Here is a 56,588-nt window from a genome sequence, read left to right as displayed (position 1 = left end):
TCGGGCTGCGCGGCTGGATCGAGGCCGCCGACGCCGCCGGACACGCGGACGAGCTGCTCGACGTCCTCGGTCGGGCGCGGATCGTCGCACGCGGGCCGAAGGCACGCGGAGCGATCCAGGCCGCGGGGCTCACGGCCGACTGGGTCGCCGAGTCGGAGACGTCCGCCGAGATCCTCGAGCTGCTCCTCGACGAGGGGGTGTCCGGCCTGCGGGTCGCGGTCCAGCACCACGGGGCCGGTGCCGACGGGCTCGACACCGAGCTCGCGGCCGCGGGAGCCGATGTCGCGAGCCTCGTCGTCTACCGCTGGGGCCCGACGCCGGACCCGCTGGCCCTGGCCGCCTCGGTGCGCGACGCCGCTGCCGGCGAGATCGACGCCGTCGTCTTCACCTCGGCCCCCGGCGCCCACGCCTGGCTCGCCGCCGCCGACGCCGAGGGGGCACTCGACGGGATCGTCGCCCGGCACCGGTCGGGGTGCCTCGTGGCTGCTGCCGTGGGACCGATCACGGCCCTTCCGCTGCAGGAGAGGGGAATCGAGCCCATCGTCCCCGACCGCGGCCGACTCGGCGCCCTCGTGCGCCGGCTCGTGCACCACTACGAGGCCGCCCAGTCCACGGCGGTCGCCACGGCGACGGGTCATCTCCAGGTCCGCCGCACCGTCGCGCTGCTCGACGGCCACGTCCTCCCGCTGTCGCCGACCGGGCTCGAGGTGCTGCGCCTCCTCGTCGACGCCGGTGGCGACGTCGTGTCACGCGCCGAGGTCCTGCGCGTCCTGCCCGGCGACTCCACCGACCCGCACGCCGCGGAGGTGGCCGTCGGCCGTCTCCGTGACGCCGGAGGACGCGCGCTGGTCCAGACCGTGGTCAAGCGCGGCTACCGGCTCGCCCTCGCCTGACCCGCCCCGCCCCGGCCCGGCGGGCCGACACGGCGGCCCGGCACGGGTTTGCCCGACCCCGCTCCCCGACTGCACCGCGGTCCTACGCTGGACGTGAGCGACGCCGTCGGCGTGCGACGTGCGCGCCGGCAGGAGGAACCACATGCCCGCATCCGCATCCGCACCCGCCAAGCCCTCCCAGCCACCGCCGTGGTTCGTCCACCTGGCCTGGCGGGTGCACCGCGGCCTCCACCGACTCAGCGGCGGGCGCTTCCTGTGGACGCCCTCCAACAAGCGCGGATGGGGCGCCCTCCGCCTCACCGCCACCGGCCGGCGCTCGGGTCGGGAACGCGAGGTCATCCTCGGCTACCTCGATGACGGTGACGACCTCGTCACGCTGGCGATGAACGGCTGGGACGAGGGCCACCCGGCGTGGTGGCTCAACCTCCTGGCCCACCCGGAGGCCACCGTGCGCCTCACCGGCGTCGAGGAGCCGATCACCGTTCGCGCGCACGCGGCGCAGGGCGCCGACCACGAGCGCCTGTGGGCGCGCTGGTGCGCGGTCGACCCGCAGCTGGAGGCCCGCGTCGCGCACCGCACGACCCCGACCCCGGTGGCCGTGCTCACGCCCGTGCGGTGACGTGGGCGCGGTGGTCGCAGCGCCCGGCTCAGCAGACCTCCTGCGGCTCACGGTCCGGGAGGTAGGTGCGCCACTCGTCCGCGGTGAGCGAACGGCCGGCCATCCGGCACGCGGCCGCGACCCACCCCTGCTCGTCGAGGGCCCACGTGTAGGTCCTGCCGGACCCGCCGGCGAGCAGGAGGGACGAGGCGTCCGGTCCGTACCCGGCCACCCCGTCGTCCCCGACCGTCACCGCCCCCAGGAAGGAGCCGGTCCGGCCGTCCCAGCGACCGAGCCGACCCGACGCGGCGACCGCCACCTCGGTCCCGTCCCCGTTGAACGACGCGCTCCAGCCGGCGAACGGGTGCCGTGCGGTCGGTGCGGCGATCCACCGGCTCGTGTCGACGGCATACAGGCCGACCTCGCCCTCCCGGGTGGTGACCGCAAGGCGGGAGCCGTCGGGTGAGTAGGCCGCCCCGAACACCTCGTGCCCGATGTCGAAGCGGTCGGCCGTCCCGCGGTCCACGTCGACGAGCCAGGTGCCCTGGCCGTCGACCGCCGTGAGGACCTGGTCGGACCGGGGCCGCGGGATGAGCGAGGACAGGGCGCCCTCCGCACCGACGAGCGCCGAGACGTCCAGAGCGTCCCGCTCCGGCTCGAGCGTCCGGGCGTCGAGCACGTGCATCCGCCCGGTCGTCGTGCCGACGAGGAGGCGGCCGTCCGCGGTGAAGGCCCCGTACGACGCGACCTCGTCGACAGGCAGGTCGCGGGTCGCGAGCCGCTCCCCCGTGGCGGAGTCCCAGACACCGACGGCGTCGTCGCCCGTCGTCACGCTGACGAGGCGTCCGTCCGGACTCCAGGCCCCGTCGACGTAGTTCGTCGCGTCCTGGCCGACGGCGACCTCGTGCTGCACCGCTCCCGACGCCGAGTCCACGATCGTGAGGACCGGCTCCGTCGCCGTCGAGACGTGCAGGACGCTCCGGCCGTCCGGCGAGACCTTGGCGAAGCCGGGGTCGGCGACGCCGCCGACGGAGCGTCGTAGGATCCCCTGGGTGCCGGTGAGGTCCCACGCGTGGAGGAGTCCGTCGAACTCGGCGGTGTATGCCGTCCGCCCACCCTCGCCGAAGACCACCCAGGTCCCGGCATCCGGCTGGTCGAGCAGCTCCGTGGGGGGTGCGCCCGAGGGGACGTCCCAGACGAGCAGGGCCTCCCCGGCGGACGCGAGGCGCGAGCCGGAGGCGGAGAAGGACACGCCTCCGGGGTCGCCCGGGGTGGGAAGGACGGCGAGGCGCGCGTTCGTGGCGGTCGCGACGAGGACGACCTGACGGTCGGCCGCGACCGCGATCTGCTTCCCGTCGGCGGAGAGGGCGATCGAGCCGCCGAGCTCGCCGGCACCGAGGTCCGCACCGGTGAGCACCTGCCGCGCGCGCCCGGTCCCGACGTCGGTGACGCGCAGCCGACCCTCCCCGACCGTGTAGATCGTCGTCCCGTCGGCCGAGGGGGTCGGGTCGCCGGACTGCGGCCCGAGGTCGAGCAGCGCGACGGGGGTCGCCGGTCGGTCGAGGTCCCACAGCCCGACGAGCGGGGCCCCGCCCGCACGATCGAGGAACGTCGCCGCCAGCCACCGCCCGTCGGGGGTGAGGGTGAGGTCCTGCTGGACGTAGCGACGCTCCGGCATCCCGCCGGGCTGCGCGGCGGCGACGGATCCGTCGCCGTCGAGGAGGACGACGGCGCCGTGGGGCCTGCCCGGGCCGAGCAGCTCGCTCATGACGGACACGGCGACGACCGCCCCGTCGGCGCTGGCCACGACCGCGGGGCCCCTCAGTTCGGGTCGCTCGGAGACGAGCGCGAGCGTGTCGAGCGACCGCAGCTCGAGGGCCCGCTCCGGCGCCTGGCTGACCAGCCTCCCGCCGGCCTCGCTCACGGCGATGCTCGTCGTCCGTGCCACCCGCTCCGTCCGGAGCAGCGCCGGCGCCCGGTCGAGAGCGGCGAGGAGGTTCGCCCGGGTGTCGCTGGAGGCCTCGAGCTGCCATCCCGCCACCCCGAGGAGGAGGGCGGTGTCGACGTCGCCGGCCCGCAGCGCCTCGGCCCCGAGCAGCCGCGCGTCCGCCGAGGTGGCGCTGGCCTCGGCCCGACGGGACGCGGACGTCGCCACGACCCCGGCCGCGGCGGCCACGACGGCGAGGACGGCGACCGCGGCCAGGCCGGCCCTGAGACGGCGGTTGGTGCGGCGCTGCGCCAGCAGCCGCGTCTCCCCCTCGCGCAGCTCGACCACCGCCCGCGCCTCGGACTCGTCGAGGAACCCCGCCTCCACCTCGGTGAGGCGCGGCCGGTCCCGTCGGCGCCACTCCTCGACGCGCTGCTGGCGGGCCCCGCGGTAGAGCTCGCTGTCGGGCCGGCCCATCGCCTCCCACGTCTGCGCCGCGACCGAGAGGTGCCGCATGGCCCGGGCCCCCTCGACGTCCTCGTCGAGCCACGACCGCAGCCTCGGCCAGGCGAGGGTCAGCGACTCGTGGGCGATCTCGACGTTCTCGCCGTCGCTGCTGAGCAGCCGCGCGTCGACGAGCCGGTCCACGAGCTGCCGCTGGCTGTCGTCCTGACCGACGGTCCTCACCGGGACCCGGTGCCGCACCGAGGCCGCGTCCTCGTCCCTCGAGACGAGGCGGGTCATGAGCTGGCGCAGCAGCTCCTGGTCCTCCACCGCGAGCGCCCGGTAGAGGTCCTCGGCGGTTCGCGACACCGCCTCCTGGATCCCCCCGGTGGACCGGTACCCGGCGACCGTGAGGGTACGCCCCTCCCGTTCGGCCCAGGTCGCGCGCAGCACGTGGGACAGCAGGGGCAGGGCGGCCGGCTGACCCTCCACCTCGCGGACGAGCAGCTCCTCCAGACCGGGCTCGACGGACAGCCCCGCCTGCTCCGCGGGACCGCGGATCGCGCGCCGCAGCCCCTCGTCGCTCATCGGGCCCACGAGGTGCAGCCCACCCTCGACCCGCCGCGCCAGCTGGACGTGCGACGACAGCTCGCCCATCGTGTCGGCGCGGATCCCGAGCACGAGCCCACTCCCCTCGGCCACGACCCGGAGCAGCTGGGCGACGAACCGGTCCTGCTCCTCCCGGGGGGCGGTGAACAGCTCCTCGAGCTGGTCGACGACGAGGACACCGCCCGGGCCCGGCTCCAGCGCCGCCAGCGTGGCGACGGTCGTCGTCGCCGGCGTCAGCACGGTGGGGGTGCGCCCGTCGCGGACGAGGGACGCCGCCAGCCCCGCCCGGACGAGCGAGGACTTGCCGCAGCCGGAGGGCCCGACGACGGCGAGGACGCCGCTGCGGTCGAGCAGGGCGAGGCATGCGGCGATGTCCGGCTCACGGCCGTAGAACATCGCCGTGTCCTCGACGTCGTAGGCGAGGAGGCCCGGGTACGGGCACTCCGTCTCGTGGAACGCGGGCGCCACGAGGTCCAGGGCCGGGGCCTGCGCGAGGATCGAGACCTCGAGCGCGCCGAGCTCCGCCGACGGGTCGAGGCCGAAGTCGTCGAGGAGGATCTTCCTCGCGCGCCGGAGGGTGGCGAGGGCGTCGGCCTGGCGCCCCGAGCGGTACTCCGCCAGGGCGAGGAGCTGCCACCGGCGCTCCCGGGTGGGCCGGTCGTCGGCGAGGCGGAGCAGCTCGGGGACGACCTCGGCGTGCAGGCCCAGGTCGACGGCGGCGGCGGCGCGGACCTCCTCCGCGGCGTGGTGCTGCTCGACCAGCTCGGCGCGCTCGGCCGACGCGCCGGGCCAGTCCTCCAGCTCGGGGAGGGGGTCTCCGCGCCAGAGGTCGAGCGCCCGGCCGGCGTGGTAGTGGGCGCGGTCCGACTGCCGGTCGGCCAGCAGGTCGGCCGCGACCGACACCGCATCCGCGAAGACGGTCGCGTCGATCTCGTCGTGGTGCAGCGCGAGCCGGTAGGCGCCACCGCCGCCGCCGCCCACGGTCTCGATGGCCGCGACACCGAGGGCTCGACGCAGCCTCATGACGCAGCCCTGAACGACCTTGGCGCTCGAGGTGGGAACCGCCTCACCCCAGAGCGCCTCGGCGATGGCGTCGGTGCGGACGGTGCTCCCGGGGCGGCTGGCCAGCACCGCGAGGACGACCCGGTCCCGGGGGCCGAGGGCGTGGTGATCGCCGCCAAGCACCAACGGGCCCAGCACGCTCAGCCGCACGGTCTCACTGTGTCGTCCGTGCCGGGAGGTGTCAACGAGAACGACACCTCCCGGCGCGGGTCGGCGAGCTGCCACGGCCGACGGGGCGGCTCAGCCGAGGTACTCGGCGGCGACGCTGCACTCGTCGAGTCCGAGGGTGTCGACGCCGGTGGGCTCCGACCAGGTCTCGGAGAGGACCTCGTCGTCACTCGGGTCGGCAGGGGTCCCCGCGTGGTCGAGCACGATCTCGACGGTCTGCCGGACGAGCCGGATGCCGATGAGCGCGCCGGCCGGCGTGTGGTACGACTCGCGGCCCGAGGTCTTGAAGGTGATGGTCAGGGTGCCGTCGCCGTTGTCGACGATCCGCTGGTCACGTTCCTGGACCGACGACTGGCCGGTGAGCGAGGCTCCCGTCTCCATGTTGGTGTAGACGCTGCGGTTCACGGCGACCAGGCGGAAGTAGTACGTGCCGTTGCGCACCTGGTCGGTGAGCACCGCGTTGAACTCGACCTCGTGCAGCAGCGGGAACGGCAGGTCCATGCACGTTCCCTCCTCCTGCTCGATGTGGGAGCCGGAGCCGCGGAAGTGGCTGATCTGGGGGCGGTCGGCCTGCGCGGCTGCTGCGGTGGTCAGGGTGAGGGCCATGGCGCCGAGTGCGGCAAGTGCTCCTCGGGGAGAACGGGATGACATGGACGGACGGGACATGTGAGCCTCCTGGATTGGGGTCCCCGGACGAGAGGCACGCTGTCGATGAGCGGTCTCAACCCGGTATCAGCCCGTCCCCAGCAACATGGTCGTCACACGGGAGCACCCCGCCCGCAACGCACGGAGGCGACGATGGTCGGCATGGCACAGGTGAGTCAGCGCCCCGCGCCCGACACCGTCAAGGTGCTCGACTGCCCGCTCCCGGGCCGGCACGTCCTCGTCGTCGGCGGCGGGCCGGTCGCCGCGCGCCGGGTCGACGCCCTCGCCACCAGCCCGCACCCGGTCACCGTCGTCGCGACCCACCTGTGCGACGACATGTTCGACCTGCTCGCCGAGCGCCGGATCACGTGGGAGAACCGCGCCCCGCGACCCAGCGACCTCGACGGCGTCTGGCTGGTCCACGCGGCGAGTGGCGACGCCGCGCTCGACGCCATGGTGGGCACGTGGGTCGAGGCGGTCCGCCGCGCGAAGGTCAGCGCCGAGAGCCGCTCCAGCTGAGGTGGTACCTGCCGTCGTCGCACGCGAGCCCGCCCTCGCCGAGATCCAGGGGCCGGAAGGTGTCGACCATGACGGCGAGCTCGTCGAAGTACTCCGCCCCGATCGAGGCCTCCGCGGCACCGGGCTGCGGCCCGTGGGCGTGACCACCGGGGTGGAGTGAGATCGAGCCCTGCCCGATGCCCGACCCCTTGCGCGCCTCGTAGTCGCCCTCGACGTAGAACATCACCTCGTCGGAGTCGACGTTCGAGTGGTAGTACGGCACCGGGATGGACAGCGGGTGGTAGTCGACCTTGCGCGGCACGAAGTTGCAGACGACGAAGTTCCAGCCCTCGAAGACCTGGTGCACCGGCGGCGGCTGGTGCACCCGGCCGGTGATGGGCTCGTAGTCGCGCACGTTGAAGACGTACGGGTAGAGGCAGCCGTCCCAGCCGACGACGTCGAGCGGGTGGAACGGCAGGGTGTGCACCGTCCCGACGATCCCGCCGCTGCTGGCTGGCCCGCTCCCCCGGTGCTTGATGTAGACCTCGGTCTCGGCGTTCTCCTTCTCGCCGACGTCCTCCGCGAGCAGCGGCCCCGCCGGCACCCGCAGGTCGCGCTCGCAGTACGGGCTGTGCTCGAGGAGCTGGCCGTACTTGGACAGGTAGCGCTTCGGCGGGGCGATGTGGCTGTTGCCCTCGATGCAGTAGGCCCGCAGCGGCTCCTTGCGCGACGACGTCGGGATCCAGCGGTGGGTCGTGGCCCTCGGGATGATGACGTAGTCGCCCTGCGCGACGTCGAAGCCGCCGAACACCGTCTCGACCCGGGCCGCGCCGCGCTCGACGTAGACGCACTCGTCCCCGATGCCGTTGCGGTACCACGGGCTGGGTGCGCCGGCCACGGCGTACGAGATCCGCACGTCGCCGTTGCCGAGCAGCAGCCGCCGGCCGGTCACGACGTCGGTGCCTTTGACCGTCCTCGCGTGGTCGAAGAGCGCGTGCGGCTGGAGGTGGAGCGGCTTGAGCGGGTGGTTGGGCGTCGTCGACAGGTCGCCGACCGCCCACTCCCGGGCGTCGGTGATCGTCGACGGGATGTTGCGGTGGTAGAGCAGGGACGAGTCGGACGAGAACCCCTCCTCACCCATGAGCTCCTCGTAGTAGAGCTCGCCGGTCCTGCCCCGCCCGGGCGGTCGCCGGTGCTGCGTGTGCCGCTTGGGCGGGATGCTGCCCATCGACTGGTAGTGCGCCACTTGGTCTCCACCTCGTTGTGTCGGAAGCGTGTCGAAACTCGTGCCTCCTCAGACTAGTAGCGTGTCCGGCATGTCCACGGCGCCCACCGCCCTGCTCGCAGGGCTCATCGACGATGCCGCCGTGTTCCCCCCCGGCAACGCGCCCCTGCCGCTCGCCGTGGACCGTCACCGGGCCCACCGCACCGCGGCGTATGCCGGCCTCGTCGGTCCGCTGCTCGTCCCCGTCTCGGACGTGGGCGCCCTTGTCGCCCAGCTGGACTCCGACGGAGGACCGGTCCTGCGGGTCGGCCTCATCGCCCGCCCGGGGGTCGACCCCTCCGTCCTCGTCGACGCCGCCCGGCAGCTCGCGTCGGTCACCACCGTCGACGTCGTGGGCGCGGAGCTCGGCTGGTTCGCCGGCTGGCGCGACCTCCCGGTCGACGGGCTCCCGCTGACGCTCGAGGTCCCGCGGGGCCCGGACCGCGACCGGGCCCTCGACGACGTCGCGGCCGCCGTCGACGAGGTGGGGCGCGAGGTCCAGGCGAAGTTCCGCACGGGTGCCACGCCGTCCTGGGCGTGGCCGGACGAGGTCGAGCTCGCCGCGTTCGTCCACGACTGCGCCCGGCTGGGCGTGCCGTTCAAGCTCACCGGCGGCCTCCACCACGCCGTGCGCGCCGAGCACGACGGCGACCCGCAGCACGGCCTCCTCAACGTCCTCCTCGCCGTGCACGCCGCCGCCCACGACGGCGCTCCCGCGGCCGTCGAGACCCTGCTGTCGCAGCGCGACCCGCGCCTGCTCGCCGACGCGGTGCGCTCGCTCGAGCCGGGGGACGTGCGCCGGCTGCGCAGTCTCCTCACGGCATACGGGTGCTGTGAGGTCACCGACCCCATCGGCGAGCTGGTCGACCTCGGCCTCGTCGACCTCGACCCCGCCCCTCCTGAGGAGAACCCCTGATGACCTGGCTCGACCTCCCCGCCGACCACCCCTTCGGCGTCACCAACCTGCCCTACGGCGTCTTCTCGACCGACGGCTCGGCGCCCCGGATCGGCACGAGGATCGGCGACCACGTCCTCGACCTCGGCCCGTGCGCCGAGCAGGCCGGGATGGAGTCGTACGCCGTGTGGTCGGCCCCCACGCTCAACCCGTTCCTCGCGCTGGGCCGGCACGCGTGGTCGTCGGCCCGTGAGTGGGTCGTCGAGCTGCTGACCAACCCCGCCCGTCGCGACTGCGTCGAGCCGAACCTCGTCCCCGTCGACTCGGTGACGATGCACCTGCCCTTCGACGTGGCCGACTACGTCGACTTCTACGCGAGCGAGCACCACGCCAACAACGTCGGCCGGCTCTTCCGCCCGGACTCGGAGCCGCTCACGCCGAACTGGAAGCACCTCCCCATCGGCTACCACGGCCGTGCGGGGACCGTCGTCGTGTCGGGCACCGGCATCACCCGCCCCCGCGGCCAGCGCAAGCCACCGACCGAGGACACCCCGGTGTTCGGGGCCAGCGTGCGGCTCGACATCGAGGCCGAGCTCGGGTTCGTCGTCGGCGGCTCCACGGAGCTGGGTTCCCCTGTCCGCGTGGCCGACTTGGACGAGCACCTGTTCGGCGTCGTGCTGCTCAACGACTGGAGCGCGCGCGACCTCCAGGCCTGGGAGTACGTCCCGCTCGGCCCGTTCCTCGGCAAGTCCTTCGCCACCTCCATCTCCCCCTGGGTCGTGACGACGGAGGCCCTGCGCCCGGCCCGCGTGCCGCTGCCGGGGCAGACCGACCCGACTCCCCTGCCCTACCTGCAGGGCGAGGCCACCGACGACGGCGCGGGCACGGCATACGGGCTCGACATCACCTACGAGGTGGAGTGGAACGGCACCGTCGTGTCCCGGCCGCCCTACCGGACGATGTACTGGTCGCCCGCGCAGATGCTCGCGCACATGACCGTCAACGGGGCCACCGTGCGCAGCGGCGACCTCTTCGGCTCGGGCACGATCTCCGGGCCCGAGAAGGACCAGCGCGGCTCGTTCCTCGAGCTGTCCTGGGGGGGCCGAGAGCCGGTGCGCCTCGACGACGGAAGCGAGCGCACCTTCCTCGAGGACGGCGACACCGTCACGCTGCGCGCCACGGCGCCCGGCCCGGGCGGCACCAGGATCTCGCTCGGTGAGTGCACCGGCACGATCCTCCCGGCCGCGGCGACCTGACCGACCGGCGCTGCGGCGTCAGTGCTGGACGCGCCCCTTGACGACGATGGTCTGCGCGACCTTGTCGTGCAGCGCCTGCTTCTTGTCGTCGGCCAGCGGCCAGACGAGGTCGGTGATGACGACGATGGTCGCCAGGCTCGCGACGACGGGGACGTTGCCGAGCGCCTGGGCGACGGCCTGGAAGCCGACGCGTCGCACGGCGGTGTCGACGTCGAGCAGCCCCGGCCGGTCGACCCGTCGGACGCTGATGCCGAGGAACAGCTTCCCCGGGGTCGCGCCGCGGCGCGTGAGGAAGAAGGTGTGGTAGCCGAGCATGATGACGAGCTGGACGGCGAGGAACGCGGCGAGCCAGCCGAGGCCTGCCTCGCCCAGCGCCGAGCTCATCGCCCGGAAGTCACCGGCGACCATGGCGGCGTCGAGCCGGTCCGCGATGGGCTCGATCGCCTTCCAGAGGAACCAGCCGCCGACGACGAGCGAGGCCACGGCGATGACGAGGGTGTCGATGAGGTACGCGACGACCCGGGTGAGGTACGGGGCCAGCTCGGGCTGTCCGGGGACGGTCGCCATCGCGGACGGACGCGTCCGCCCCTGCGGGGCGGACTGGGCGCCCCAGCCCGGGGGAACCGGGGCCGGGGGCTGCGGCGGGACCGGGGGCGCTCCCGGAGCGCTCGCGGCCGGGGCCGCCTCCTCGGGTGCCGGGCGCTTGCGCAGGACCGTGGTGTTGGACGTCCACAGGATGCCGTCGAAGTAGCGGAGCTCGTCGGGGTTGTCAGGGTTCTCGTACCACCCGGGTCTGCTCGGCGTGCTCATGCTTCGCAGGATGTCACACGGGCCCGGGAGAGCTCGCATCGTCACGGCCGGCCCGGACCGCCCCCGCCAGGGCGAGGACCGCACGGGCCACCCGCCCGGGGTCGTGCAGGTGGTGCAGGTGCCGGGCCCCGTCGACGACCCGGGTCGGCCAGCCGAGGTGGCGGGCGCGAGCCAGCTCCACGGCATACGTCCCGCCGAAGGCGAGGTAGGCGTGCGGACCACCCTCCCACCCGGGTGGGGCCTGGACCTCGGACCGGAAGTAGCGCAGCCGGAGCCGGGGCTGCCCGCCCTCGACCCGGCGACGCGTCGCCTCGTCGGGGAAGAGCGGCGCGACGTCCGACTCGTCCCACCACCGCGTCCACGGCGGCAGCACCCCGCGTTCGTCCGCGAGCGCCGCCAGGGCCACCATCATCGTCTCCGGCGCCATCGCGCACGGGCCTTCCGGTGCCGGCAGGGCCGCGTCGACGAAGACGACCGGTACGCCCCCTGACGCTGCGGGGGCGACGAGCCCGGCGTTGCTGTGCGCGACGACGAGGTCGGGTGCCGCGTCGCGGACGGCGAGCCGGAACGCGTCGAGCACCTCGCCTCCGGACGTCACATCGTCGGGGACCGGCGCCACCGTGGCCGCGGCGCCGTACCCGCGGAACGCCGCGGCCAGTCCGGCGTAGGCGCCCGCGCCGACGAGAGGGCTCGGCAGGACGAGAACCGACCCGGCTCGGCCGGTCACGACGGAGCCGGTCAGCCCCGGGCCCGCTCGAACGTCACGAGCACGCCCTCCGTGCCGCCGGGACCGATCCGACCCTTGACCTCGACGGCGGTCACCGCCTTGAGCTGCCAGCCCTGGGCCGCCCACTCGTTGAGGACCGACTCGAGCTTCCCGGCCGACATCTTGCCGCCGACGAGCCCTTCGCGGATCTGCACGACCTTGTACTCGTATCCCATGCACCGAGCGTATGCCGCGCGGCCGGGCCGGGCGGCCCGCTCGGGACAACCCGGCTACGGCCGGGACGCGACGCTGCGTCGGTAGGTGCGCACGGCCACGGCGTGGGCGACGACGAGGATGCCGAGGCACCAGGCGAGGGCGATCCAGACGTCACCGCCCACGGGCTGCTCGGCGAAGAGACGGCGGACCACGTCGACGATCGTCGTCACCGGCTGGTTCTCGGCGAACGCGCGGACCGGCCCGGGCATGCTCTCCGTGGGCACGAACGCCGAGCTGACGAACGGCAGGAGGACGAGGGGGTAGGCGAACGCGCTCGCGCCGTCCGCCGTCCTCGCCGTGAGGCCGGGGATGACCGCCACCCACGTCAGGGCGAGGGTGAGCAGCGCGAGGATACCGAGGACCGCCAGCCACGCGAGCGGCCCTGCGCCGGAACGGAACCCCATCGCGATCCCGACGAGGACGACGACGGCGAGGGAGGCGAGGTTGGCGACGAGCGACGTGAGGACGTGCGCCCAGAGCACGGACGAGCGGGCGATCGGCATCGACCGGAACCGCTCGACGATGCCCCCCTGCACGTCGAGGAAGAGGCGGAACGCCGTGTACGAGATGCCCGAGGCGATGGTGATGACGAGGATGCCGGGCAGCAGGTAGCCGACGTAGGACTCGGCGCCGACGTCGATCGCCCCGCCGAAGACGTAGACGAACAGCAGCATCATCGCGACCGGCATGACGAGCGTCGAGATGATCGTGTCCGGGCTGCGGACGATGTGCCGCAACGACCTGCGGAGCAGGACCGTGGTGTCGCCGAGGGCGTGGGTGGTCATGAGGGTCCTCCTTCGTCGCGGGATCCGCCGACGACGGCGAGGAAGACGTCCTCGAGGCTCGGCTGCTTCTCGACGTACACGACCTCTGCCGGTGGGAGCAGGGCCTTGAGCTCCGCGAGCGTGCCGTCGACGATGATCCGGCCCTCGTGGAGGATGGCGATCCGGTCGACGAGCTGCTCGGCCTCGTCGAGGTACTGCGTCGTGAGCAGCACCGTGGCCCCCTGCGCGGCCACCTCAGTGACGGCCTCCCAGACGTCGAGCCGGCCCTGGGGGTCCAGTCCCGTCGTCGGCTCGTCGAGGAAGATGACGCGGGGGTCCCCGATGAGGCTCATCGCGACGTCGAGCCGGCGCCGCATGCCCCCGGACCACGTGGACACCCGACGCCCGCCGGCGTCGGTGAGCGAGAACCGCTCGAGGACCTCGTCGGCGATCCGGCCCGGGTCGTCCAAGTGGCGGAGCTGGGCGACGAGGACGAGGTTCTCGCGGCCGGTGAGGACGTCGTCGACGGCGGCGAACTGCCCGGTCAGGCTGATGGCCTCACGCACCGCCCGCCCGTCCGCGACGACGTCGTGCCCGTGGATGCTCGCGCGGCCGGCGTCGGCCGTGAGCAGCGTGGAGAGGATCCGGACGAGGGTGGTCTTGCCGGCGCCGTTGCTCCCGAGGAGGGCGACGATGCTCCCGGTGGCGACCTCGAGGTCGACCCCGCGCAGGACGTCGACCTCGCCGAAGGACTTGCGCAGCCCGGAGACCGAGATCGCGGCGGGCGGCGAGGTGGCGGTGGTGGTCATGACAGCGCCCTGCGGATGGTGACGTTGCCGTACCTGGTCACCGCCGTGATCGACGCGGTCGGCTCCGCCTCGCCCGGGCCGTCGGACGCCGGCTGCAGCTCGCTGCGGACGTGTCCGTGCTCCGACGTCACGTCGAGCTTCGCGGCGGTGCCGTCCAGAACGCCGATGTCGATGGTGCCGTAGCCGGTGGCCAGGGTCAGCACGCCCTCAACCACGGAGTCGACCCGCATCTGCCCGTACGCCGTCCGCGCGTCGAGACGGCCGGCGCTGCGGCCCACGGTGATGTCACCGGAGCCGGCGCGCAGCGTGGTGTGACCGCTGCCCTCACCGAGGCCGACGTTGCCGGCGCTCGTGCTGAGGTCGGCCATCTCGCTGACCCGGCGCGCGTCGACGTTGCCGGCCGAGGTGCGCAGGTGCGCGCGGGTGGCCTCCTCGACCCGGACGTCGCCTGCGGAGGTCTTGAGCCGGCAGTCCGCGAGGCGACCGGACGCCTCGAGGTCCCCGGCAGCGGTCTCGGCGTCGAGGTCCGAGTCGCACGGGAGCTCGACGAGCACCTCGACCGACGCCGGCCGCCAGATGGCGCCGAGGCCGCGGTCGCGCGGCACGGTGACGTCGAGGAGACCGTCGACGAGGGTGACGCGCGTGCGCTGCGCGGCCTCGACGTCCCCGGGCCGGTCCGGGCGGGACGGCGTGACGGTGACGGTGGTGTGCTCGGAGGGCGACGCGACCGCGCGCAGGTTCCCGGCGTGCTGCCGGACCCGGGCGCGGATCGGTGCGGGGGTGTCGAAGGTGCTCACGGTGTTCTCCTCAGTGAGGTGGCGGACGGGCACGGCGTGGTCACCGGACCCAGCCGGAGAGCCGCTGGCCGCCGCTGGGCGTCGCGACCGCGGCGGCCGGGGTCGACGACGTGGGGGCGGCGCCGCCGCGGACGGCGGCGGTGAGCGTGCGGACGAGGAAGGCGTTGACGGACAGTCCCTGCCGCGCCGCGGCGGCCTCGATGTCGGCCTTGAGCCGGTCCGAGGGCCGGAAGGTGATGCGCGAGGTCCCGCCCTCGGCGTCGTCCTCACCCCCGGCGGACGCGTCGGTGGGCGGGGCAACGGTCGTGTCCGGCGCGGCGGGCGTGACGACGAAGGCCAGCCCGCGACCGGCGAGCCGGACGTCGACCGACCCGGGGGCCAGCGCGAGGCTGATCTCGGCCGCGGCGTCGACGACGGCCTCCTGCAGGGTGAGGCGCAGGGCCGAGTCGAGCGGGGCGACGAGCCGCTCGGCGACCGCCTCGACCTCGGACCCACCGGTGGCGGCGGCGACGGCGAGCTCGCGCTGGAGGGTGTCAACGTAGCGGCTCAGTTCCATGACGTCATGATGACACCACTATGACGTCACCGTCAACACCCCTGACGCCACGTCGGCGCCGCGCCGGGCCGGCGGGCCCGGACGCGCCGGAGGCGGGGTGCGCCGGAGTGGTGCTCCGGCGCACCCCGCCTCCGGGGTCACGCGTGGGTCAGAGGTTGCCGCGCTTGTCCTGCTCGCGCTCGATCGACTCGAAGAGGGCCTTGAAGTTGCCCTTGCCGAAGCCGAGCGACCCGTGCCGCTCGATGATCTCGAAGAAGACCGTCGGGCGGTCGCCGAGCGGCTTGGTGAAGATCTGGAGCAGATAGCCGTCCTCGTCGCGGTCGACGAGGATCTTGCGCTTCTTCAGCTCCTCGATCGGCACCCGGACCTGGCCGATGCGCTCGCGCATCTCCGGGTCGTCGTAGTACGCGTCGGGGGTGTCGAGGAACTCCACCCCCTCCTTGCGCAGCTCGTCAACGCTGCGCAGGATGTCGTTGGTCGCGAGCGCGAGGTGCTGCGCGCCCGGGCCGCGGTAGAAGTCGAGGTACTCGTCGATCTGGCTGCGCTTCTTGGCGATCGCCGGCTCGTTGAGGGGGAACTTCACCCGGTGGTTGCCGTTGGCGACGACCTTGGACATGAGCGCCGAGTAGTCGGTGGCGATGTCGTCACCGATGAACTCGGCCATGTTCACGAAGCCCATGACCTTGTTGTAGAACGTGACCCACTCGTCCATCTTGCCGAGCTCGACGTTGCCGACGATGTGGTCGAGGGCCTGGAAGAGGCGCTTGGGCGCACCGTCGCGCTTGGTGAAGGTCGACGTGCGGGCGACGTACCCCGGGAGGTAGGGGCCGGAGTACACGGACCCGTCGCCTGTGACATCGGCGCGCTGGACGAGCGAGTGGATGGTCTCGCCGTACGTCGCGATCGCGGCGACGCGCACGGTCCCGTGCTCGTCGGACAGGGTCTCGGGCTCGTGGACGACCCGGGCGCCGGCGGCCTTGGCCTGGGCGACGCACCGGTCGACGTCGGGCACCTCGAGGGAGATGTCGACGACCCCGTCACCGTGCGCGGTGTGGTGCGCGATGAGCGGGCTGTCCGGGCTGACGGCCCCCTTGAGGACGAAGCGGATCGAGCCGGACTTGAGGACGAAGGCCTTGTGGTCGCGGTTGCCGGTCTCGGGGCCGGAGTAGCCGACGAGCTCCATGCCCCAGGTGGACTGGTAGTACTGGGCGGCCTGGGTCGCGTTGCCGACGACGAAGACGATCGCGTCCCAGCCGGTGACGGGGAACCGGTCGGTGCTCTCGTCGTACTCGACGAGACCGACGAGCTGCTTGAGCTGGTCGAGGTCGAGGCCGGCCTCGCTCTCCTGCGGGGTGAGGTCGAGGTGGCTGGCGGTCGGGGCCGTCGGCGCGGACGTCGTGGTGTCGGTCATGGTTGCAGGGTGTCTGACCCGCGCAGGATGTGCAACGGTATGCCGCCGCGCTGCGCAGTCTGCGCATGATGTTGCCCTCGAGGGGGGTCAGGACCGACACTGTGCCCATGATCCGACCCGATGGCATCGACGTGCTGGACGCCCGCCTCATCGCGCTGTTCACGCAGCAGCCCACGGTCGGCGTCCTCGGGGCCTCCCGGCAGCTCGGCGTCGCCCGGGGCACGGTGCAGGCGCGGCTGGACCGCCTCCAGGACCGCGGGATCATCGCGTCGATGGGGCCGCAGATCGACCCGACAGCGCTGGGCTACCCCGTGACGGCCTTCTGCACCCTCGAGATCCGTCAGCGCCAGGGGCACGAGCCCGTCGTCGCCCACCTCGCGGCGATCCCCGAGGTGCTCGAGATCCACTCCACGACCGGCGCCGGTGACCTCATCGTGCGGATCGTGGCCCGCGACAACGCCGACCTCGGCCGGGTCATCGACGAGATCATCGACGACGTGCACGTGCTGCGCGCCAACACCTCGATGTGCCTCGTGACCCACCTCGACCACCGCACCGGCCCGCTCGTCGAGGCGGCGTCCCGACGCGGCACCGAGGACTGAGACGCGGCCCCGCGCCGGCCGGTCGGCACGGGCCCTCGCGCGGTCAGAACGAGATGAGGCGGCCGACGGTCCCGCCGACCATGATCACGGCCGGGAGGATCATCGGCAGGGCATGCCCGCGTCGTTGACGTCGATCCCAGCCATCGACTGCCCCTCCGTCGTCGCGACGTCGGTGGAACCCTGCCGGTGCCCCCACGGGCCCTCAAAGGGGAGCGGTCCCCGGCGCGGACCGCCTCAGCGCCGCCCGACGAACCAGAGCCGCACCTTGTCGATGCGGGCCCCGACCTGGTCGGACGTCGCCGCCGCCAGCTCCGGCCCGCCGCAGGCCCGGCGCAGCTCCATGTGGACGTTGGCGTGCGGGGCCCCGCTCTTCTTCGCGTAGGCCGCGACGAGGGCGTTGAGCTCCTTGCGCTGGGCCGAGAGCGCCCGGTGCGCCGACACGGGAACGGCCTCGGTGCGGGCCTTGCGCCCGGGGGCCTTCGACTGCCTGGCCTGCCGCTCGTGGAGCAGGACCGAGACCTGGTCGAGCTCGAGGAGCCCGGGGAGCCCGAGGTAGTCCTGCTCCTCCTCCGAGCCGACCTCGGCGTGGAGGCCGAACTGCTGCGCGTCGAAGACGACGTGGTCGAAGTGCGCGTCGGACTCCAGCGCCTCGAAGCTCTCGTCCTCGAGGCCGACCGTGCGCTCGGTGCGGTTGGCGGCGGCGACGAGGCCCTCCTCCTCCGCCCACATCGACGCCTCCCCGTCGGCGTCGCTCGGACGGCTCAGCGCATGGTCGCGCTCGACCTCCATCGACGCGGCGTGGGCGAGGATGAACGGCACGGACGGCAGGAAGATCGACGCCGTCTCGCCGCGCTTGCGGGCGCGGACGAACCGGCCGACGGCCTGGGCGAAGAAGAGCGGGGTCGACGTCGAGGTGGCGTAGACGCCGACGCAGAGCCGGGGCACGTCCACCCCCTCGGACACCATGCGGACGGCGACCATCCAGCGTGAGCTCGACGAGGAGAACTCCTCGATCCGCGCGCTGGACCCGGCGTCGTCGGAGAGCACCAGGGTGGGCTTGACGCCGGTGATCGACTCGAGGATGCGGGCGTAGGCCCGGGCCGAGGTCTGGTTCGACGCGATGACGAGCGCACCGGCGTCCGGCACGTGGCGCCGCACCTCGGTGAGGCGCTTGTCCGCGGCGGCGAGGACCGACGGGATCCACTCCCCCTTGGGGTCGAGGGCGGTGCGCCAGGCCTGGGCCGTCTGGTCCTTGGTCATCGGCTCGCCGAGGCGGGCGGCGATCTCGTCGCCGGCCTTGGTGCGCCACCGCATCGCGCCGCCGTAGGCGAGGAAGAGCACGGGCCGCACGACCGCGTCGCGCAACGCCGCGGCATACCCGTAGGTGTAGTCGGCGGCCGAGCGCAGGATGCCGGCCTCGTCCATCTCGTAACGGACGAACGGGATCGGGCTGGTGTCGGACCGGAACGGGGTCCCGGTGAGCGAGAGCCGACGGGTGGCGAGGTCGAACGCCTCGCGGATCGCGTCGCCCCAGCTGCGGGCGTCTCCCCCGTGGTGGATCTCGTCGAGGATGACGAAGGTCCTCGTGGACTCGGTGCGGCGCCGGTGCAGGTCCGGGCGGGAGGCGACCTGGGCGTAGGTGAGCGCCACGCCGTCGTACTCGCGGCTGTGCACCGCCGTCGAGTTCGAGAATCTCGGGTCGAGCTGGATCCCGACGCGCGCCGCGGCCTCGGACCACTGGGTCTTGAGGTGCTCGGTCGGGGCGATGACGGTGATCGCCTCGACCTCGCCGCTCTCGAGGAGCTCCGCGGCGATGCGCAGGGCGTACGTGGTCTTGCCCGCACCCGGCGTCGCGACCGCGAGGAAGTCCTTGGCGTCGGACTCGAGGTAGGCCGTCAGCGCCTCCTGCTGCCACGCGCGCAGCTTCGCCGCGGTACCCCACGCCGCCCGCTCCGGGAAGGCGGGACTGAGGTGGCTGGCGGCAGAGGTACTCATGGGCTCCGCAAGGTTAACGAGGTTTTCGCGGCGACGTGCCGAGGGCCCGCCTCACGGACGGGCCCTCGGAAGTGTGCTGGGGTCTGCGGGCCGCCTCAGGTGGCGCGGACGGCCACCCAGGAGTTCTGCATCCGCGCGCGCTGGTCCCTTCCCCCAGGGGGACCCCCCGAAGCCCCGTGGTGGGGAGAACCTACCGCTCGGCGCGGACCTGCGGGAGGGCCCGCCGAGAAGACGGACCCTCCCCCCTCACCCGCCGTCCGGGCGGGTGACGGTCAACGGCGGTAGGCGACCCACGCGTTCTGCATGCGCGTCCTCTGGCCGGCGCTGAAGTGGTCCATGCACGCGTCGGTCGTGTAGTCCATGAAGTTCTTGATGGGGTCCAGCCCCGGGAGGGTGCAGGTGTCGCGACCGGTGGGGCAGCCCGACGCCGGGCTCGCCTCGGCCGGGGTGTCGCTGACGTAGTCACCCGCGGTGGCCGAGCAGCCGCCCTGGAACGTGTGGTAGAGGTTCAGCCAGTGGCCGACCTCGTGCGTGCCGGTGTCGCCCTTGTTGTAGGGCGAGGCCGTGCCACCGGGGAGGCTCTCGTCGAGGAGGACGACACCGTCCATCGGGTCGACCTTCGACTTCGGGAAGGTCGCCCAGCCGAGCAGGCCGCCCGCGAGGTCCGCGGTGTAGACGTTGAGGTCGGCCTTGCCGCCCACGTGCAGACTCGTCTTCATGCTGCGCTCGGCCGACGTGCCGTGGTCGAGGCCGTTGTACCAGGTCGGGTTGTTGGTCGTCGTCCTGCTGGCGAGCCGGAACGTGAAGCCGGTGCCCGCGTAGGCGCTGTTGAGGACGCTGACCTGGCCGGCGATCTCCGAGGCGCTGAGCGCGCCCTTGCTGCCGTCGGTGATCGTGTGCCAGTGGACGTTGACCGTCGTGGACGTGAACGCCACGGTCCCCCCGGGCTTGCGGGCGGGCGCGGACGCGCCGGTCGAGTAGCCCTTCGCCGCCAGGGCCGAGCCAAGCCGGTCCTCCATCGCCCGGGCCTGGGCCGGGCTGACGTCGTGCGGGTCCTTCGCGCGGGCACCACGCCCGGCGCTCGCCTCGTCGGCGTTCACGTCGGTGGACGCACACTCGGCGGCGAGTCCGCGTTCGCCGGCCGTGGTGACGGCGGACGCGCTCGTGGCGCCGAGGCCGAGGGTCGCGGCCGACATGATCGTCGCCGCGAGGATCGCGACGGGCCGCAGGGTGAGGACAGACATGGGTGGTCCCTTCCGGTTCACCCGGACCGGACGGGCCCGAGTCCTTCGAACCTAGCCACGCGTCACGCGCCGCCGACACCCCGGGAGTTCCATGACTGGGTCAAGGTTTGGCAAAGCGAGGACCTGCCCGACGGGCTCAGTCCTCGCCGTCCTGCGGTGCCCGCAGGCCCTGGTAGATCTCCTTGCAGACCGGGCAGACCGGGAACTTCTCCGGGTCGCGACCGGGGGTCCACACCTTGCCGCAGAGCGCCGTGACCGGCTCCCCGGAGAGGGCGGACTCGAGGATCTTCTCCTTGCGGACGTAGTGGGAGAACCGCTCGTGGTCCCCGGGCTCCTGGAGCTGGGGGATGGTCTCCTCGCGCTCGAGCACGGCCGTCTGCGTCGACGGGCGGGACGGCTGCGGCTCCGGGGTCCGGGGGTCACTCTGGGGGGGCTGCGGCTCACTCACCGGACCAGCGTCTCACACGGCCGTGGGCTCAGTTGAGCTCCGGGTCGGAGGGGAAGAACGCGACGAACGCGAGCTCGCCGCCCTGGCGGCGCAGGACCTGCGCCCACAGGTGCTCGGGGTCGGCGGTGAGCAGGTCCCCCGGCACCGAGTCCACGACGAACCACGACCCACGACGCAGCTCGCCCTCGAGCTGCCCGGCGGACCACCCGGCATAGCCGGCGAAGATCCGCAGGCCACCGACCTCGGGCATGACGAGCAGAGGAGGCGTGTCGAGGTCGATGATCGCGACCGACCCGAAGAGCCGCTGGCTCCCGGGCTGCAGCCCCACCTCGCCGGCCACGGTGACGAGCCCGAGGGCGGAGTCGACCTGGACCGGTCCGCCCTGGAAGAGGGTCTGCGGCGAGGCGATGTGCTCGCCCCACCCGGGCAGGACCGCGTCGACCTCGGCCCCGAGGGGCTTGTTGAGGACGACCCCCTGCGCGCCGTCGTCGTCGTGCTGGAGCATGAGGATGACGCTGCGGTGGAACACCCCGTCGTCGAGGTGGGGCGTCGAGACGAGGAGCCGTCCCGTGGTGCGGTCAGCGGTCACGGTTCCATTCTGCACGCCGACCGGAGCCACGTCGCTCCCCACCGCGGGCCCCACCCTGGCCACCCGGGTGGCTGCGCGAGGCGCCCTGGAAACGACGGGGCGGGCCACCGGGACGGCGGCCGCGCTGCTGCGTCTTGGCCTCCATGAGCGGCTGCCAGTGCTCGTCGGGGATCGGGACGCCGGACGGCTGACGGCCGCCCGCCGCCTCGACGTTGTGGTCGCCGGGGACGACCCGGACGGGCACGGTGTCGAGCCCGGCCTGCTCGGCGAGCCGGGCCATGGTGCGCTTCTGGTGGGGCAGGGCGAACGTCACGACGACACCCTTCTCCCCCGCCCGCGCGGTGCGGCCGGCGCGGTGCAGGTAGTCCTTGTGGTCCGCGGGCGGGTCCGCCTGGAGGACGAGGCCGATGTCGTCGACGTGGATGCCGCGGGCGGCGACGTCGGTGGCGACGAGCACGGGAAGCGACCCGTCACGGAAGGCGCCGAGCGCCCGGTTGCGTAGGTTCTGCGACAGCCCGCCGTGGATGGCCGCCGCGAGGACGCCCTTCTCGCGGAGCTCGCGGGCGATGCGGTCGGCGCCCAGCTGCGTGCGCACGAAGACCACGGTGCGCCCGTCGCGGGCGGCGAGCTCGGCCGTGAGCTGCTTCTTGTTGTTCGGGTCGATGAGCATGATGTGGTGGCTCATCGTCGTCACACTGGCGGTGACGTCCTCGGTCGAGTGCGTCACCGGGTCGGTGAGGTAGCGGTCGACGAGCGTGTCGACGCCCTTGTCGAGGGTCGCCGAGAAGAGCAGGCGCTGCCCACCGGACGGCACCTTGTCGAGGATGGCCGTGACCTCGGGCAGGAAGCCCATGTCGGCCATGTGGTCGGCCTCGTCGAGGATGGTCACCTGCACGTCGTCCATCTCCACGGCGCCGCGCTCGATGAGGTCGGCGAGGCGACCCGGCGTGGCGACGAGGATGTCGATGCCCTTGGCGAGCGCCCGGACCTGCGGGTCGTAGGACAGCCCACCGGCGACGAGCTTGTGGCGCAGGCCGGTGACGTGGACGAGCGGCTCGAGGGCGTCGCTCACCTGCATGGCCAGCTCACGCGTCGGGACCATGATGAGGCAGCGCGGACGCTTGCTCGCCGGCCTCGTGCCGTCGGCGAGGCGGGTGATCGTCGGCAGGCCGAAGGCGAGGGTCTTGCCGGAGCCGGTCTGGCCGCGGCCGAGGACGTCCCGGCCGGCGAGCGCGTCGGGAATCGTCGCGGTCTGGATCGGGAAGGGTGCCGAGATGCCGTCGCGGGCGAGCCGCTCGACGAGGCGTGCGTCGACACCGAGCGCGGCGAAGCCGTTGTCCTCGGTGACGTCCGTGGGACCGGTTGCCTTCTTGGACTCGTACTTCACCCAGGTGTCGGCCTGGGCGCGCTCGGCCTCGGCCTCCTCGAAGGTGCGGGGCTGCTCGGGCAGGTCGTGGCGACGCTCGTCGACGTGGCGGCCCTCGTGGCGGTCACGACGCACGGGGTCGGCGACGCGGCGGGCCGGGGTGTCGCCCTCGCGGCGGAACGGCGGGCGGCCGTCGCGGCGCTCGCCGTACGTGGGGCGGCTCCCGCGGTCGTCGCGCCGGGGACCGGCGTAGCCGGGACGGTCGTTGCGCTCGCTGCGCTGCGGGCCGCCGTAGGCCGGACGATCACCGCGGTTGCCGCGGTCGTCGCGGCGCGGAGCGGAGGACGTGCGGTCGTCACGGCCCTGGTAGCCGCTGGTGCGGGACTCGGGGCGGCTGTCGCGGCCCTGGTAGCCGCCGCGGCTCTCGGCGCGGTCGTCACGCCGCTGGCCGTATGCCGGTCGCTCGCCACGGTCGTCGCGGCGCGGGCCCGAGGACGGACGCTGGGCGCGGTCGTCTCGGCGCTGGCCGTATGCCGGTCGCTCGCCGCGGTCGTCGCGGCGCGGGCCCGAGGACGGGCGCTGGGCGCGGTCGTCACGACCCTGGTAGCCGCGGCCCTCGCCACGCTCGTCGCGGCGCGGGCCCGAGGACGGGCGCTGGGCGCGGTCGTCACGACCCTGGTAGCCGCGGCTCTCGCCACGGTCGCTCCGCTCGCTGCGGTCGTCGCGACGCTCGGGACGGCTGGCGCGCGCCGCGCGCTCCTCGCTGTCCCACCGGGGGCTGCGCTCGGAGCGGGGGGCCTTGGTCCGGGAGGGACCGTCGGGCTGGCCACGGTGGTGCTTCTTGGGGCCCTTGGACTGGGCGGCGGCCTTCTGCGACGAGGTCCAGCGCGGCTTCTTGGAGCCGGGCGAGGTGTTCTTGGGCATGGTTGATCACTCGATTCGAGTCAATGGTGGGGGCGTTGACGGCCCTCCACGACGACTTCTGTGTCAACGAGATCAAGCGGGCAGTACGCGGGCGCCGGGCGTGGCGCAAGGATCGATGTTACCAGCGATCGACGTCCGGACCTGCCAGCCGACGGTTCGCGAGGGTGGCCGCGAGGGCCCCCAGGGCGACCCCGGCGACGTCCGCCACGGCGTCCCACGGGTCCCCCGAGCGGCTCACGAGCAGCCGGCCCTGGACGACCTCGCTGACCGGTGCGTGCAGCGCCATGACCGTCACCACCGGCAGCACGGGCAGCCGCGCGAGCACGGCGAAGAACACCGGCAGGGCGAACACGGCGACGTGGACGAGCTTGTCGACGTGCGCGAACAGCGGTGTCCCGACACCCGACGGGGCGTAGACGACGACGAGCTGGACGAGCAGCGCGACGAGCGCCGGGGCCAGGGCCCACCGGCGCGGCCCGGGGCTCACGCCCTCACGTGGTCGCGGTGGAGGTCTTGCCCGTGGCGGCCGCCGCGACGGCGGCCGCGACGACCTCGGCGACACCAGGGTGGAAGACGCTGGGGATGATGTACGTCGCGTTGCGCTCGTCGTCCTTGACGACCGCCGCGAGGGCGTCGGCCGCGGCAAGGAGCACCTCGGGGGTGAGCACCTTGGAGCCGGAGTCGAGCAGCCCGCGGAAGACACCGGGGAAGACGAGGACGTTGTTGATCTGGTTCGCGAAGTCGGAGCGACCCGTCGCGACGACCCGGGCGTACTTGGCCGCGTCGACCGGGTCGACCTCCGGCGTCGGGTTCGCCATGGCGAAGACGACGGCGTCGTCGGCCATCGTCGCGATGTCCTCTCCGGTGAGGATGTCCGGCGCCGACACGCCGAGGAAGACGTCGGCCCCGGCGAGCGCCTCGACGAGGGTGCCGGTGAACCCGTCCGCGTTGGTGTGCTCGGCGATCCACGTGTGGTTGGGGTGCTCCCCCGACGTGACGTCGTCACGACCGAGGTGGATGACGCCGTGCATGTCGGCGACGACGACGTTGCGTGCACCGGCGTACAGGAGCAGCTTGAGGATCGCGGTCCCCGCGGCACCCGCGCCGCTCATGACGAGCCGCACGTCCTCGAGGCGCTTGCCGACGACGGCGAGCGCGTTGCGCATCGCCGCGAGCGCGACGATCGCCGTGCCGTGCTGGTCGTCGTGGAAGACCGGGATGTCGAGCTCGGCGCGCAGCCGCTCCTCGATCTCGAAGCAGCGCGGGGCCGAGATGTCCTCGAGGTTGATGCCGGCGAAGACCGGCGAGATGGCCTTGACCGTGGCGATGATCTCCTCGGTGTCGGTGGTGTCGAGGCAGATCGGGAAGGCGTCGATGTCGGCGAAGCGCTTGAACAGCGCCGCCTTGCCCTCCATCACCGGCATGGCGGCGAGCGGGCCGATGTTGCCCAGTCCGAGGACCGCGGTCCCGTCGGTGACCACGGCGACGGTGTTGCGCTTGATCGTCAGCCGCCGGGCGTCCTCCGGGTTCTCGTAGATCGCCATGCAGACGCGGGCCACACCCGGGGTGTAGATGAGCGAGAGGTCGTCACGGTTGCGGATGGGCACCTTGGACTCGATCCGCAGCTTGCCGCCGAGGTGCATGAGGAAGGTACGGTCCGAGACCCGTCCGATCTCGACACCCTCGACCCCGCGCATCTGCGCGACGATCTCGTCGGCGTGCTCCGGGTCGCGCGTCATCAGGGTCACGTCGACGCGCACGCGCTCGTGCCCCGAGGCGGTGACGTCGAGACCGGTGACCACCCCGCCGGCCTGCTCGACGACGCCGGTGAGCTCGCTCACGGCGGTGGCACGCGCCGGGACGACGAGCCGGACGGTGACGGAGTTCGCGGCAGAGGGGAGGGCCATGGACACGATTCAACCCGCTACTCGCGAGTTCGCCGCAATCGACCCGCCCGATCGCCGCGCCCTACAGTGGCCCCCATGAGCGACCACGTCGAAGTCACCGGTCTCGGCGCGCACCACGTGGTCCCCGACCTCGTCGTCGTGCGCGCCCGCGTCCAGTGCGACGCCGGTGACGTGGCCGGCGCCCTCGAGCAGGCGTCCGCCCGGACGACCGCGGCGCTCCAGGCCGCCACCGACCACGGCGTCGAGGCGCGCGACCGCCGCACCGACGACGTCGGGATCCACCCGCGCCACGACCAGCACGGGCAGAGCGTCGTTGGCTACACGGCATACCAGGCCCTCCACCTCACGGTCCGCGACCCGACCCGCGTGGGTGCCCTGCTCCAGGCCCTGGCCGGCGCGGCCGGGGACGCGCTGGCCGTCGACGGCATCGAGATGGCCGCGGAGCACAGCCCCGCCGCCGCCGAGGCCGCACGCGAGGCGGCCTTCGCCGATGCGAGGGCGCGGGCCTCGCAGTACGCCGCGCTCGCCGGCGTCACGCTCGGCAGGGTCGTCACGATCCGCGAGGGCGGCGCCGAGGACCACCGGCCGCGCCCGATGATGGCCCGCGCGGCGGACGCGTTCGCCGGGTCGATGCCCGTCGAGGGCGGCACCCACGCGGTCTCGACCTCCGTCACGGTGCGCTGGGAGCTGTCGTGAGCTGGCTCGACGCCCTCGGGTGGTTCGGGTCGGCGCTGCTCGTCTTCTCCCTGCTCCAGGCCCGCATCCTGCGCCTTCGCCTCCTCAACACCATCGCCTGCGGCATCCTCACCGTCTTCAACGCGCTCATCGAGGTGTGGCCGATGGTGGCGATGAACGTCGTCCTCGCCGCCATCAACCTCTGGTTCATCGCGAAGATGCTGCGGGACAGGAACGACGCCGACGCCTTCCGCGTCATCGAGGTCGAGGAGGACGACGCCTACTTCCAGCACTTCCTCGACGTCGAGCGCGCCGAGATCGCCAGGTTCAACCCCGGGTTCACCGGTGTGACCGAGTCCTCCTCGCGATTCGCCTACCTCGTGGTCCACGGGCACGAGACCGTCGGTGTGGTCGTGGTGCGCGACGCCGGCGACGGCGTCGGACAGGTGGAGCTCGACTACGTCACCGCGCGCTACCGCGACTTCACGCCCGGCGAGTTCGTGTGGCGCCACAGCGGCTTGTTCACCGGCCACGGGTGGCGCACGATCCGCACCCCCGACGCCATGGTGGGCGCCTACTACGAACGGATCGGCTTCCGCCGCGACGGCGAGGCCTGGGCGCTCGACATCGCCGGCGTCGCCCGCCCCTGAACCGTCCCCTGCCCCGCCCGGTCGGAGCGGTCAGGCCTTCGCCCCGAGGTGGCGGCGCACCGCCGGAGCGAACGGGCTCCAGGCGAACCAGTGCGGCAGCGCCCGCCTGAGGTGTGCGGGTCCGGTCAGCGCGAGGCTGCCCTCCGAGAGCGCGTGCCCGTAGGTGACGATCCCGGAGAACACCCGCATGAGCGCCACCGGGTCGGTGGTGACGACGAGGTCGTTCTCGAAACCCGGGGGGTCGGTGCACACGGACGTGTCCCGCCGCTCGATGACCATCCAGATCCGCGTGGGATCGGCGCCGGTGTAGTCGAACTCGACGACCGTGCGGTGCTCGGGCAGCTCGTCGGCGACGAGGCGCCGCGACATCCACCACGTGAGGGTGACGGGGTCGACCTCGCGCGGCTCCGGCTCGCTGAACATCCACCGCACGGCCCACTCCCCTGCCGCCATGATGACCCCCTCGAGGTCACGCCCCGCCGGCGTCAGCTGGTACTCGTGGCCCGCGGGCAGGGCGACCCGCTCGACGACGCCCTTGCGCTCGAGGTGGTCGAGCCGCTGCTTGAGCAGCGACCGGGAGATCCCCGGCAGGCCACGGTCGATCTCGTTGAACCGGCGGCCGCCGAGCACCAGCTCGCGGATGATCAACGGCGTCCAGCGCTCCGCGAACACCGAGCTGGCCAGCGCGACGGGGCAGTACTGGGAGTACTCCTTCACCTCTCGAGTGTGGGGCCGCGCCGGGTCCAAGTCCAGAAACTGTCCCGTCGGGGTCCAGTTCCCGCTCTGGCCGGCCTCGTGGCACGGGCGCCACGCTCGACCCACACACCCCGCACCCAGGAGGAACCATGAGCACCACCTTCGACCCCGTCGCCTTCAAGAGCACGACGCGCACCCAGTGGGAGGCCGCCGCCGAGGCGTGGCACCGGTGGGGTCCCGCCGTCGAGGCCTGGCTCGGGGAGGCGACCGAGCGGATGCTCGACGACGTCCACCTCACCGCCGGGTCGCGGGTCCTCGACGTCGCCGCAGGAGCCGGCGGCCAGACGCTCGCCGCCGCCCGCCGGGTGGGCCCCACGGGCCACGTGCTGGCCACCGACATCTCCCCCGCCATCCTCGAGTTCGCCGCGGCCGAGGCAGCGCGAGCCGGATTGCGCAACGTCGCCACCCTGGAGGCGGACGGCGAGGACCTCTCGGCGGTCGCGGACCAGAGCGTCGACGCCGCGATCTCCAGGGTCGGTCTCATCTACTTCCCGGACCAGCGCCGGGCGCTCGAGGAGATCCGCCGCACGCTCCGGCCCGGTGGGCGGCTCTCCGCCGTCGTCTACTCGACGCCCGACCGCAACGGCTTCTTCTCGATCCCGGTCGGGATCATCCGCCGCGTGGCCGGCCTGCCGGCGCCCGGTCCCGGCCTCCCGGGGCCGTTCAGCCTCGGCGCCCCGGGGGTCGCCGCGGCCGCCTTCGCCGCCGCGGGCCTCGTGGACGTGGGCGTGACCACCGTGCCGTCACCGGTGCGCATGGCGAGCGCCGCCGAGTGCGTCCGCTTCGAGCAGGAGTCCTTCGGGGCCCTGCACCAGATGCTGTCCGGGGTCGACGAGACCACCCGCGCCGGGGCCTGGCAGGAGATCGAGGAGTCCTTGGGTCAGTTCGACGGACCCGACGGCTTCGTCGGTCCGTGCGAGATGCTCGTCGTGTCGGCGACCCGCCCCTGACCGTCTCGACGCCGGTGACGGTCGATGGTGACCTTGATGCGGTGGCCGGTGACGACGATGGCCAGCCACGCGAGGCCCACGGCCCACCCGGCGACGACGTCGGTGAGCCAGTGGTGGCCGAGGAAGACCCGGGACAGGCCCATGGCGGCGACGAAGAAGCCGAGCACGACGATGACCAGCGCTCGCAGTCGCTTGCGGTTGATCCAGAGGCAGAGCAGGTATGCCGTCAGCCCAAGGATGACGGTCGCGTTCAGCGTGTGCCCCGAGGGGAAGCTCGGTGAGCTCTCGAAGGGCGGCACGGCGAGCGACTCCGGGGGGCGCAGCCGCGCAGTGAGCTGCTTGCCCGACACGGTCATGCCCAGCGACCCCAGGCTGGCGATCGCCATGAGGACGACCGGCGTCCAGCGACGCCAAGCGAGCGCGAGGCCCACGGCGACGACGACGGTGATGATCGGCATCACGACCGGACCCCCGAGGTCGGTGAAGTCGGTCGCGAGCTCGGAGCGGAACGGGGTGCGGGCGGCCACGGCCGCGTCAAGTGCCGGCTGGTCGATCGCCGCGATGCCGTCGCGGTCGACGACGTCCTCGTAGACCTCGGCCGTGACGGCGGTGAAGGCCCAGACGAGGGCGAGGCCGACTCCCGCGGTGAGGATCAGCGCGACGTTGGATGTCGACCAGCGGAGAACCCGGGCCAGGAGCTCGGCGACACGGGCGACGAGGCGCACGAGGAGGCGTCCGGTCGCGGAGCGCCAGTCCGCCAGGTCGCGCGCCCCGACGCGCTCCTCGTCGTGGGGTGCGGCGGGCTGCTGGTCGGCGAACGGCATACGAGATCGTCACACACCCGGACACACCAACACCCGGCACGGTCAGCGAGGCTGACCGACCGGGTGTCGTGCGGTGGGATGACCACGGTGGTGGAGGTGGCGGGAATCGAACCCGCGTCCACTGACGGGAAACCAAGACTTCTCCGGGTGCAGTGCGCTGTGGATTTTCTCGGCCCCAGGGCTCGCGCGCACACGTTCCCTGACAGGCCCAGTCGGATTGGAGTCCCACGCCACCCCCCGACGAGGGTGACGCAGCAAGTTCTCTAGCTGACGCCAGACACTGAGTCGAGAACTACCTCAGGCTGACGGACTTCGGAGCTCGCTCAGGCGGCGAGGGCGAAGTCGGTGCGCTTGGAGTTGGCACCTATTGGTTTGCACGGATCGTTAACGAGATAACCGTGCATCCTCGACCCGCTTCCCTTGATCCGCCGATCAATGTCGAAACCGATCACCCCCGTGAGGGGGCTCATCCCACGCTGTTCAGTTGTCTGCGCCGGTTGCAACACCGGACGTGGCTCCAGTATGCCGGGTCGGTCCGGCTCCCGCACCCATGTCCTGTCGAACGGGTGCTCGGGCACGCGTCCGACAGGACACTGGTGGGGGCGGACCGGGTCAGACCGCGGCCGCGATGGCCCGGGCGAGCGGGGTCGTCGGGCGGCCGAGGAGCCGCGAAAGGTCACCGGTCTCGACGAGCAGCCCGCCGTGCTTGAGGCCGTCGTCGCTGGACGCGAGGGCCTGCGCGTAGCCCTCGGGCAGCCCGGCGCCGAGGAGGGCGGCCGCGTAGTCCTCCACGGTGAGGTCGCGGTAGGCGACCGGGGTCCCCGACTGCTCGGACAGCTCGGCCGCGTACTCGGCGAGGGTGAAGGCCTCGTCACCCCCGAGCTCGTAGACCTGCCCGGCGTGGCCGTCCTCCGTGACGGCGACCGCGGCCGCCTCGGCGAAGTCGGCGCGCGTCGCTGCGCTCACCCGACCCTCCCCGGCGGCGCCGAGCACCGCGCCGTGCTCGAGCTGCACGGGGAGCTGCGCGGTGTAGTTCTCGACGTACCAGGAGTTGCGCAGCAGCACGGTGGGCAGACCCGAGGCGGCGAGCGCCTCCTCGGTAGCCCGGTGCTCCGCAGCGAGACCGAGCGACGAGGTGTCGGCGCGCACGATGCTCGTGTAGGCGACGAGCTCGACACCGGCGCGAACGGCGGCGTCGACGACGTTCCGGTGCTGCTCGACCCGGCGGCCGACCTCGCTGCCGGAGATGAAGAGGAGCCGGTCGACACCGACGAGGGCGGCGTCGAGGGAGGCCGGGTCGTCGAAGGAGCCGGTGCGGACGATGACGCCACGCGCGGCGAGATCGCTCGCGCGACCCGCGTCGCGGACGAGGGCGACGACGTCGCCGGCAGCGACACCGCGGTGGAGGAGGGCGTCGATGGCGAGGCGGCCGAGCTGGCCGGTGGCACCGGTCACGAGGATCGTGGTCATGGAGTGCACCTTTCGAGGAGGGCCGGCGAGGTGCCGACACCCGGACAACGAGCTCCCACCCGGCATACTTCCCAGAAGTGAGTACCCACTTTGAAGTAAGGTACGGACATGATGGTGAGCACCCCCCTGCGCGAGTACTTCCCGGACGGCGTCTTCGCGGCCGGCTGCCCCAGCCGCACCGTCCTCGACCACGTCATGAGCAAGTGGGGACTGCTCGTCCTCCTCGCGCTCGCCGACGGTGACCCGGTGCGCTGGAGCCAGCTGCGCCGTCGCGCCGCGGGCGTGAGCGAGAAGATGCTCGCCCAGACGCTGCGCACGCTCGTCGCCGACGGGTTCGTCCACCGTGAGGCGCGACCGGTCGTCCCGCCGCACGTCGAGTACTCCCTCACCCCGCGAGGCCTCGAGGTCGCCGCGCTGCTGCAGCCGCTCATGGTGTGGATGGTGCAGAACGCCCCCGAGATCCTCGAGGACGCCGCAGCGGGCTGAGGGTTCACGTCGGGGCCTCACCCGACGGCGTGCACCCGTTCCCACGCCTCGCCGCCGAGGGCGATGGCCGCTGCCGGGAACAGGCCGTTCTCCTCGCGGTCGATGTGCCGGCGCAGGGCGACCTCGAACTCCGCCATGACGTCGTGGCGGCCCCCGGCGATCGCGGACAGCTGCGCGTCGAGGCCATGGTGCTCGCCGCAGAGCTGGTCCACCTCGTCGGTGAACTCCTCGTCCTGCCGCAGCTCGGCGAAGAGGGAGCGCTCCTCGCTGGCCGTGTGCGGGTCGAGCATGGCGGCGAGGGCCGCGGCGCTCGACGCGATGTCGGCCTCGACGCCCGAGGCGACGCTGCGCCTCAGGTCACCGAGACCGTTGACGATGTCCTCGTGCTCGGCGGTGAAGCGGCCGATGATCTCGATCGCCTGGCACCCGCAGTAGCTGCACACACCTCGATGGTGCCACTCGCGTCCGGAACAGCGTCAGGAGGCCTCGCTACCCACGCGTGGTCGAGCCAGCACGAGGAGAGCCAGCAGGAGTGCGTCGACGACGAAGAAGACGAATGACTCACGCTCGTCGTAGACGAAGAGCTTGACGAGCCCGAAGGTGACGCTGCCGAGAACGGCCAGCATGAGCAGGCGTCGGCGACGGTCCGAGTCCAGGCGGGGCCACAGCGCCCCCACGAGCAGCAGGGCACAGACGGCGACCTTGAGGACGATGACGCCGGTGTCGACCACGGGGTGGACCCACAACGCCTCCTCGGGCATGACGAGCGTGAAGACCACGACGCCGGTGAGCCCCGCGAGTGCGTGCAGAACGGCGAACACCCGAGCCGCGGCCAGCCCGAGCCGTGATGATCGGGCCCGCCCCGCCACGGGGGCCATGTCGGTGGGTTGGGTCAGGGAGGTGGACATGGTTGCTCGCTCTCGCCTCGTGCGCCCGACGGTCAGGTCGCCGTGCGTCGAGGCTACGAAGGTGCCCACCCTCGGCGCATCGCCTCACGGGCGGAAGCCGCCCTCCGCCCCAGGGCTGACGACAGGACGCGGTCGCGGCCCTACATTCGTCTCGTGGAGTGGAACGCCCGAGTGATGCCGCCGCGGCAGGACATCGCGATGGCCTTCGGGATGCTCGGGCTGAGCCTCGCGCAGGTGCTCGTCGACCCGATCGCGGATCGCCCGGTGGCGGTCTTCTACGCCGTCCTCTTCGTCGTCCCTGTCGCCTGGTGGCGCGTCGCTCCGGTGCCTGCGACGTTCGTGTCCGCCTCGGCCATGCTCATCCCCACACCCACGGGCTTTCTCTACCTGGGCTACGTCGTCATCGTTCTGCTCGTCTACGGGCTCGGATCCCGCGTGCCGACACCGGTCCACTACGCCGCCCTCGCCTGGACCCTCGCCACCGGGACCCTTTCGACCCTGCGCGGACCCGAGGAGCCGGTGGCTGTCCTCACCACGTGGCTCCTCGTCGTCGGCGCCTACGCCGTGGCTCGCGTGATCCTGCAGCACCGTACCCAGAACCGCCGACTCGAGGCCCTCACCGAGCAGCTGCTCGTGGAGCAGTCGATCACCCGTGATGTGGCCGCCGCCGACGAACGGACGCGGATCGCGCAGGAGCTCCATGACGTCGTCGGGCACGAGGTCACCCTCATCAGCCTCCAGTCCGAAGCCGCTGCCGCCGCCCTGGCTCGTGACCCGGCCCTCGCCGTCGGCCCGCTCGAGGCCGTCCGCGCGACCGCGCACCGGGCCAGCCTCGAGCTGCGAGGGATCATCGGCCTGCTCGGCGAGTCGACCGTGGACCACCCCGGCCCTGAGGGCATCGAGCAGGTCGCTGCCCGCACGGGCTGCGGGCATCGCGAACACCCTGACCCAGGAGGGCACCCCGTGGCCCGACGCGGCGAGGATCTGGCTGGCCATCCAGCGCATCGTCACCGAGTCGCTGACCAACGCGGGCAAGCACTCCGCCGGAGGCAGGGCCACGGTCGTCGTCAGCTGGAGCCCTACCTCCGTGGAGGTCTCGGCCGTCAACGCCGCGCCCGGTCCGAGCGGCCCACCGGGGCAGGGCATCCACGGGATGGCGGAGCGCTGCCGGCTCCTGGGTGGGACCTTCCGGGCCGGTCCCGTCGACGGCGGGCGGTTCGAGGTCCGCGCCACACTTCCCCGCCGGGAGCGACGGTGACCCGGGTCGTCATCGCGGACGACCAGGACATGGTCCGGTCCGGCCTCCGGCTGATCCTCGAGCTCGCCGGTGTCGAGGTGGTCGCGGAGGCAGCGGACGGTGAGGAGGCCGTCGCGGCCGTCCTGGAGCACCTCCCCGATGTCGTGCTCATGGACCTGCGCATGCCCCGCGTGGATGGGGTCGAGGCCACGCGCCGACTGACGGACGCCGGAACCAGCAGCCGCGTGCTGGTCCTCACGACGTTCGACCTCGACAGGCACGTCCATGACGCCCTGTCCGCCGGGGCCTCGGGGTTCGTCCTCAAGGACGCGACGGCAGCGGAGCTGGTCTCTGCCGTCGAGCGCACCGCGGACGGCGAGGCGGTCTTCGCCCCGGGGGTCCTCGACCGGATCGTCCACCACTATCTCGGCGGCAGTCGCCCTGCTGAGGTGTCGGAGGACGCCACACGCCTGCTCAGCTCTCGGGAGCGCGAGGTCCTCGCGCTCGTCGGCGCTGGGCTCGACAACGGCGAGATCGCTGCCCGGCTCCAGCTCTCCCCCGCGACCGTCAAGTCCCACGTCCGGCACATCCTCGCCAAGCTGGACCTGCGCGACCGCATCCAGGCCGTCCTCTGGGCACACACCCACGGCCTCGCCGGGTGACCGTGGGCAGGACGGTCAGGCGGCCGGGGCCAGGGACTGCTCGGCCAGGTCCTCGGCGAGCAGGAACCGCTGAAGCCCGGCGAGGTCGTCGGTGTTGAGGACGTCGACGTCGGCGGCGACGAGCTCGCGCCACAGGGCCTCGCGGTTCGCGAGGGCTGCGTCGGGCGTCGCCCAGAAGCGGACGTCGTAGCCCGCGGCGTGGGCCTGCGCGACGATGCCCTCCAGCCTGGTGCGCTCGGCGGCCGGCATCGGGCCGACCCCCTGCCAGGTGAAGTACCTGGTCCAGTTGTCGCTCACCAGCGGCATCAGCGACGCCGGGATGCCCTTGCCGAGGTCGGGCAGGCGCCCGTCGTAGAACGAGAAGCGGCTGGTCGCGGCCTGCATGGCCGCGAGGTCGCGGTTGCCCGAGATGACGGCGGTCACGGCGCGCTCGTGGACGCGGCCCTGGCGGTAGGCCGTGAAGAGCTGGGGGTAGTCGGCGAGCTCGGTGTCGATGACCGGCCACGCGGCCGACCCGGCGCTCTTGACGTCGATGAGCAGCCTGAACGACTCGTCCCACCGCGGGTACAGCGAGCCACCGTTCTCGCGGAAGCGCTGGACGAGCGGCTCCAGGTAGGTCTCGCGCAAAGTGCGGTCGAGGTCGGGCCCGTCGTGGCCGAGGTAGAGCTCACCGTCGACGAGCCACACGTCGGCCTCGGCGGAGGTGAACCCGTGGTCGAGGGCGTCGAGCAGGGGCCGGTCGTGCTCGTAGTCGTTGTGGGCGTGGGCCCGCTCGAGCGGCTGCACCGTCGACTGGTGCGGTGGGGCCGCGACGGCGCCGGGCACGGCGACGAGACCGGTGCACGGCAGCGAGGTGACGAGGACGAGGACGCGGGCGGACGGCATACGAATCATGAGGTCACCGTGCCCGCGCAGCGTGAATGGCGGGCGTCGGGAGCACGAACGGGTCCGGACTCTGGTCCGTCCGGTTCGGTGTTTGACGGGTCACTAGGATCGCGGCGACCGTTAGCACTCCTGCCTGGAGGTATGCCGTGTTCCGCAAGGTCCTCGTCGCCAACCGTGGCGAGATCGCCGTCCGGGCGTTCCGCGCCGCCACCGAGCTGGGCGCCAAGACCGTCGCCGTCTTCCCCCACGAGGACCGCAACTCCGAGCACCGGCTCAAGGCCGACGAGTCGTACCAGATCGGCGAGGAGGGCCACCCGGTCCGCGCCTATCTCGACCACGCAAACATCGTCCGCGTCGCCGTCGAGTGCGGCGCCGACGCGATCTACCCGGGCTACGGCTTCCTGTCCGAGAACCCGCTGCTGGCCGAGGAGTGCGCGGCCCACGGCATCACGTTCATCGGGCCTCCCCCGCGGGTGCTGCACCTCACCGGCAACAAGTCCAAGGCGATCGCCGCGGCCCGCGAGGCGGGACTGCCGACGCTGCGGGGGTCCGAGGCCGGCACCGACCTCGACGCTCTCGAAGCCGCCGCGGGCGAGATCGGCTTCCCTGCCTTTGTCAAGGCGGTCTCCGGTGGTGGCGGTCGGGGCATGCGCCGCGTCAACGACCCCTCGACCCTGCGCGACGCCCTCGAGGCGGCGCAGCGCGAGGCCGACGCCGCCTTCGGCGACCCGACGCTCTACATCGAGGAGGCCGTCATCGACCCGCGGCACATCGAGGTGCAGATCCTCAGCGACGGGACCGACGACGGCACGGGCGACGCGACCGGCGGGGTCCTGCACCTCTACGAGCGTGACTGCTCGGTGCAGCGACGCCACCAGAAGGTCGTCGAGATCGCGCCGGCACCGAACCTCGACCCCGCGCTGCGCGACCGGATGTGCGACGACGCGGTCCGCTTCGCGCGCGAGATCGGCTACGTCAACGCCGGAACCGTGGAGTTCCTGCTCGGCAAGGACGGCCGCTACGTCTTCATCGAGATGAACCCGCGCATCCAGGTCGAGCACACCGTGACCGAGGAGGTCACCGACGTCGACCTCGTCGTCTCGCAGATGCGCATCGCGTCGGGCGACACCTTCGCGGACCTCGAGCTGCGCCAGGAGGACATCGTCCTGCGTGGCGCCGCTCTGCAGTGCCGCATCACCACCGAGGACCCCGCCAACGGGTTCCGTCCCGACGCCGGGACCATCACCGTCTACCGCTCGGCCGGTGGCGGTGGGGTGCGGCTCGACGGTGGCACCGTCTTCGTCGGGGCGCGGGTCTCGCCGCACTTCGACTCCATGCTGGTCAAGCTCACCTGTCGCGGCCGCAGCTTCCCGATGGCCGTGCGTCGGGCACGACGGGCGTTGGCGGAGTTCAGGATTCGCGGGGTCTCCACCAACATGCGCTTCCTCGAGGGCGTCCTCGCCGACCCGGTGTTCCAGGCCGGTGAAGCGACGACCTCGTTCATCGACGAGCGACCCGAGCTGCTCACCGCGCGCACACCGGCGGACCGCGGCACCAAGCTCCTCACCTACCTCGCTGACGTCACCGTCAACCAGCCGCACGGACCGGCGCGCACCCACGTCCGACCGCGGGCCAAGCTTCCCGCACTCGACCCCGACACGGCGGTGCCGCCCGGCTCGCGCGACCTGCTCCAGCGGGTCGGTCCGGCCGAGTTCGCGCGCCTGCTGCGCGAGCGCACGTCCGTGGCGGTGACCGACACGACGTTCCGCGACGCCCACCAGTCGCTCCTCGCCACCCGGATGCGCACCCGCGACCTGCTCCACGTCGCCGGCCACGTCTCGCACCTCACGCCCGAGCTGCTGTCGATGGAGGCGTGGGGCGGGGCGACCTACGACGTGGCCCTGCGCTTCCTCAGCGAGGACCCGTGGGAGCGCCTGTCGCTGCTGCGCGCCGCCATGCCCAACATCCCGCTCCAGATGCTGCTGCGGGGGCGCAACACCGTGGGCTACACGCCCTACCCGACCCGGGTCACCGACGCGTTCGTCCGCGAGGCCGCTCGTACCGGACTCGACATCTTCCGGATCTTCGACTCGCTCAACGACGTCGGCCAGATGCGCCCCGCCGTCGAGGCCGTGCTCGCAACCGACACGGCGGTCGCCGAGGTGGCGCTCTGCTACACCGGCAACCTCAGCGACCCCGGCGAGACGCTCTACACGCTCGACTACTACCTCCGGCTCGCCGAGCAGATCGTCGGCACGGGCGCGCACGTCCTCGCCATCAAGGACATGGCCGGCCTGCTGCGCGCCCCGGCGGCCCGCACCCTCGTCACCGCCCTGCGCGAACGGTTCGACCTTCCGGTGCACCTCCACACGCACGACACCGCCGGCGGCCAGGTCGGCACCCTGCTCGCGGCCATCGACGCCGGCGTCGACGCGGTGGACGCCGCCTGCGCGTCGATGGCGGGCACGACGAGCCAGCCCTCGCTGTCGGCCCTCGTCGCCGCGACCGACGGGACCGAGCGCGCCACGGGCCTCGACATCGACCACGTGTTCGCCCTCGAGCCCTACTGGGGGGCGGTCCGACAGCTGTACGCCCCCTTCGAGAGCGGCCTGCCCTCCCCCACCGGCCGGGTCTACTTCCACGAGATCCCCGGTGGCCAGCTGTCGAACCTGCGCCAGCAGGCGATCGCCCTCGGCCTCGGGGACCGGTTCGAGGACATCGAGGACATGTACGCCGCGGCCAACCGCATCCTCGGCAACATCGTCAAGGTCACACCCAGCAGCAAGGTCGTCGGCGACCTCGCCCTCGCGCTCGTCGGCGCCGGGGCCGACCCTGCCGAGTTCGAGGAGAACCCGACGAGGTTCGACATCCCCGCGTCGGTCATCGGCTTCCTCGAGGGCGAGCTGGGCGACCCCCCGGGGGGCTGGCCGGAGCCGTTCCGCACCAAGGCTCTCCAGGGACGCCACGGGAAGCCGCGGGACACCGAGCTCACCCCGGAGCAGGAGAGCGCCCTCGATGCCCATCCGCGGGCGACCCTCAACGAGCTGCTCTTCCCGGGCCCGACGAAGGACTACCGCACGTCCACGGAGCGCTACGGCGACCTGTCCGTGCTCGGCACCGTCGAGTTCCTCCACGGACTGGACCACGGCCGCGAGTACGAGGTCGAGATCGAGGCCGGCAAGCGGCTCCTCCTCGGGGTCTCCTCGATCGGCGACGCCGACGCCAAGGGCATGCGCACCGTGATGTGCACGCTCAACGGGCAGTTCCGCCCGATCACCGTCCGGGACACCTCGATCCAGGTCGACGTCAAGGCCGCGGAGAAGGCCGAGCCGGGCAACCCGACGCACGTCCCGGCCCCCTTCGCGGGGGTCGTCACGCCGGCCGTCGCCGAGGGTGACACGGTCGCGGCGGGCGACGTCGTCGCCACCATCGAGGCGATGAAGATGGAGGCCAACATCACCGCCCCGAGCGCCGGGACGGTGGAGAGGCTCGCCATCGGCGCTCACCAACAGGTCGAGGGCGGAGACCTTCTGCTCGTCCTCAACGGGTTAACCTGACAAGGCATCCGTGCGTCAAGACGTGGCGCCTCGAGGGTGCAGATCCCTTTCCGCACGACCAAGGAGCTTCACCATGGGTATCGGAGACAAGATCGACAACATGACTGACGACGCCGCGGGCAAGGCCAAGGAGGCCACCGGCAAGGCGACCGACGACGAGGGCCTCGAGGCCGAGGGTCGCGCGGACCAGTCCAAGGCAGACCTCAAGCAGGCCGGCGAGAAGGTCAAGGACGCCTTCAAGAACTGAGCCGCCCCCGCTGAGCCCGAAGGCCGGTCACCCCCACGGGGTGACCGGCCTTCGTCGTGGGTATGCCGTTGCGCGCGTTCGCGACGAGTCGGGCGGATGGCCGTGCGCGCGTTCGGGACGAAGTCCCGACTGAGCGTGCAGGGCCATCCGCGCGACGAGCGCGCCCGCCGTGCGGTGAGCGGTGAGCGCTTCAGGCGAGCGCGTCGAGAAGCGCCTTGGTGAACGCGGGCAGGTCGTCGGGGTTGCGGCTGGTGATGAGGTTGCCGTCGAGGACGACCTCCTCGTCCTTCCACGTGGCGCCGGCGTTGCGCAGGTCGGTCTGCAGGCTGGGCCACGACGCGAGGGTGCGGCCCTCGAGGACGCCGGCCTCGACGAGGACCCACGGCGCGTGGCAGATCGCGGCGACCGGCTTGCCCGACTCGACGAACGACCTGACGAAGGCCACGGCGTCGGTGTCCATCCGCAGGGCGTCCGGGTTGGCGACACCGCCCGGCAGGACGAGCGCGTCGTAGTCGTCGACCGACGCGTCCTTGACGAGCCCGTCCACGGGGCGCGTCTCGGCCTTGTCGAGGTGGTCGAAGGTCTGCACCGTGCCGGGCTCGGTGCTCAGCAGCGTGGCCGAGTGGCCGGCGCCGGTGACGGCGTCCCAGGGGTCGGTGAGCTCGACCCGCTCGATGCCTTCGGGTGCGGTGAGGAATGCGATGGTCTTGGTCATGTCCCCCACGTCATCACGGATGGCACGGCAGCACCACCTCCCTTCGGAGGGAGCGAGCGACGAAGCGGGGGCGCAGGGTGGGCAAGTCGTGAGTGTACCGGTGCGCGCGTTCGGGACGAAGTCCCGACTGAGCGCGCAACGGCACACGCACGACCCCCGAAACGAACCTCAGGACGGGGAGAGCGCGGTCACCAGGACCCGCCGCCCCCTCCGCCGCCGCCACCCCCGGAGAACCCGCCGCCTCCGGAGAACCCGCCACCCCCGAGCCCGGACCCGCCCGACGACCCGGGCGTCGACACGAACGTGCCCGCCGCTTGGGTCGAGAAGGAGTCCATGCTCGAGGCGACGTGGCCGAAGTTCCAGCCCGTCATCGGGCCGGCGTACCAGGTGGGTGCCGCGATGACGTGGCCCGCGGCCGCAGCCGCACTGGCCACCTCCTCGAACACCGAGGCCCAGCGGTCGGCGAGGCCGAAGACGATGGCGTAGGGCAGGAACCTGCTGAAGACGTCCTGCGCCTCCTCCCACCGGATCTGGTTGGCCTCCGCCGTGGCGATGTATCGCTCGAAACCCTGGGCCTGCGCGAGGACCGCGCTGCCCTCGGCGGTGCGCGAGGCCATGCGACGGCCGAGGACCTGGACGATGAGGCCGGCGACGACGAGGCCGCCACCGAAGACCCACCCCATGCCGACGAGCGAGCCGCCACCGAGATCGCCGAGGACCGGCGTGAGGAAGAAGAGGGCGAGGCCGCCGAGGACGAGGAGCAGGATCCCGAGTCCGGACCACGCGGAGCGCTGCGCGTCGGGCGAGCGCCGGAACCAGTGGCGCTGCACGGCCTCGGTGTACATCATCCCCTGGACCTGCTTGAGCGTCTCCGCGAACGTGTTCTTCAGCGAGGACAGGCGGTTCGCGTCGCCGGAGGCGAAGATCCCGTCGAGCAGCCGCTGCTCGTAGGGTGACAGCGCCGCGGCGCCGGCGGGCGGGGTGGTGCGCTGCAGGAGCCAGTCGTCGCTGCGGAACCGGCCGCGCTCCTCGTTGGTGAGGGTGAGGTGACCGCGGACCGCGAGGTCGATGAGGGTCGCCGTGACGTCGACGACGTCGGCCTTCTCGTCCATGATCGTGCCGACCATGCCGGGCTGGACCCCGGCCGGTGGCGTGAACTGCACGGCGACGGTCGGGGCGCTGCCCCGCACGACGGGCACGCTCTCCCCCGCGCCGGGCGTGAGTCCCGGTGTGAGGCCCGCATAGACCTCGTCGCGGCCCCGGGTCCAGACGAGGACCCCCATGAGGCCACCGGCGAGGAGCGGGATGAGGATGCCGCCACCGGCGAGCGCCGCCCCGACGTACCGCTGCTGCGTGTCGGTGAGCGAGGGGCCCGGGTCGTAGCCGCCGCCGTAGCTCCCGTCGGACCCGGACTCGCGCAGGTCGGGGGCGAGGTCGCCGAAGGCGGTCCGCGGCCAGGACACGACGATGGTCGCGCCCTGACCGGGGTTGATGTCGGGGATGGTGAACGTCGACGTCGCGCCCGGGGTCCCGGTGCAGGCCGTGTCCTCCTGGAGCGCGCCGTAGTAGCACGCGACCCGGGTCGCGGGCACGGGGCCGGTGACCTCGGCCGTCACGTCACGGTAGACGTACTCGTTCGAGGGGTCGATGTGGTTGTAGTACAGCTCGGCGGTGCCGTCGCCGATGTCGTTGACGACGTTGCCGAGGGTGTAGCTGATGACGTACTCCTGGACACCCGAGACGGTCTCGTCGGCGTTGCCGATGCGGACCTGCTCGTAGGCGCCGAAGTCGGAGATGTCGACGTCGGTGGGGGCGCCCGTCGGCGAGGACACCTCCACGTCGGACAGCTCGTAGTGGCGGTACTGCGTCGTCGAGTCCTGGTAGCCGGCGCGGACCTGGATGGTCCGGAAGATCCCGTGGCGCTCCTCCCCCTCGGGGAAGTCCCAGCGGATGCGCTGGGTGACGTCCATCGACCCGTCGGGCTGGACGGCATACGACACGGCGAAGCCGACCGCGTCGTCGTCCATCGGGACGAACCCGACCAGCGAGGCGGGGGCGGAGGGCGCCGCGAACGCCGCGCCGACCGGATAGACGACAGCGGCCAGTGCCAGGAGGCACGCCGACCAGACCCGCAGGCGACGCTGCACGTCCTACCCCCTCGTGCCGAGCGCGCGCTCGGCCTCACGACGATCCTGGCGCTCACGCAACGCGTGGCGCTTGTCGTACTCCTTCTTGCCCTTGGCGATCGCGATCTCGACCTTGGCGCGGCCGTCCTTGAAGTACAGCTGGAGCGGGACGATCGTGTGGCCGCTCTCGCGGGTCTTGTGCATGATCCGGTCGAGCTCCTTGCGGTTGAGCAGGAGCTTGCGGCGGCGGCGCGGCGTGTGGTTGGTCCACGTGCCGGAGATGTACTCGGGGATGTGCACGCCCTCGAGCCACAGCTCGTCGCCGGTGAAGCTCGCCCAGCCGTCGACGAGGCTGGCGCGCCCCATGCGCAGCGCCTTGACCTCGGTGCCCATGAGCACGAGGCCGGCCTCGAAGGTGTCCTCGATGAGGTAGTCGTGGCGCGCCTTGCGGTTGCTCGCGACGAGCTTGCGCCCATCTGGCTGAGCGCTGCCCTTCTTCGCGTTGGCCTTTGCCATGGCGGTCACCTCCCTCGAGTCAGTGCGTCAGGCTACTGCAGCGTATGCCGTGTGCGCGCCGACGTTCTGCGTCAGAGGTAGTTGCGCGGGTCGACGAACTCGCCGTCTTCGTAGACCTCGAAGTGGAGGTGGCAGCCGTTGGAGTTGCCGGTGGAGCCCTCGTAGCCGACGACCTGGCCGCGCTTCACGCTGCCGCCATGGGTGCGGATGCTCTGGAGGTGGTTGTAGGTCGTCGCGAGGTGGACCCCGCCGATGACGCCGTGGTCGACGACGACGCGGTTGCCGTAGCCGCCGCGGGAGCCGGACTCGATGACGACGCCGGAGGCGGCGGCCTTGATGGGCGTGCCGCAGGGGGAGGCGTAGTCGCGGCCGCTGTGCAGGCGCCACACCTGGTCGATGGGGTGGAAGCGCATGCCGAAATCGGAGCTGATCCAGCCCGCGGTCGTCGGCGCGCTCAGCGGACCGCTGGTGCTCGGGGCCGCCGGAGGGCGGGGGGCGGAGCCGGTGCCGGTACCGGTGCCGGACCCGGAGCCGCCGCTGGGTCGGGCGGCGGCCGCGGCGCGCTTGGCTGCCGCGGCCCGGGCCGCCGCGGCCCGGGCCGCCGCGGCCCGGGCCGCGGCGGCGGCCTTGGCCCGGGCGTTGGCGGCGGCGGCGATGCGGGCGCGCTTGAGGGCGGCGGCGGCGCGGGCCTTGATGACGCTGCTGAGCCGGGCCGACTCGGCCGTCATCTGGCCCAGGCTCGCGGCCTCGGCGGCGGACTTGGCCTTGACGGTGGAGGCCTGGGCGGCCTGCTGCGCGGCGAGCGCGTCGAGGGCCGCCTTGGCGGCGGTGGCGCGGTCGCGGGCCGAGGTGGCGGCGGCGAGGGTGGCCTCGGCCTTGCGCTTGGCCTTCTCTGAGTCCGCGCGCAGGGCGGACAGGTGGTCCTCCTGCGCGGTCTGGCTGGCCTTGGCGGTGGCGAGGGCGACCATCGACTGGCTCTGCAGGTCGATGACGGTGCCGATGAGGGCGATCCGGTCGGCGAACTGCTGCGGCGTCGTGGACGTCATCGCCATGTCGAACTCGCCGAAGCCCTGCTCCTGGTAGATCTGGGCGGCGAACTGGGCGACCTCGGTGCGGCTCTCGACGATCTCGGAGCTCGTCGCGGCGAGGTCCTCCTGGGCCTTGCTCTCGTTGGCCTCGGCGACCTCGAGCTCCTGCGCGGCCATGGCGTTGGCGGTCTCGGCGCGACCGGCGGCGGCCCGCGCCTGCGTCAGCGCGGACTGCGCACCCGGCAGCCTCGACTGGGTCGTGCGCAGCGCGATGTAGGCCTCGGCGAGGTCGGCGTTGGTCTCGTGGAGGTCCTCACGCAGCTTGTCGATCTGCGCGTCCACCCGCTGCTTCTGCCGTCCCGGGTCCGGCTCGGCGTGCACCGCCGGAGAGTGGCTGACGAGCGCGAGGGAGCACAGCAGAGCCACCGAGATGCCGGCAGTTCGGCGTGCAGGGGCGCGTCGGGGCGCAGGGGTTCGCCACATGGTCACCATTGGTAACACGAGTCACCACCTCTTGGGAACAGCCCGCGCCGAAGAGTTGCCTGGGGATCCGGGCGGCTGCGTCCGCAAGGATGGTCGAAACCTCGACCATCCTTGCGGACGCAGGGGGTCCGACGGGGGGCGTTCCTCACACGCGCAGGTAGCGGCGCAGCGTGACGACGCTCGTGAGCACCGCGATGACGATGACGCCCCCGAACAGCCACGGCGTGAGCGACCAGACGTCGTTCGCGCCGATGAGCGCCTTGTTGAGGATCACCTGGTTGAAGCCGAGGTTGAAGATGAGCCGCAGGCCGAGCCAGAGCATGCCGACCGCGAGGGCGACGCCGAGCGCGGCCACGACGAGCATCTCGATGATGAACGGCATCCGGATCGTCCAGTTGGACGCCCCGACGAGGCGCATGATCCCGATCTCCCGCCGCCGGATGAACGCGGCCTGCCGGATCGTCGTCGCCATGAGCAGCGTGGCGCAGATGACCATGAGCGTGGCGAGGAGGACCGAGAAGGCCGTGATCCAGTTGATGATCTGGAAGAAGCGTTTGAGGACCTTCTCCTGGTCCTGGACGCTTGCCACCCCCGGCGCACGCTCGAACTGGCTCGTGACGACGGCGTACTTCGTCGGGTCGCTGAGCTGGACGCGGAAGCTCTGCGGGATGTCGCCGAGCTGGACGTTGCCGGTGATCGGGCTGTTGCGGAACTGCTCCTTGAAGCGCTCGAACGCCTCGGCCTCGGTCTCCTGGAAGACCTCCTTGACCTCGGGCATGGCCCGCAGCTGGCTCTCGATGCTCTGCTCCTGGGCCTCGGTCGCGGCCTGGCCCTGGCAGTTCGGCTGGAGCGAGTTGTCGGTGCACAGGTAGATCGAGACCTGGATCCGGTCGTACCAGTAGCCCTTCATCGTGTCCGCCTGGCGTTGCGCGAGCAGGCCGAGCCCGAGCAGGAACATCGACACCATCGTCACGAGGATGACCGAGAGGGCCATCGAGAGGTTGCGCCGCAGGCCGGACCAGACCTCGCCGGCGATGAAACCGGGCTTCATCGCTCCTCCCCTCCGAAGCGCTCGGGATCGAGGTCACCGATGTCCTCGATGCCCTCGACGTCCTCGACCGCGTCGGGGTCCTCGAGCACCGTCGGGGACTCGGAGGAGGTGGTGGCGGCGAGGTAGGTCGCGTGCTCCGCGTCTCGCACGACGACGCCCTCCTCGAGCTGGACCACCCGTCGGCGCATCGCGTTGACGGTGTCGGCGTCGTGCGTCGCCATGAGCACGGTCGTGCCGGCGCGGTTGATCCGGTCGAGCAGGCGGACGATGTCGAGGCTGATCTTGGGGTCGAGGTTCCCGGTCGGCTCGTCGCACAGCAGGATCTGCGGCTTGTTGACGACGGCGCGGGCGATCGCGACGCGCTGCTGCTCACCACCGGAGAGCTGGTGCGGCAGGCGCTTGCCCTTGCCCTCGAGTCCGACCATCTCGAGGGTCTCGGGCACGAGCTGGCGGATCGCCGACGACGGCTTGCCGATGACCTGGAGCGCGAAGGCGACGTTCTGGTCCACCGTCTTGCCCGGGAGCAGCCGGAAGTCCTGGAAGACCGCGCCGATCCCCCGACGGAAGCGGGGCACCTTGCGCGAGGACATGGAGTTGAGGTCCTGACCGGCGACGAGCACCGTGCCGCCCGACGCCCGCTCCTCGCGCAGCGCGAGGCGGAGCAGGGTGGACTTGCCCGAGCCCGAGGGACCCACGACGAAGACGAACTCGCCGCGCTCGACGTTGACGTTGACGTCGGCGAGCGCAGGGCGGGTCGACCTCGGATAGACCTTGGTGACGTTGTCGAAGCGGATCATGCGCGCAGACGGGCCTTCGCGATCGGGGGCGGATGCGTCACGAGCATAGGTTCCGTCGCTGGGCGTCGGGCGCTTCCCCCCAGAGGCGGCGTGTGAGGTGCAGGACTGCGGCAGCGGCCCGGACGCCGAGCCGGCGCCGGGCCGCGGAAGCTTCCGCGGCACGGCGCCGGACGTGGGTCCCGGGTCCGGGCTCAGCCCAGGGCGCAGGTGTGGAGCAGGTCGCCGGAGGTCGGCCGCGCCACCGTCGCGTCGGCCGGCGGGGGGGTCCCGTCTTCCACCCACGACGTGAGCGCGTCGAAGCCGGTCCGGGCACACGGCAGCAGGGGCCGCAGCCGGTCCGGGAAGGCCGGCACGAGGGCGTCGGTGTGCGTGCCGTCCTCGACCCGGTAGTAGCGGTGGCTCGCACCCTGGCCGGCGTCGTCGACGAGCTGCGCGTAGACGTCGGAGTCGGTGCCGATCGGCAGCAGCGTGTCCATGTCGCCGTGCACCGTGATGAGCGGCTTGCCGATCCTGCCGGTCAGCTCCACCGATCGCACGGCCTCCTTCACCGAGGCCGGGCGTGCGAAGTAGTCGTAGTCGGCGTCGCACTGGGGCGTGCCGCTCGCGCAGTAGGGCGTCCCCGCGTCGGTCGCCCCGTCGAAGCCGGGGTCGAACTCCTCGCGGTAGATCCGCTGGGTGAGGTCCCAGTACACGGTGTGGTGGAACGGCCAGAGGAACTCACTCCCCGGCTCGAAGCCGGCCGCGATCATCGCGTCGTGCGCCGCGGGACTGCCGGTCGCGGCATACGCCGGGTAGTGCTTGAGCGCGGTCGGGAGGTAGGTCATGAGGTTCGGGCCGTCGGCGCGCAGCAGCGTGCCCTCCCAGTCGAGCCCGCCGTCGTAGAGGTCCGGTCGGTTCTCGAGCTGCCAGCGGACGAGGTAGCCGCCGTTGGAGATGCCGGCCATCCAGGTGCGCTGCGGCGCCTTGGCGCGGACCTGCTTGACGACCCGCTTGGCCGCCAGCGTGAGCTCGGTGACGCGCGAGTTCCATTCGCGCACACTGCCGCCGGGCGAGGACCCGTCGGCGTAGAACTTCGTCCCCATGTTGCCCTTGTCGGTGCTCGCGAAGGCGAAGCCCTGGGCCAGGACGTAGTCGGACCAGATGAAGTCGTTGGCGTACTGGCTGCGGTTGCCGGGGGCGCCGGTGACGACGAGCCCGCCGTTCCAGTCGTCGGGGATGCGGATGACGAACTGGCTGTCGTGGTTCCAGCCGTTGTTGGTGTTCGTCGTCGAGGTGTCGGGGAAGTACCCGTCGACCTGGATGCCGGGCACGCCCGTCGGGTTGACCGTGCCGGGCGTGTGCAGCCCGGCGAAGTCGGCGGCACGCGTGTGACCGGAGGCCACGGTGCCCGCGGTGGTGAGGTCGTCGAGGCAGGCAACCTTCTGCTGCTCGGCGCCGGGGACGGCGACCTTGGACTGGCGGGCGCAGTGACCGCCACCGGGCTTGTCGGCGACCGCTGCTGGCGCGGCCGCGGCGAGCGCGACGGTCGTGGTGAGGGCGGCCAGGGCCGCGAGGAGGGTGCGAGGAGACGTCATTGTCGGGCGCATGTCGGCCAGCGTGCCGGTCGCGGCGGACGGTGCCCATGGTGCTCGGCGCCACTTCGACGCCCCCGCCATGTGGCGGTGACCCTCTCAGGCCGGGAGGACGTCCCGCAGGGTGCGGGTGACGAGGTCGGCCACCGCGGCCGCGTCCGCCTTCGGGAGGTATGCCGTGTGCGTCACGTCGTCGGGGAACCAGCGCGTCCAGATCCGCTCGATGATGAGGTCGCTGCCCGGCCGGCGCCAGCCCAGCTCGTCGAGCCGGCGCTCCTCGTCGGCGGAGAGGAGGAAGTCGCCGCCGAAGCTCTCGCTGCCCACGAGCTCCGCGACGGCGTGGTCCTCGTCGCGCCGGACGCGGACCCACGGCGCGGTGTCCTCGTAGCGGGCGGGGACGAGACCGAAGAGTCGGCTCTTGCGGGAGAGGTGCGGGCGGGTCAACGCGGGCACGTCGATGAGCACGTCCTCACCGTCGCCCAGCCGGCGGATGCGCGCCGTGAGGTCGGCCGACCACGCCGACCAGTCGGTCGGACCGCCCGGCGGGAGCTGCACGGCATACGTCATCGTTTGTCCTCGATCTCGTTGTGCGACAACGGGATCAGGCGTCTGCCTTGCGCTGGGCGATCTGCCAGCGGATGCCGGCCTCGATGAAGCCGTCGATGTCTCCGTCGAAGACCGCGGTCGGGTTGCCGGTCTCGAACTCGGTACGCAGGTCCTTGACCATCTGGTACGGGTTGAGGACGTAGGAGCGCATCTGGTCGCCCCAGCTCGCCTTGACGTCGCCGGCCATCTCCTTCTTGACCGCGGCCTCCTCGGCGCGCTTGAGCAGGAGCAGCCGCGACTGCATGACGCGCAGGGCTGCGGCGCGGTTCTGGATCTGCGACTTCTCGTTCTGCATCGAGACGACCGTGCCGGTGGGGAGGTGGGTCATCCGCACCGCGGAGTCCGTCGTGTTGACCGACTGCCCGCCGGGGCCCGACGAGCGGAACACGTCGATCTTGAGGTCGTTCTCCGGGATCTCGACGGAGTCGGTCCCCTCGATGAGCGGGATGACCTCGACGGCGACGAAGCTCGTCTGGCGACGGCCCTGGTTGTCGAAGGGGCTGATCCGGACGAGCCGGTGGGTGCCGCCCTCGACCGAGAGGTTGCCGAACGCGTAGGGGACGCTGACCTCGAAGGTCGCGGACTTGATCCCCGCCTCCTCCGCGTAGGACGTGTCCATGACCTTGGTCGGGTAGCCGTGGCGCTCGGCCCAGCGCAAGTACATGCGCATGAGCATCTCGGCGAAGTCGGCGGCGTCGACGCCCCCGGCGCCGGCGCGGATGGTGACGACGGCCGCGCGCTCGTCCCACTCACCGCTGAGCAGGGTGCGGACCTCGAGCTCGCCGACGGCCTTCCTGACCTTGACGAGCTCCTTCTCGGCCTCGGCGAGGGTCTCGGCGTCGTTCTCCTCCTGGCCCATCTCCACGAGCGCCTCGAGGTCGTCGACGAGGGTGTCCATCCCCGTGACGCGCTCGTACTCGGACTTCGCCCGGGACAGGGCGGAGGTGACGGCCTGCGCCTTCTCCTGGTCGTCCCACAGGTCGGGTGCGGCCACCTGCTCCTCGAGGTCGGCGATCGTCGCCTGGAGCGCGGTCAGGTCGGTGACGTCACGCACGGACGTCATCGTCGTGCGCAGGTCCTTGATCTCTTGCTGGAAGTCGGTGGCCACGAGAGCCAAGCCTACGTGCCCGTATGCCGGCCCACGCGCAGCGTGGGACCCGCCACCACCGCGCGCACGTCCGTGCGCCCGGTGGTGGCCGCGGGCGAAAGGGCGGGTGGTCCTCCCTGCGGACCACCCGCCCTCGCGACGGTGCGAGCGCGACGCCGCCCGGCCGGCGCCTATCCCTCGTCCGGGAGGGGTCCGAAGGTCTCGATCGAGACGGCCACCTCGCAGGTGTCCTCCACCCCGAAGTCCGAGCCCTGCTCGCCGTCGCAGACGTCCTGAGACGGACCTCCGGACACCGGAGAAGGGTTGTCTCCCGTCAACAGGTCGTCGCCGCGGCCGCCGAACAGGTTGTCGTTGCCGAAGTTGCCGACGACGACGTCGTTGCCGTTCTCGCCCTTCACGAGGTCGTTTGCGGGCCCTCCGAAGAGGGTGTCGTCGCCGTTGCCGCCGGTCACGGTGTCGGTGCCCATCTGGCCGGTGGCGAAGTCGTCACCGTTGCCGCCACGAAGGGTGTCGTTGCCGCCTTCTCCGGCGATCTGGTCGTCTCCGCTCCCGCCGTCGATGACATCGGCACCACCCGGCACGCTCATGCCGTCGGGGTTCCCGAGCAGGATCGACTCGGCGGTGTCGCCGAGGACGAGGTCGTTCCCGTCACCGGCGTTGATCGTGTCGTTGCCGGCGCCACCGCAGATGAGGTCGTCGCCTCCGAGGCCCCAGACGACGTCGTTGCCGGCGCCGGCGAGGATGACGTCGGGACCGGCGGTCCCGCGGAGGGTGTCATTGCCCGCCGTCCCGGTGATGGTGGCGGCCTCGGCGCCCAGGATGATGAGGCACGGGTCGGGCATCTCTTCGGCGGTGGCGACGGGGGCGAGGCCGAGGGCCAGGCCGAGGGCCAGACCTCCCGTGGCAGCGACTCGGAGCATGACGGCTTCCCCTTTCGAGAGCCCCACCGGGGCGACCGCGTGCCGCCGGTTCGCGGCAGGACTCCTCCCCCCGAGTGTTCCCCTGCTCACGGCTTCCCACCTGCGGAAACAAAGAATCGAAGGCCCCTCCGCGGGCCATTTTCCGTCACCCGAACGGCTCAGTCCCTCGCTCCCGCGATCCTTCGGTCGCGCGCGATCGGGCGGGTGGCCGTCCCTGCACGCCACCTGCCACGCTCACGTCAGCACTCGACCCCGCAGGAGGCGTAGGAGCCGAAGATGGCGTCGCCGTAGGCCACGAAGGAGTGGTCGATGCTCTTGCCGTTCATGAGGATCTCCTGGTTGGTGACGCCTCCGGCGAGGAGGCCGTCCTTGCCGCCGACGACCTTGATGGTGAAGGACGCCGGAGCTTCGGTGGCCGCGTAGGCCCCGGTGATGCAGGCGGCCTGCTCGGGGGTGATCAGGCCGGTCTCGATGTCGCCGCGATCGCGTCGGCCACGACGAGCGTGAACCAGGTGTTGGACTGCGTCCCGGCCTTGAGGTTGCCCTGGGCGGAGCGGCTGGCGTTGTAGCACTCGTGGGCGGCCGCGGTCGTGGCGGTGGCCAGACCCAGGGCCGCGGTCAGCGCGACGGCTTTGCCGAGGCGCGAGGCGAGGCGGTGCATGGAGGCCCCTTCCGAAGTCCCCTCGTGCCGACTGGAGGGTCGCTGCTTCGCGACAGGGCTCCTGTCCTCCCGAGCGTCCCGTCGTCCCCGATGGACGTCCTGCGAATGAGGAAAGACGGTCCCCTGTGGGCCCTCGTCCTGACCCGAACGGGTCAGGTTGGCCACCGCGGAGCCGCCGGTCCCACCGGATGGCCCCCTCGGTGAGCGCCAGGAGCAGCACCGCCACTCCCACGCAGGCGAGCAGTGCACGGGGGTAGCCGACGTGCAGGAGCTTGTCTGCGACGTCGTCAGCCCCGCTGAGGTCCAGCAGGGGACGGAGCCGGAACCAGTGGACGAGGCCGGTGACGGCGATGCCGACGACCGCGTTGAGCTGCACCACCTTCCACCACGTCGGGAAGCGGTCCTGCCGCAGCGCGAGCGTCGTCGCGGTGAACGCGACGAGGAGGTTGGTGAGGACGGTGAAGTAGGAGATGAAGCGGACGAGCCGCCTCCCGAGGGCGGGTGGCGTCACCTCGTCGAGGCCCACCCCACCGCGGATGACGAGCACGAGCTGGAGGAGCAGGGCCGCCCACGTGACGACGGCGGTGAGCGCATGCCAGGGCCGAACGGGTCGCGTCTGGTCCACGCGCACATCATGGCGGCGTTCGACCGCGCCGGGTGCGCTTCGGGCGATGTCCGCCCCGGAGCGTGTCGCGGGACGGACAGGCTGTGGAGAAGTCGACGGCGTTCCGCCGCGTCCGTCCTAGCGTGCCGGTCATGCCCTGCCCGATCGAGCTGGACCTCACCCTGCGCCTCCCACGACGACGGGCGAGCGGGGTCGACGTCCGCGTCACCGCTCCGCCCGGGTCGACCTGGGCGGACCTCGGCCCCCTGGTGGAGAAGCTGCTCGACGTCTCGCCGCTGGCGCCGCTGGTCGCGTCGTGCGGCGGGGTCGTCGTGGTCGCCGAGGCCCGCGTCGGGGTGCCGCCCCTGGTGCACGGCGCGACGCTGGTGGTCGGTGAGGGCGGGTCCCGATCCGCCGCGGTGACGGCGCCCGTGGACCTCGTCGTCGTGGCCGGGCCGGACGCCGGGCGACGCGTCCCGGTCGCGTCCGACGGCGTCGTCGTGGGACGGGGAGCCGGCTCGGGGCTCAGCCTCGCGGACCGCCGCCTCAGCCGTCGGCACGTCCTCGTCCGGCCCATCGACCACGGCGTCCGCGTCGCCGACCTCTTCTCGACCAACGGCACCCGCTGCGGGGGGGTGGTGCTCGAGCCCGGCGGGTGGACCGACGTGGACGGGTCGGGCCTCATCGCGGTCGGCGACTCGTTGCTGCGCCTTGTGCGCGGGTCGGGGACGACTGCCCCGACCCGCGTGCGCGGCGACGGGCGGGTCGCCGTCAACCGCTCACCGCGCGCCAGGACACCGGAGGTCCGCGCCACGGTCACCGCACCGACTCCGCCGACGCCACCGCACCGTGGCCGGGTCCCGTGGGTGGCCGCCGCCCTCCCCCTGCCCTTCGCAGGGCTGCTCGCGGTCCTCTTCGGCCCGCAGCTGCTCGCCTTCGCCCTGCTCTCCCCGCTCATGCTCGTCGGCACCGTCGTCGGCGACCGGTGGGGCGGGCGGCGTGAGCACACCCGCGCGCTCGCCCTCCACGGCAAGGAGCTGCGGCAGCGGCGGGCCGAGCTCGCGACGTGGCACGGCCTCGAACGCGAGGAGCGGTGGCGCGACGCCCCGGACCCGGCCACGGTGCTCGCCGTCGCGACCGGTCCGGGCACCCGGATCTGGGAGCGCCGACCCGGCGGTCCGGACGTCGGCAGGGTCCGCCTCGGTGTCGGCACCCTGCCCTCGCGCACCAGGTGGGTGACGTCCACGGGCAGCGTCGAGCACACCACGCTCGGAGACCTCCCGGTCGAGGTGGACCTGGGCGCGGTGCGGGGGCTCGGCGTGGCCGGTCCCCTCGCCGACGTCGAGGAGGTCCTCGCCCACGTCCTCGGACAGGTGGCGACCCTGCACTCCCCTCGCGACCTCCGGCTCGTGGTCGTGAGCGCGGCCGCCGCGGCCGGCGCGGCCCCGGCGACGGCGTCCGCGACGGCGTCGCCGTCCGCGTCCGAGGACCGCACCGGTGGGGCGCTCCGGTGGGCACGCTGGCTGCCGCACATGACGGCACACGGGTCGTGGGAGACGTGTCTCGACGCGCTGCGCCGCGTCGTCACCACGCGCGAGGTCGCCCGCGCACGAGGAACCCCACGCGACCCCGCGCCCGTCCTCGTCGTCGTTCCCGACGGGGGCGACCTCGGCGCGAGCGGCCTCAGCTGTGGTGAACTCGTCGACCTGCTCGAGCGAGGTCGCGACCTCGGCGTGTGGTGCCTCGCGGGTGCCCGGACGGCTGGCGGCCTCCCCGCGTCCTGCGGCGCCGTCCTCGACCTCGGACGGGGCGGGCGCGAGGGATCGGCGCGACTCGACGTCGACGGTGCCGACCCAGTGACGACCTTCACCCCCGACCGGGTGAAGTGGTGGTGGGGTGAGCGGCTCGCTCGCTCGCTGGCGCCGCTCGTCGACGCGTCCGGCGATGCCGACCGGGTCCCCGTCACGGTCGACCTGCTGGACCTCCTGCCGTGGGTGGGCTCGCCGATCGCCCCGACGGCGCCGACGTTGGCGACGCACTGGCGGGAGGGCACCGGTCGACCGGTCGCGCACCTCGGCCGGGTGGCCGGAGACGACTGGGTGGTCGACCTCGCCTCCGACGGACCGCACGTGCTCGTCGGCGGGACCACCGGGTCGGGGAAGTCCGAGCTGCTCCGCACCCTCGTCACCTCCCTGGCTCTGGAGTGCTCACCGGCCGACCTGACCTTCGTGCTCATCGACTACAAGGGCGGGGCGGCGTTCGGCGGCTGCGCCGGGCTCCCGCACACGGTCGGGCTGGTGACCAACCTCGACGAGGGACTGTCGCGGCGGGCCCTCACCAGCCTCCGGGCCGAGATCACCCGACGCGAGCGCCTGCTCGCTGCGTCGGGGGCCCGCGACTTCGACGACCACCGCCGCGGTGTGGGCGGGCTGGCCCGTCTCGTCATCGTCATCGACGAGTTCCGCCAGCTCGCCGACGAGCTGCCGGACTTCGTCGACGGCGTCGTCTCCCTCGCCGCGGTGGGGCGCTCCCTCGGGGTGCACCTCGTCCTGGCGACCCAGCGGCCGGCCGGCGCGGTGACCGCCGACATCCAGGCCAACGTCAACCTCCGGATCGCGATGCGCGTGCGGGACGTCGCCGACTCCACCGACGTCATCGACGCCCCCGACGCGGCGCACGTCCCGGTCGACCGCCCGGGGCGTGGCTTCGCCCGCGGGGGCGACGGCGACCTCGTCGAGTTCCAGGCCGCCCGCGTCGGGCAGGGCGCCGAGGCAACTGCGATCCGACTGGAGGTCGTCGACGCGCACGGCACTCGCACCGGGGTCGCGGTGTCGCCCGGCCCGGCGACCGACGGTGCCGACGGGGGCAGCGGGGCCCCGGATGCCCTCGCTGCGATCGCGGAAGGGGCACGGGAGGCGTTGCGGCTCACTGGCTTTCGCGCGCCTCACCGGCCGTGGCTCCCACCGCTTCCCGAGTCGATCGGTGGGGATGCCGTGGGTGCCCACGGCGTCGGGCTCGTCGACGTGCCGGGTGAGCAGCGCCAGCACTCCCTCGTCCACCTCGGCACGAGCGGTCACTGGCTCATGGCGGGCGGGCCACGGTCGGGACGCACCGCGTGCCTGCGCACCGTGCTCGCCTCGTACGTCGCCGTCCCCGGTTGTGGCGCCCACGTCCACGCCATCGACACCAGTGGTGAGCTCGCGGACCTCGAGTCGCTGCCCCACGTCGGAGCAGTCGTCGCTGCGGACGACGTCTCGCGCGTGCGCCGGCTCCTGGCCCGGCTGCGTCGGCTCGGCGAGCCCACGACCACCGGCTGCGGGCGGACCACCGTGCTGCTCGTCGACGGGTGGGACCGGCTCGAGCCCGACGGGGACCTCGACGCCGGGGGCCTGCGCGACGAGCTGCTCGACCTGCTCCGGTCGAGCGGCGGCACGCTGCGCGCCGTCGTCACCGGCGACCGCAGCCTGCTCACCGGCCGGGTGGGCTCCGTCGCCGGCGAGACCTTCCTCCTCCCGCTGTCCGACCCCTCGGACGCGACGTATGCCGGCCTGTCACCTCGCGACCTCCCCTCCAGCCGCGCGCCCGGCAGGGCGGTCCGGCTGAGTGACCGGCTCGAGGTGCAGTTCGCCCGGCGGGACCCGGTGGCCGAGGCCGCACCGCCCGACCCCGGGGCCCCACCGCCTCTCGCGGTGCCGCGCCTGCCCACGCACGTCGACCTCCACGCCCTCCTGCGCGAGCACCGCAGCTCGGGCGGCAGCCGGCCCTCGCTCCTCGTCGTCGGGGTGTCGGCCGAGACCGGGGGCGTCGCGTCCGTCGACCTCGAGCTGGGACGTCGCATCCTCGTGGCCGGTCACGCCGGATCAGGGCGGTCGACCGCCCTGGCCACCCTCGGGGTGTCCGCCGCCGACGCCGGGCGGACGGTCGCGGTGGTCGAGTCCGCGGGCGGTCTCGTCGGCGCCACCGTGGAGGGCGCGGTCGTCGTCGACCCGTGGGAGCCCCGGGCCCTCGTCGACGCCCGCCGCGCCCACCCCGACCTCGTCGTCCTCGTCGACGACGCCGAACGTCTCGAGGGGACGCCGGTCGAGCCCGTCCTGCACGAGATCGCGGCTCTGGTCGACCGCGACGGCGGTGCGCTCGTGGTGGCCACGACGCCTCCGGCGGTGGCCACCCGGTTCCGCGGCGTGGTGCCGGACGTGGCTCGGGCCCAGCGCGGTGTCCTGCTCGGGCCGCGGGTACCGAGCGACGGCGAGCCCTTCGGGATCCGCGCGCCGCGCGGGGTGGCAGCGGTCCCCGGGAGGGCCCTGTGGGTCAGCGGCCGGCGCCACGTCGAGGTCCAGGTCGCTCGCGTCGTCCCTGCCCGGACACCCGGGCCCGGAGCGGGAGCACGCTGTCGGGGTGGCGGAACACCCTCGTGACGTGGGACGTTGACGGTGCGGGACCCCCGGTCGGCCGGGACGTGCGCCCTCGGGTCACCCCCCGGCGGGGCCCACGAACTCCCACCGCTCAACCCGTGCTTAATTGGGTCCGGGGGTCTAGACTGAAGGATCGGACGTCTGTGTGTCACGTCCGATGTGGTTTGCAAGGACGCAAGCTCTCCCGGTCCTTGCCCACCCCCGCAAGCGGCCAGCCCACCTGAACTCCACTGACAGGAGCACCACCCATGGATTGGCGCGACCGCGCTGCCTGCCTCGATGAGGACCCCGAGCTGTTCTTCCCGATTGGGAACACCGGCCCGGCGATCATGCAGATCGAGGAGGCCAAGGCCGTCTGCCGCCGCTGCGACGTCGTCGACACCTGCCTCAAGTGGGCATTGGAGTCCGGACAGGACGCCGGTGTCTGGGGCGGGCTCTCCGAGGACGAGCGCCGCGCGCTCAAGCGACGCAACGCCCGCGCCCGACGCGCCGGCTGACCCAACGCACGACAGCTCGACGGCCTCGCCATTGCGGCGAGGCCGTACTTGTGTGCCCGGCCGTCCGTGGTCAGCGTGAGAGCGGGCGGAGCCGGGCGGTGAACTCGACCCGGGTCCCCCGCGGCGTCGCCGGCTCCCAGCGGATCCGGCCCTGCAGGTCCTGGACGAGCGAGGTGACGATCCGCGTCCCGAGCCCGGCCCGGACCGGCCGGAAGCCCGCCGGCAGCCCGGTGCCGTCGTCGGTGATCGAGACGGTGAGCCCCTCGACACCGGGCTCGACCTCGGCCCGCTCGACCTCCACCGTGACCGTGCCGCCGGCGGTGAGCCCGTGCTCGACCGCGTTCTGCACGATCTCCGAGACGATCATCGCGAGCGAGGTGGCGTCCTCGGCCCGCATGCGTCCGAACTTCCCCCTGACGGTGGACTCGACCGGGTGCTCCGTGACCGCGACGTCGACGACGGCCCGCAGACCCCGCACCGCGATCTCGTCGAAGTCGACCGTCTCGTCGATGCCCTGGCTGAGGGTCTCGTGGACGAGCGCGATCGTCCCGACCCGACGCACCGCCTCGTCGAGCGCGTTGCGCGCGGCCTCGTCGGGCAGTCGGCGGGACTGGAGCCGCAGCAGCGCGGCCACCGTCTGGAGGTTGTTCTTCACCCGGTGGTGGATCTCGCGGATCGTCGCGTCCTTGGTGATGAGCTCCTGCTCGCGTCGCCGCAGCTCGG

General features: G+C 72.7%; 51 protein-coding genes and 1 other RNA gene (2 of these 52 running past the window's edge). 15 read left to right on the top strand and 37 right to left on the bottom strand.

The window, feature by feature from the left end; genetic code table 11:
* Both AC3EU2_RS13355 and AC3EU2_RS13350 read left to right on the top strand, forming a co-directional pair.
* On the top strand, positions 1-893 hold the 3' portion of the coding sequence (locus AC3EU2_RS13355) for a uroporphyrinogen-III synthase (protein ID WP_488179490.1). The gene continues 196 nt to the left of window position 1, outside the view; the window shows 893 of its 1,089 coding nt (coding positions 197-1,089); its start codon lies beyond the left edge, outside the window; its stop codon occupies positions 891-893.
* Between the two features lie 142 nt (positions 894-1,035).
* Entirely contained in the window at positions 1,036-1,512 is a 477-nt protein-coding gene (locus AC3EU2_RS13350; protein ID WP_488176785.1) for a nitroreductase/quinone reductase family protein, read from the top strand.
* Positions 1,513-1,540: 28 nt separating this feature from the next.
* Here AC3EU2_RS13350 and AC3EU2_RS13345 read toward each other — a convergent pair whose 3' ends face one another.
* Both AC3EU2_RS13345 and AC3EU2_RS13340 read right to left on the bottom strand, forming a co-directional pair.
* Positions 1,541-5,683 carry an nSTAND1 domain-containing NTPase gene (locus tag AC3EU2_RS13345; protein ID WP_488176784.1) on the bottom strand — a complete coding sequence of 1,381 codons (4,143 nt, stop codon included), beginning with the start codon at positions 5,681-5,683 and terminating at the stop codon, positions 1,541-1,543.
* Between the two features lie 90 nt (positions 5,684-5,773).
* Entirely contained in the window at positions 5,774-6,307 is a 534-nt protein-coding gene (locus tag AC3EU2_RS13340) for a hypothetical protein (protein WP_488176783.1), read from the bottom strand.
* 201 nt (positions 6,308-6,508) lie between these two features.
* On the opposite strand from AC3EU2_RS13340, the gene AC3EU2_RS13335 reads away from it, so the two are divergent.
* Complete coding sequence (locus tag AC3EU2_RS13335; protein WP_488176782.1) at positions 6,509-6,865, top strand: precorrin-2 dehydrogenase/sirohydrochlorin ferrochelatase family protein; 357 nt, start codon at positions 6,509-6,511, stop codon at positions 6,863-6,865.
* Here the strand turns inward: AC3EU2_RS13335 and AC3EU2_RS13330 are convergent.
* Positions 6,840-8,090: a homogentisate 1,2-dioxygenase domain-containing protein gene (locus tag AC3EU2_RS13330; RefSeq protein WP_488176781.1), complete on the bottom strand. Its 1,251-nt coding sequence runs from the start codon at positions 8,088-8,090 to the stop codon at positions 6,840-6,842. The two genes, AC3EU2_RS13335 and AC3EU2_RS13330, sit on opposite strands and share 26 nt — an antisense overlap.
* A gap of 70 nt (positions 8,091-8,160) precedes the next feature.
* Here AC3EU2_RS13330 and AC3EU2_RS13325 point away from each other — a divergent pair, with 70 nt between their 5' ends.
* Complete coding sequence (locus AC3EU2_RS13325; RefSeq protein WP_488176780.1) at positions 8,161-9,024, top strand: hypothetical protein; 864 nt, start codon at positions 8,161-8,163, stop codon at positions 9,022-9,024.
* On the top strand, positions 9,024-10,259 hold the full coding sequence (fahA, locus tag AC3EU2_RS13320; RefSeq protein ID WP_488176779.1) for a fumarylacetoacetase: 1,236 nt from the start codon (positions 9,024-9,026) through the stop codon (positions 10,257-10,259). The genes AC3EU2_RS13325 and fahA overlap by 1 nt, the downstream gene beginning before the upstream one ends.
* A gap of 18 nt (positions 10,260-10,277) precedes the next feature.
* Here the strand turns inward: fahA and AC3EU2_RS13315 are convergent, their stop codons facing one another.
* The 8 genes from AC3EU2_RS13315 to hppD form a co-directional block, all read right to left on the bottom strand.
* Entirely contained in the window at positions 10,278-11,069 is a 792-nt protein-coding gene (locus AC3EU2_RS13315) for an RDD family protein (protein WP_488176778.1), read from the bottom strand.
* Between the two features lie 13 nt (positions 11,070-11,082).
* Positions 11,083-11,796 (bottom strand): hypothetical protein, encoded by a 714-nt coding sequence (locus AC3EU2_RS13310; RefSeq protein ID WP_488176777.1) that lies wholly within the window; start codon positions 11,794-11,796, stop codon positions 11,083-11,085.
* A gap of 11 nt (positions 11,797-11,807) precedes the next feature.
* Entirely contained in the window at positions 11,808-12,011 is a 204-nt protein-coding gene (locus AC3EU2_RS13305; RefSeq protein WP_488176776.1) for a DUF4177 domain-containing protein, read from the bottom strand.
* Between the two features lie 54 nt (positions 12,012-12,065).
* Positions 12,066-12,836 carry an ABC transporter permease gene (locus AC3EU2_RS13300; protein WP_488176775.1) on the bottom strand — a complete coding sequence of 257 codons (771 nt, stop codon included), beginning with the start codon at positions 12,834-12,836 and terminating at the stop codon, positions 12,066-12,068.
* Positions 12,833-13,624, bottom strand: a complete 792-nt coding sequence (locus tag AC3EU2_RS13295; RefSeq protein WP_488176774.1) for an ABC transporter ATP-binding protein — start codon at positions 13,622-13,624, stop codon at positions 12,833-12,835. The genes AC3EU2_RS13300 and AC3EU2_RS13295 overlap by 4 nt, the downstream gene beginning before the upstream one ends.
* A complete protein-coding gene (locus AC3EU2_RS13290) occupies positions 13,621-14,421 on the bottom strand; it encodes a DUF4097 family beta strand repeat-containing protein (protein ID WP_488176773.1) in 801 nt (266 codons plus the stop codon). The genes AC3EU2_RS13295 and AC3EU2_RS13290 overlap by 4 nt, the downstream gene beginning before the upstream one ends.
* Positions 14,422-14,461: 40 nt before the next feature.
* The gene (locus tag AC3EU2_RS13285) at positions 14,462-14,977 is read right to left on the bottom strand and encodes a histidine kinase (RefSeq protein ID WP_488176772.1); all 516 of its coding nucleotides are present in this window, start codon (positions 14,975-14,977) and stop codon (positions 14,462-14,464) included.
* A gap of 148 nt (positions 14,978-15,125) precedes the next feature.
* On the bottom strand, positions 15,126-16,388 hold the full coding sequence (gene hppD, locus AC3EU2_RS13280) for a 4-hydroxyphenylpyruvate dioxygenase (RefSeq protein WP_488176771.1): 1,263 nt from the start codon (positions 16,386-16,388) through the stop codon (positions 15,126-15,128).
* A gap of 107 nt (positions 16,389-16,495) precedes the next feature.
* On the opposite strand from hppD, the gene AC3EU2_RS13275 reads away from it, so the two are divergent.
* Entirely contained in the window at positions 16,496-16,990 is a 495-nt protein-coding gene (locus AC3EU2_RS13275; RefSeq protein WP_488176770.1) for an Lrp/AsnC family transcriptional regulator, read from the top strand.
* 234 nt (positions 16,991-17,224) lie between these two features.
* Here AC3EU2_RS13275 and AC3EU2_RS13270 read toward each other — a convergent pair whose 3' ends face one another.
* The 7 genes from AC3EU2_RS13270 to AC3EU2_RS13240 all read right to left on the bottom strand — a co-directional run bounded on the left by AC3EU2_RS13270 (position 17,225) and on the right by AC3EU2_RS13240 (position 25,463).
* Positions 17,225-18,985, bottom strand: a complete 1,761-nt coding sequence (locus tag AC3EU2_RS13270; RefSeq protein ID WP_488176769.1) for a DEAD/DEAH box helicase — start codon at positions 18,983-18,985, stop codon at positions 17,225-17,227.
* A gap of 272 nt (positions 18,986-19,257) precedes the next feature.
* Positions 19,258-20,229: a zinc metalloprotease gene (locus AC3EU2_RS13265; protein ID WP_488176768.1), complete on the bottom strand. Its 972-nt coding sequence runs from the start codon at positions 20,227-20,229 to the stop codon at positions 19,258-19,260.
* 136 nt (positions 20,230-20,365) lie between these two features.
* Positions 20,366-20,677, bottom strand: a complete 312-nt coding sequence (locus AC3EU2_RS13260) for a DUF3039 domain-containing protein (RefSeq protein ID WP_035940832.1) — start codon at positions 20,675-20,677, stop codon at positions 20,366-20,368.
* 28 nt (positions 20,678-20,705) lie between these two features.
* Complete coding sequence (locus AC3EU2_RS13255; RefSeq protein ID WP_488176767.1) at positions 20,706-21,266, bottom strand: YqgE/AlgH family protein; 561 nt, start codon at positions 21,264-21,266, stop codon at positions 20,706-20,708.
* Positions 21,256-23,556, bottom strand: a complete 2,301-nt coding sequence (locus AC3EU2_RS13250; RefSeq protein WP_488176766.1) for a DEAD/DEAH box helicase — start codon at positions 23,554-23,556, stop codon at positions 21,256-21,258. Before AC3EU2_RS13250 ends, AC3EU2_RS13255 begins: the two co-directional genes overlap by 11 nt.
* 118 nt (positions 23,557-23,674) lie before the next feature.
* A complete protein-coding gene (locus AC3EU2_RS13245; protein ID WP_488176765.1) occupies positions 23,675-24,043 on the bottom strand; it encodes a VanZ family protein in 369 nt (122 codons plus the stop codon).
* A gap of 4 nt (positions 24,044-24,047) precedes the next feature.
* Complete coding sequence (locus tag AC3EU2_RS13240) at positions 24,048-25,463, bottom strand: NAD-dependent malic enzyme (protein ID WP_488176764.1); 1,416 nt, start codon at positions 25,461-25,463, stop codon at positions 24,048-24,050.
* Positions 25,464-25,538: 75 nt separating this feature from the next.
* On the opposite strand from AC3EU2_RS13240, the gene AC3EU2_RS13235 reads away from it, so the two are divergent.
* Both AC3EU2_RS13235 and AC3EU2_RS13230 read left to right on the top strand, forming a co-directional pair.
* Positions 25,539-26,159: an SIMPL domain-containing protein gene (locus AC3EU2_RS13235; protein ID WP_488176763.1), complete on the top strand. Its 621-nt coding sequence runs from the start codon at positions 25,539-25,541 to the stop codon at positions 26,157-26,159.
* Entirely contained in the window at positions 26,156-26,788 is a 633-nt protein-coding gene (locus AC3EU2_RS13230) for a hypothetical protein (RefSeq protein WP_488176762.1), read from the top strand. Before AC3EU2_RS13235 ends, AC3EU2_RS13230 begins: the two co-directional genes overlap by 4 nt.
* Positions 26,789-26,818: 30 nt before the next feature.
* Here the strand turns inward: AC3EU2_RS13230 and AC3EU2_RS13225 are convergent, their stop codons facing one another.
* A complete protein-coding gene (locus tag AC3EU2_RS13225; protein ID WP_488176761.1) occupies positions 26,819-27,505 on the bottom strand; it encodes a winged helix-turn-helix transcriptional regulator in 687 nt (228 codons plus the stop codon).
* A gap of 128 nt (positions 27,506-27,633) precedes the next feature.
* On the opposite strand from AC3EU2_RS13225, the gene AC3EU2_RS13220 reads away from it, so the two are divergent.
* Positions 27,634-28,494 (top strand): class I SAM-dependent methyltransferase, encoded by an 861-nt coding sequence (locus AC3EU2_RS13220; RefSeq protein ID WP_488176760.1) that lies wholly within the window; start codon positions 27,634-27,636, stop codon positions 28,492-28,494.
* On the opposite strand, the gene AC3EU2_RS13215 is transcribed toward AC3EU2_RS13220, so the two are convergent.
* From AC3EU2_RS13215 to AC3EU2_RS13205, 3 genes are all read right to left on the bottom strand, one after another.
* Positions 28,425-29,318: a phosphatase PAP2 family protein gene (locus tag AC3EU2_RS13215; RefSeq protein WP_488176759.1), complete on the bottom strand. Its 894-nt coding sequence runs from the start codon at positions 29,316-29,318 to the stop codon at positions 28,425-28,427. The two genes, AC3EU2_RS13220 and AC3EU2_RS13215, sit on opposite strands and share 70 nt — an antisense overlap.
* Before the next feature lie 88 nt (positions 29,319-29,406).
* Positions 29,407-29,774, bottom strand: a transfer-messenger RNA (tmRNA) gene (gene ssrA, locus AC3EU2_RS13210).
* Positions 29,775-29,930: 156 nt separating this feature from the next.
* Positions 29,931-30,788 (bottom strand): SDR family oxidoreductase, encoded by an 858-nt coding sequence (locus AC3EU2_RS13205; protein WP_488176758.1) that lies wholly within the window; start codon positions 30,786-30,788, stop codon positions 29,931-29,933.
* Positions 30,789-30,896: 108 nt separating this feature from the next.
* Between AC3EU2_RS13205 and AC3EU2_RS13200 the strand changes: the two genes are divergently transcribed.
* On the top strand, positions 30,897-31,274 hold the full coding sequence (locus AC3EU2_RS13200) for a winged helix-turn-helix transcriptional regulator (RefSeq protein ID WP_488176757.1): 378 nt from the start codon (positions 30,897-30,899) through the stop codon (positions 31,272-31,274).
* A 17-nt stretch (positions 31,275-31,291) separates the two neighbouring features.
* On the opposite strand, the gene AC3EU2_RS13195 is transcribed toward AC3EU2_RS13200, so the two are convergent.
* Positions 31,292-31,717: a hemerythrin domain-containing protein gene (locus AC3EU2_RS13195; RefSeq protein WP_488176756.1), complete on the bottom strand. Its 426-nt coding sequence runs from the start codon at positions 31,715-31,717 to the stop codon at positions 31,292-31,294.
* A gap of 33 nt (positions 31,718-31,750) precedes the next feature.
* Complete coding sequence (locus tag AC3EU2_RS13190) at positions 31,751-32,182, bottom strand: hypothetical protein (RefSeq protein WP_488176755.1); 432 nt, start codon at positions 32,180-32,182, stop codon at positions 31,751-31,753.
* A 153-nt stretch (positions 32,183-32,335) separates the two neighbouring features.
* Here AC3EU2_RS13190 and AC3EU2_RS13185 point away from each other — a divergent pair, with 153 nt between their 5' ends.
* A complete protein-coding gene (locus AC3EU2_RS13185; RefSeq protein ID WP_488176754.1) occupies positions 32,336-34,081 on the top strand; it encodes a response regulator in 1,746 nt (581 codons plus the stop codon).
* 15 nt (positions 34,082-34,096) lie between these two features.
* Here AC3EU2_RS13185 and AC3EU2_RS13180 read toward each other — a convergent pair whose 3' ends face one another.
* On the bottom strand, positions 34,097-34,975 hold the full coding sequence (locus AC3EU2_RS13180) for a phosphatidylinositol-specific phospholipase C/glycerophosphodiester phosphodiesterase family protein (protein WP_488176753.1): 879 nt from the start codon (positions 34,973-34,975) through the stop codon (positions 34,097-34,099).
* Positions 34,976-35,112: 137 nt separating this feature from the next.
* Between AC3EU2_RS13180 and AC3EU2_RS13175 the strand changes: the two genes are divergently transcribed.
* Together AC3EU2_RS13175 and AC3EU2_RS13170 are read left to right on the top strand one after the other, a co-directional pair.
* The gene (locus AC3EU2_RS13175) at positions 35,113-38,523 is read left to right on the top strand and encodes a pyruvate carboxylase (RefSeq protein ID WP_488176752.1); all 3,411 of its coding nucleotides are present in this window, start codon (positions 35,113-35,115) and stop codon (positions 38,521-38,523) included.
* Between the two features lie 73 nt (positions 38,524-38,596).
* Positions 38,597-38,770 carry a CsbD family protein gene (locus AC3EU2_RS13170; RefSeq protein WP_035940177.1) on the top strand — a complete coding sequence of 58 codons (174 nt, stop codon included), beginning with the start codon at positions 38,597-38,599 and terminating at the stop codon, positions 38,768-38,770.
* A 190-nt stretch (positions 38,771-38,960) separates the two neighbouring features.
* On the opposite strand, the gene AC3EU2_RS13165 is transcribed toward AC3EU2_RS13170, so the two are convergent.
* The 11 genes from AC3EU2_RS13165 to AC3EU2_RS13115 all read right to left on the bottom strand — a co-directional run bounded on the left by AC3EU2_RS13165 (position 38,961) and on the right by AC3EU2_RS13115 (position 50,977).
* Complete coding sequence (locus AC3EU2_RS13165; protein WP_488176751.1) at positions 38,961-39,485, bottom strand: type 1 glutamine amidotransferase domain-containing protein; 525 nt, start codon at positions 39,483-39,485, stop codon at positions 38,961-38,963.
* A gap of 188 nt (positions 39,486-39,673) precedes the next feature.
* Complete coding sequence (locus tag AC3EU2_RS13160; protein ID WP_488176750.1) at positions 39,674-41,632, bottom strand: DUF2207 domain-containing protein; 1,959 nt, start codon at positions 41,630-41,632, stop codon at positions 39,674-39,676.
* A gap of 3 nt (positions 41,633-41,635) precedes the next feature.
* Positions 41,636-42,127 (bottom strand): SsrA-binding protein SmpB, encoded by a 492-nt coding sequence (gene smpB / locus AC3EU2_RS13155; RefSeq protein WP_488176749.1) that lies wholly within the window; start codon positions 42,125-42,127, stop codon positions 41,636-41,638.
* 71 nt (positions 42,128-42,198) lie between these two features.
* On the bottom strand, positions 42,199-43,536 hold the full coding sequence (locus AC3EU2_RS13150) for a peptidoglycan DD-metalloendopeptidase family protein (protein ID WP_488176748.1): 1,338 nt from the start codon (positions 43,534-43,536) through the stop codon (positions 42,199-42,201).
* A gap of 247 nt (positions 43,537-43,783) precedes the next feature.
* The gene (ftsX, locus tag AC3EU2_RS13145; protein WP_488176747.1) at positions 43,784-44,689 is read right to left on the bottom strand and encodes a permease-like cell division protein FtsX; all 906 of its coding nucleotides are present in this window, start codon (positions 44,687-44,689) and stop codon (positions 43,784-43,786) included.
* On the bottom strand, positions 44,686-45,486 hold the full coding sequence (ftsE, locus tag AC3EU2_RS13140) for a cell division ATP-binding protein FtsE (protein WP_488176746.1): 801 nt from the start codon (positions 45,484-45,486) through the stop codon (positions 44,686-44,688). The genes ftsX and ftsE overlap by 4 nt, the downstream gene beginning before the upstream one ends.
* Positions 45,487-45,677: 191 nt before the next feature.
* Positions 45,678-47,072, bottom strand: coding sequence for a 3-hydroxybutyrate oligomer hydrolase family protein (locus tag AC3EU2_RS13135; RefSeq protein WP_488176745.1), 1,395 nt, complete (start codon positions 47,070-47,072; stop codon positions 45,678-45,680).
* An 84-nt stretch (positions 47,073-47,156) separates the two neighbouring features.
* Positions 47,157-47,624 carry a TY-Chap domain-containing protein gene (locus tag AC3EU2_RS13130; protein ID WP_488176744.1) on the bottom strand — a complete coding sequence of 156 codons (468 nt, stop codon included), beginning with the start codon at positions 47,622-47,624 and terminating at the stop codon, positions 47,157-47,159.
* 34 nt (positions 47,625-47,658) lie between these two features.
* Positions 47,659-48,771 carry a peptide chain release factor 2 gene (prfB, locus tag AC3EU2_RS13125; protein ID WP_488176743.1) on the bottom strand — a complete coding sequence of 371 codons (1,113 nt, stop codon included), beginning with the start codon at positions 48,769-48,771 and terminating at the stop codon, positions 47,659-47,661.
* 170 nt (positions 48,772-48,941) lie between these two features.
* On the bottom strand, positions 48,942-49,691 hold the full coding sequence (locus AC3EU2_RS13120) for a calcium-binding protein (RefSeq protein WP_488176742.1): 750 nt from the start codon (positions 49,689-49,691) through the stop codon (positions 48,942-48,944).
* A 239-nt stretch (positions 49,692-49,930) separates the two neighbouring features.
* Positions 49,931-50,977 carry a hypothetical protein gene (locus tag AC3EU2_RS13115; RefSeq protein WP_488176741.1) on the bottom strand — a complete coding sequence of 349 codons (1,047 nt, stop codon included), beginning with the start codon at positions 50,975-50,977 and terminating at the stop codon, positions 49,931-49,933.
* Between the two features lie 131 nt (positions 50,978-51,108).
* On the opposite strand from AC3EU2_RS13115, the gene AC3EU2_RS13110 reads away from it, so the two are divergent.
* Together AC3EU2_RS13110 and AC3EU2_RS13105 are read left to right on the top strand one after the other, a co-directional pair.
* The gene (locus tag AC3EU2_RS13110; protein ID WP_488176740.1) at positions 51,109-55,371 is read left to right on the top strand and encodes an FtsK/SpoIIIE domain-containing protein; all 4,263 of its coding nucleotides are present in this window, start codon (positions 51,109-51,111) and stop codon (positions 55,369-55,371) included.
* Positions 55,372-55,616: 245 nt separating this feature from the next.
* The gene (locus AC3EU2_RS13105) at positions 55,617-55,865 is read left to right on the top strand and encodes a WhiB family transcriptional regulator (RefSeq protein WP_035938865.1); all 249 of its coding nucleotides are present in this window, start codon (positions 55,617-55,619) and stop codon (positions 55,863-55,865) included.
* Between the two features lie 70 nt (positions 55,866-55,935).
* On the opposite strand, the gene AC3EU2_RS13100 is transcribed toward AC3EU2_RS13105, so the two are convergent.
* Positions 55,936-56,588, bottom strand: the end of a protein-coding gene (locus AC3EU2_RS13100; RefSeq protein ID WP_488176739.1) for a sensor histidine kinase. It continues 826 nt past the right edge of the window; only the last 653 of its 1,479 coding nucleotides appear in the window; its start codon lies beyond the right edge, outside the window; the stop codon is at positions 55,936-55,938.

The organism is Knoellia sp. B-D-2, assembly GCF_057714695.1.
This window is presented reverse-complemented; position numbering and strand designations above follow the sequence as displayed.

Coding starts and splice junctions, on each gene's coding strand:
- AC3EU2_RS13350 (WP_488176785.1), top strand. CDS start 1,036: ATGCCCGCATCCGCATCCGCACCCGCCAAGCCCTCCCAGCCACCGCCG.
- AC3EU2_RS13340 (WP_488176783.1), bottom strand. CDS start 6,307: ATGGCCCTCACCCTGACCACCGCAGCAGCCGCGCAGGCCGACCGCCCC.
- AC3EU2_RS13335 (WP_488176782.1), top strand. CDS start 6,509: ATGGCACAGGTGAGTCAGCGCCCCGCGCCCGACACCGTCAAGGTGCTC.
- AC3EU2_RS13325 (WP_488176780.1), top strand. CDS start 8,161: ATGTCCACGGCGCCCACCGCCCTGCTCGCAGGGCTCATCGACGATGCC.
- fahA (WP_488176779.1), top strand. CDS start 9,024: ATGACCTGGCTCGACCTCCCCGCCGACCACCCCTTCGGCGTCACCAAC.
- AC3EU2_RS13315 (WP_488176778.1), bottom strand. CDS start 11,069: ATGAGCACGCCGAGCAGACCCGGGTGGTACGAGAACCCTGACAACCCC.
- AC3EU2_RS13305 (WP_488176776.1), bottom strand. CDS start 12,011: ATGGGATACGAGTACAAGGTCGTGCAGATCCGCGAAGGGCTCGTCGGC.
- AC3EU2_RS13300 (WP_488176775.1), bottom strand. CDS start 12,836: ATGACCACCCACGCCCTCGGCGACACCACGGTCCTGCTCCGCAGGTCG.
- AC3EU2_RS13295 (WP_488176774.1), bottom strand. CDS start 13,624: ATGACCACCACCGCCACCTCGCCGCCCGCCGCGATCTCGGTCTCCGGG.
- AC3EU2_RS13285 (WP_488176772.1), bottom strand. CDS start 14,977: ATGGAACTGAGCCGCTACGTTGACACCCTCCAGCGCGAGCTCGCCGTC.
- hppD (WP_488176771.1), bottom strand. CDS start 16,388: ATGACCGACACCACGACGTCCGCGCCGACGGCCCCGACCGCCAGCCAC.
- AC3EU2_RS13275 (WP_488176770.1), top strand. CDS start 16,496: ATGATCCGACCCGATGGCATCGACGTGCTGGACGCCCGCCTCATCGCG.
- AC3EU2_RS13270 (WP_488176769.1), bottom strand. CDS start 18,985: ATGAGTACCTCTGCCGCCAGCCACCTCAGTCCCGCCTTCCCGGAGCGG.
- AC3EU2_RS13265 (WP_488176768.1), bottom strand. CDS start 20,229: ATGTCTGTCCTCACCCTGCGGCCCGTCGCGATCCTCGCGGCGACGATC.
- AC3EU2_RS13250 (WP_488176766.1), bottom strand. CDS start 23,556: ATGCCCAAGAACACCTCGCCCGGCTCCAAGAAGCCGCGCTGGACCTCG.
- AC3EU2_RS13240 (WP_488176764.1), bottom strand. CDS start 25,463: ATGGCCCTCCCCTCTGCCGCGAACTCCGTCACCGTCCGGCTCGTCGTC.
- AC3EU2_RS13235 (WP_488176763.1), top strand. CDS start 25,539: ATGAGCGACCACGTCGAAGTCACCGGTCTCGGCGCGCACCACGTGGTC.
- AC3EU2_RS13220 (WP_488176760.1), top strand. CDS start 27,634: ATGAGCACCACCTTCGACCCCGTCGCCTTCAAGAGCACGACGCGCACC.
- AC3EU2_RS13215 (WP_488176759.1), bottom strand. CDS start 29,318: ATGCCGTTCGCCGACCAGCAGCCCGCCGCACCCCACGACGAGGAGCGC.
- AC3EU2_RS13205 (WP_488176758.1), bottom strand. CDS start 30,788: ATGACCACGATCCTCGTGACCGGTGCCACCGGCCAGCTCGGCCGCCTC.
- AC3EU2_RS13200 (WP_488176757.1), top strand. CDS start 30,897: ATGATGGTGAGCACCCCCCTGCGCGAGTACTTCCCGGACGGCGTCTTC.
- AC3EU2_RS13190 (WP_488176755.1), bottom strand. CDS start 32,182: ATGTCCACCTCCCTGACCCAACCCACCGACATGGCCCCCGTGGCGGGG.
- AC3EU2_RS13180 (WP_488176753.1), bottom strand. CDS start 34,975: ATGATTCGTATGCCGTCCGCCCGCGTCCTCGTCCTCGTCACCTCGCTG.
- AC3EU2_RS13170 (WP_035940177.1), top strand. CDS start 38,597: ATGGGTATCGGAGACAAGATCGACAACATGACTGACGACGCCGCGGGC.
- AC3EU2_RS13165 (WP_488176751.1), bottom strand. CDS start 39,485: ATGACCAAGACCATCGCATTCCTCACCGCACCCGAAGGCATCGAGCGG.
- smpB (WP_488176749.1), bottom strand. CDS start 42,127: ATGGCAAAGGCCAACGCGAAGAAGGGCAGCGCTCAGCCAGATGGGCGC.
- ftsX (WP_488176747.1), bottom strand. CDS start 44,689: ATGAAGCCCGGTTTCATCGCCGGCGAGGTCTGGTCCGGCCTGCGGCGC.
- ftsE (WP_488176746.1), bottom strand. CDS start 45,486: ATGATCCGCTTCGACAACGTCACCAAGGTCTATCCGAGGTCGACCCGC.
- AC3EU2_RS13135 (WP_488176745.1), bottom strand. CDS start 47,072: ATGCGCCCGACAATGACGTCTCCTCGCACCCTCCTCGCGGCCCTGGCC.
- AC3EU2_RS13130 (WP_488176744.1), bottom strand. CDS start 47,624: ATGACGTATGCCGTGCAGCTCCCGCCGGGCGGTCCGACCGACTGGTCG.
- AC3EU2_RS13120 (WP_488176742.1), bottom strand. CDS start 49,691: ATGCTCCGAGTCGCTGCCACGGGAGGTCTGGCCCTCGGCCTGGCCCTC.
- AC3EU2_RS13110 (WP_488176740.1), top strand. CDS start 51,109: ATGCCCTGCCCGATCGAGCTGGACCTCACCCTGCGCCTCCCACGACGA.
- AC3EU2_RS13105 (WP_035938865.1), top strand. CDS start 55,617: ATGGATTGGCGCGACCGCGCTGCCTGCCTCGATGAGGACCCCGAGCTG.